The 57,178-nt window shown below is 71.4% G+C and carries 50 protein-coding genes, 1 pseudogene and 1 riboswitch (1 of these 52 cut by a window edge); of the genes and pseudogenes, 33 read left to right on the top strand and 18 right to left on the bottom strand.

From position 1 onward, the window contains the following. The 8 genes from lepB to ACFV0T_RS19505 all read left to right on the top strand — a co-directional run. On the top strand, positions 1–437 hold the 3' portion of the coding sequence (gene lepB, locus ACFV0T_RS19540; protein WP_385780332.1) for a signal peptidase I. 340 nt of this gene lie to the left of the window's left edge; only the last 437 of its 777 coding nucleotides appear in the window; its start codon lies off the left edge, out of view; the stop codon is at positions 435–437. 61 nt (positions 438–498) lie between these two features. Further along, positions 499–975 (top strand): NUDIX hydrolase, encoded by a 477-nt coding sequence (locus ACFV0T_RS19535; RefSeq protein WP_385780499.1) that lies wholly within the window; start codon positions 499–501, stop codon positions 973–975. 56 nt (positions 976–1,031) lie between these two features. Then, positions 1,032–1,340: a DUF2469 domain-containing protein gene (locus ACFV0T_RS19530; RefSeq protein ID WP_003965949.1), complete on the top strand. Its 309-nt coding sequence runs from the start codon at positions 1,032–1,034 to the stop codon at positions 1,338–1,340. Between the two features lie 144 nt (positions 1,341–1,484). Continuing rightward, complete coding sequence (locus ACFV0T_RS19525) at positions 1,485–1,886, top strand: YraN family protein (protein WP_385780329.1); 402 nt, start codon at positions 1,485–1,487, stop codon at positions 1,884–1,886. 1 nt (position 1,887) lies between these two features. Continuing rightward, entirely contained in the window at positions 1,888–3,513 is a 1,626-nt protein-coding gene (locus tag ACFV0T_RS19520) for a YifB family Mg chelatase-like AAA ATPase (protein ID WP_385780326.1), read from the top strand. Then, positions 3,510–4,670 (top strand): DNA-processing protein DprA, encoded by a 1,161-nt coding sequence (dprA, locus tag ACFV0T_RS19515; RefSeq protein WP_385780323.1) that lies wholly within the window; start codon positions 3,510–3,512, stop codon positions 4,668–4,670. The genes ACFV0T_RS19520 and dprA overlap by 4 nt, the downstream gene beginning before the upstream one ends. A 290-nt stretch (positions 4,671–4,960) precedes the next feature. After that, positions 4,961–5,803, top strand: coding sequence for an RNA polymerase sigma factor WhiG (gene whiG, locus ACFV0T_RS19510; protein WP_385780319.1), 843 nt, complete (start codon positions 4,961–4,963; stop codon positions 5,801–5,803). A gap of 94 nt (positions 5,804–5,897) precedes the next feature. Beyond that, positions 5,898–6,455, top strand: a complete 558-nt coding sequence (locus ACFV0T_RS19505; protein WP_385780497.1) for a TetR/AcrR family transcriptional regulator — start codon at positions 5,898–5,900, stop codon at positions 6,453–6,455. 309 nt (positions 6,456–6,764) lie between these two features. Here the strand turns inward: ACFV0T_RS19505 and ACFV0T_RS19500 are convergent, their stop codons facing one another. Then, a complete protein-coding gene (locus ACFV0T_RS19500) occupies positions 6,765–7,370 on the bottom strand; it encodes a peptidoglycan DD-metalloendopeptidase family protein (RefSeq protein ID WP_385780316.1) in 606 nt (201 codons plus the stop codon). 280 nt (positions 7,371–7,650) lie between these two features. Here ACFV0T_RS19500 and rpsB point away from each other — a divergent pair, with 280 nt between their 5' ends. The 10 genes from rpsB to ACFV0T_RS19450 all read left to right on the top strand — a co-directional run bounded on the left by rpsB (position 7,651) and on the right by ACFV0T_RS19450 (position 18,479). Continuing rightward, positions 7,651–8,583: a 30S ribosomal protein S2 gene (gene rpsB, locus ACFV0T_RS19495; protein ID WP_385780314.1), complete on the top strand. Its 933-nt coding sequence runs from the start codon at positions 7,651–7,653 to the stop codon at positions 8,581–8,583. Positions 8,584–8,679: 96 nt separating this feature from the next. Next, positions 8,680–9,516, top strand: a complete 837-nt coding sequence (gene tsf, locus ACFV0T_RS19490) for a translation elongation factor Ts (RefSeq protein WP_385780311.1) — start codon at positions 8,680–8,682, stop codon at positions 9,514–9,516. 204 nt (positions 9,517–9,720) lie between these two features. Next, positions 9,721–10,479: a UMP kinase gene (gene pyrH, locus ACFV0T_RS19485; protein WP_385780309.1), complete on the top strand. Its 759-nt coding sequence runs from the start codon at positions 9,721–9,723 to the stop codon at positions 10,477–10,479. 184 nt (positions 10,480–10,663) lie between these two features. Beyond that, positions 10,664–11,221 (top strand): ribosome recycling factor, encoded by a 558-nt coding sequence (frr, locus tag ACFV0T_RS19480; protein ID WP_366699543.1) that lies wholly within the window; start codon positions 10,664–10,666, stop codon positions 11,219–11,221. After that, positions 11,221–12,435, top strand: a complete 1,215-nt coding sequence (locus ACFV0T_RS19475; RefSeq protein WP_385780307.1) for a phosphatidate cytidylyltransferase — start codon at positions 11,221–11,223, stop codon at positions 12,433–12,435. The genes frr and ACFV0T_RS19475 overlap by 1 nt, the downstream gene beginning before the upstream one ends. Positions 12,436–12,540: 105 nt before the next feature. Next, the gene (locus ACFV0T_RS19470) at positions 12,541–13,224 is read left to right on the top strand and encodes a hypothetical protein (protein ID WP_385780304.1); all 684 of its coding nucleotides are present in this window, start codon (positions 12,541–12,543) and stop codon (positions 13,222–13,224) included. Between the two features lie 157 nt (positions 13,225–13,381). Then, entirely contained in the window at positions 13,382–14,488 is a 1,107-nt protein-coding gene (gene rlmN, locus ACFV0T_RS19465) for a 23S rRNA (adenine(2503)-C(2))-methyltransferase RlmN (protein ID WP_385780301.1), read from the top strand. A gap of 43 nt (positions 14,489–14,531) precedes the next feature. Continuing rightward, a riboswitch (TPP riboswitch) is annotated at positions 14,532–14,639 on the top strand. Positions 14,640–14,728: 89 nt separating this feature from the next. Continuing rightward, a complete protein-coding gene (locus tag ACFV0T_RS19460) occupies positions 14,729–15,802 on the top strand; it encodes a thiamine ABC transporter substrate binding subunit (protein ID WP_385780299.1) in 1,074 nt (357 codons plus the stop codon). Beyond that, entirely contained in the window at positions 15,778–17,460 is a 1,683-nt protein-coding gene (locus ACFV0T_RS19455) for an ABC transporter permease (RefSeq protein ID WP_385780294.1), read from the top strand. Before ACFV0T_RS19460 ends, ACFV0T_RS19455 begins: the two co-directional genes overlap by 25 nt. After that, positions 17,460–18,479 (top strand): ABC transporter ATP-binding protein, encoded by a 1,020-nt coding sequence (locus ACFV0T_RS19450; RefSeq protein ID WP_385780291.1) that lies wholly within the window; start codon positions 17,460–17,462, stop codon positions 18,477–18,479. Before ACFV0T_RS19455 ends, ACFV0T_RS19450 begins: the two co-directional genes overlap by 1 nt. A gap of 291 nt (positions 18,480–18,770) precedes the next feature. Here ACFV0T_RS19450 and ACFV0T_RS19445 read toward each other — a convergent pair whose 3' ends face one another. From ACFV0T_RS19445 to ACFV0T_RS19415, 7 genes are all read right to left on the bottom strand, one after another. Continuing rightward, complete coding sequence (locus ACFV0T_RS19445; protein ID WP_385780288.1) at positions 18,771–19,421, bottom strand: LAETG motif-containing sortase-dependent surface protein; 651 nt, start codon at positions 19,419–19,421, stop codon at positions 18,771–18,773. Between the two features lie 192 nt (positions 19,422–19,613). Next, complete coding sequence (locus tag ACFV0T_RS19440) at positions 19,614–20,747, bottom strand: LOG family protein (protein ID WP_385780285.1); 1,134 nt, start codon at positions 20,745–20,747, stop codon at positions 19,614–19,616. Positions 20,748–20,783: 36 nt separating this feature from the next. Next, positions 20,784–21,191 carry a VOC family protein gene (locus ACFV0T_RS19435; RefSeq protein WP_385780282.1) on the bottom strand — a complete coding sequence of 136 codons (408 nt, stop codon included), beginning with the start codon at positions 21,189–21,191 and terminating at the stop codon, positions 20,784–20,786. A 77-nt stretch (positions 21,192–21,268) separates the two neighbouring features. Then, positions 21,269–22,693, bottom strand: a complete 1,425-nt coding sequence (locus ACFV0T_RS19430) for a hypothetical protein (RefSeq protein ID WP_385780279.1) — start codon at positions 22,691–22,693, stop codon at positions 21,269–21,271. Next, positions 22,675–23,421, bottom strand: coding sequence for an ABC transporter ATP-binding protein (locus ACFV0T_RS19425; RefSeq protein ID WP_385780277.1), 747 nt, complete (start codon positions 23,419–23,421; stop codon positions 22,675–22,677). Before ACFV0T_RS19425 ends, ACFV0T_RS19430 begins: the two co-directional genes overlap by 19 nt. A 204-nt stretch (positions 23,422–23,625) precedes the next feature. Then, positions 23,626–25,008, bottom strand: a complete 1,383-nt coding sequence (locus ACFV0T_RS19420; protein ID WP_385780275.1) for an aspartate aminotransferase family protein — start codon at positions 25,006–25,008, stop codon at positions 23,626–23,628. Then, complete coding sequence (locus ACFV0T_RS19415) at positions 24,993–25,511, bottom strand: Lrp/AsnC family transcriptional regulator (RefSeq protein ID WP_385780495.1); 519 nt, start codon at positions 25,509–25,511, stop codon at positions 24,993–24,995. Before ACFV0T_RS19415 ends, ACFV0T_RS19420 begins: the two co-directional genes overlap by 16 nt. A 168-nt stretch (positions 25,512–25,679) precedes the next feature. Between ACFV0T_RS19415 and ACFV0T_RS19410 the strand changes: the two genes are divergently transcribed. Together ACFV0T_RS19410 and ACFV0T_RS19405 are read left to right on the top strand one after the other, a co-directional pair. Continuing rightward, the gene (locus tag ACFV0T_RS19410; RefSeq protein WP_385780272.1) at positions 25,680–27,128 is read left to right on the top strand and encodes a gamma-aminobutyraldehyde dehydrogenase; all 1,449 of its coding nucleotides are present in this window, start codon (positions 25,680–25,682) and stop codon (positions 27,126–27,128) included. 228 nt (positions 27,129–27,356) lie between these two features. After that, complete coding sequence (locus tag ACFV0T_RS19405; RefSeq protein ID WP_385780269.1) at positions 27,357–28,547, top strand: PotD/PotF family extracellular solute-binding protein; 1,191 nt, start codon at positions 27,357–27,359, stop codon at positions 28,545–28,547. Between the two features lie 76 nt (positions 28,548–28,623). On the opposite strand, the gene ACFV0T_RS19400 is transcribed toward ACFV0T_RS19405, so the two are convergent. From ACFV0T_RS19400 to ACFV0T_RS19380, 5 genes are read right to left on the bottom strand one after another with little or no spacing between them, the layout of a single operon-like run. Continuing rightward, positions 28,624–29,493 carry a carbohydrate ABC transporter permease gene (locus tag ACFV0T_RS19400; RefSeq protein WP_385780267.1) on the bottom strand — a complete coding sequence of 290 codons (870 nt, stop codon included), beginning with the start codon at positions 29,491–29,493 and terminating at the stop codon, positions 28,624–28,626. Beyond that, the gene (locus tag ACFV0T_RS19395) at positions 29,490–30,449 is read right to left on the bottom strand and encodes a carbohydrate ABC transporter permease (protein ID WP_385780264.1); all 960 of its coding nucleotides are present in this window, start codon (positions 30,447–30,449) and stop codon (positions 29,490–29,492) included. Before ACFV0T_RS19395 ends, ACFV0T_RS19400 begins: the two co-directional genes overlap by 4 nt. Next, a complete protein-coding gene (locus tag ACFV0T_RS19390) occupies positions 30,443–31,846 on the bottom strand; it encodes an ABC transporter substrate-binding protein (protein ID WP_385780262.1) in 1,404 nt (467 codons plus the stop codon). Before ACFV0T_RS19390 ends, ACFV0T_RS19395 begins: the two co-directional genes overlap by 7 nt. Continuing rightward, positions 31,843–32,817 (bottom strand): GNAT family N-acetyltransferase, encoded by a 975-nt coding sequence (locus ACFV0T_RS19385; RefSeq protein ID WP_385780259.1) that lies wholly within the window; start codon positions 32,815–32,817, stop codon positions 31,843–31,845. Before ACFV0T_RS19385 ends, ACFV0T_RS19390 begins: the two co-directional genes overlap by 4 nt. Beyond that, positions 32,814–34,076, bottom strand: a complete 1,263-nt coding sequence (locus ACFV0T_RS19380; protein WP_385780256.1) for an exo-beta-N-acetylmuramidase NamZ domain-containing protein — start codon at positions 34,074–34,076, stop codon at positions 32,814–32,816. Before ACFV0T_RS19380 ends, ACFV0T_RS19385 begins: the two co-directional genes overlap by 4 nt. Before the next feature lie 228 nt (positions 34,077–34,304). Between ACFV0T_RS19380 and ACFV0T_RS19375 the strand changes: the two genes are divergently transcribed. Beyond that, entirely contained in the window at positions 34,305–34,808 is a 504-nt protein-coding gene (locus ACFV0T_RS19375; protein WP_385780253.1) for a hypothetical protein, read from the top strand. Between the two features lie 14 nt (positions 34,809–34,822). Here the strand turns inward: ACFV0T_RS19375 and ACFV0T_RS19370 are convergent, their stop codons facing one another. Further along, positions 34,823–35,515, bottom strand: coding sequence for a glycerophosphodiester phosphodiesterase (locus tag ACFV0T_RS19370; RefSeq protein WP_385780251.1), 693 nt, complete (start codon positions 35,513–35,515; stop codon positions 34,823–34,825). Positions 35,516–35,534: 19 nt separating this feature from the next. Beyond that, positions 35,535–36,665 carry an adenosine deaminase gene (locus ACFV0T_RS19365; protein WP_385780492.1) on the bottom strand — a complete coding sequence of 377 codons (1,131 nt, stop codon included), beginning with the start codon at positions 36,663–36,665 and terminating at the stop codon, positions 35,535–35,537. A 97-nt stretch (positions 36,666–36,762) separates the two neighbouring features. Here ACFV0T_RS19365 and ACFV0T_RS19360 point away from each other — a divergent pair, with 97 nt between their 5' ends. Continuing rightward, the gene (locus ACFV0T_RS19360; RefSeq protein WP_385780248.1) at positions 36,763–37,752 is read left to right on the top strand and encodes a DUF4190 domain-containing protein; all 990 of its coding nucleotides are present in this window, start codon (positions 36,763–36,765) and stop codon (positions 37,750–37,752) included. Between the two features lie 133 nt (positions 37,753–37,885). Here the strand turns inward: ACFV0T_RS19360 and ACFV0T_RS19355 are convergent. Continuing rightward, positions 37,886–38,448: pseudogene (locus ACFV0T_RS19355) on the bottom strand (NADAR family protein). Positions 38,449–38,658: 210 nt separating this feature from the next. On the opposite strand from ACFV0T_RS19355, the gene ACFV0T_RS19350 reads away from it, so the two are divergent. The 8 genes from ACFV0T_RS19350 to ACFV0T_RS19315 all read left to right on the top strand — a co-directional run bounded on the left by ACFV0T_RS19350 (position 38,659) and on the right by ACFV0T_RS19315 (position 48,564). Beyond that, positions 38,659–40,203, top strand: coding sequence for a gamma-aminobutyraldehyde dehydrogenase (locus ACFV0T_RS19350; RefSeq protein ID WP_385780245.1), 1,545 nt, complete (start codon positions 38,659–38,661; stop codon positions 40,201–40,203). Positions 40,204–40,293: 90 nt separating this feature from the next. Then, positions 40,294–41,541 (top strand): spermidine/putrescine ABC transporter substrate-binding protein, encoded by a 1,248-nt coding sequence (locus tag ACFV0T_RS19345; RefSeq protein WP_385780242.1) that lies wholly within the window; start codon positions 40,294–40,296, stop codon positions 41,539–41,541. A gap of 5 nt (positions 41,542–41,546) precedes the next feature. Beyond that, positions 41,547–42,725 (top strand): ABC transporter ATP-binding protein, encoded by a 1,179-nt coding sequence (locus ACFV0T_RS19340; protein ID WP_385780490.1) that lies wholly within the window; start codon positions 41,547–41,549, stop codon positions 42,723–42,725. Continuing rightward, entirely contained in the window at positions 42,725–43,654 is a 930-nt protein-coding gene (locus ACFV0T_RS19335; RefSeq protein ID WP_385780239.1) for an ABC transporter permease, read from the top strand. Before ACFV0T_RS19340 ends, ACFV0T_RS19335 begins: the two co-directional genes overlap by 1 nt. Next, the gene (locus ACFV0T_RS19330) at positions 43,655–44,455 is read left to right on the top strand and encodes an ABC transporter permease (protein WP_385780237.1); all 801 of its coding nucleotides are present in this window, start codon (positions 43,655–43,657) and stop codon (positions 44,453–44,455) included. Positions 44,456–44,478: 23 nt separating this feature from the next. Further along, positions 44,479–45,897: an NAD(P)/FAD-dependent oxidoreductase gene (locus tag ACFV0T_RS19325; protein ID WP_385780234.1), complete on the top strand. Its 1,419-nt coding sequence runs from the start codon at positions 44,479–44,481 to the stop codon at positions 45,895–45,897. 191 nt (positions 45,898–46,088) lie between these two features. Next, positions 46,089–46,541, top strand: coding sequence for a hypothetical protein (locus ACFV0T_RS19320; RefSeq protein WP_385780232.1), 453 nt, complete (start codon positions 46,089–46,091; stop codon positions 46,539–46,541). Between the two features lie 193 nt (positions 46,542–46,734). Continuing rightward, the gene (locus ACFV0T_RS19315; RefSeq protein ID WP_385780230.1) at positions 46,735–48,564 is read left to right on the top strand and encodes a chitinase; all 1,830 of its coding nucleotides are present in this window, start codon (positions 46,735–46,737) and stop codon (positions 48,562–48,564) included. On the opposite strand, the gene ACFV0T_RS19310 is transcribed toward ACFV0T_RS19315, so the two are convergent. Together ACFV0T_RS19310 and gabT are read right to left on the bottom strand one after the other, a co-directional pair. Continuing rightward, the gene (locus tag ACFV0T_RS19310) at positions 48,503–49,228 is read right to left on the bottom strand and encodes a phosphatase PAP2 family protein (protein ID WP_385780227.1); all 726 of its coding nucleotides are present in this window, start codon (positions 49,226–49,228) and stop codon (positions 48,503–48,505) included. The genes ACFV0T_RS19315 and ACFV0T_RS19310 overlap by 62 nt on opposite strands. A 370-nt stretch (positions 49,229–49,598) precedes the next feature. Continuing rightward, positions 49,599–50,933: a 4-aminobutyrate--2-oxoglutarate transaminase gene (gabT, locus tag ACFV0T_RS19305; protein WP_385780226.1), complete on the bottom strand. Its 1,335-nt coding sequence runs from the start codon at positions 50,931–50,933 to the stop codon at positions 49,599–49,601. A 267-nt stretch (positions 50,934–51,200) separates the two neighbouring features. Here gabT and ACFV0T_RS19300 point away from each other — a divergent pair, with 267 nt between their 5' ends. From ACFV0T_RS19300 to ACFV0T_RS19290, 3 genes are all read left to right on the top strand, one after another. Further along, on the top strand, positions 51,201–53,633 hold the full coding sequence (locus ACFV0T_RS19300) for an ATP/GTP-binding protein (protein WP_385780223.1): 2,433 nt from the start codon (positions 51,201–51,203) through the stop codon (positions 53,631–53,633). Between the two features lie 142 nt (positions 53,634–53,775). Further along, positions 53,776–55,455, top strand: a complete 1,680-nt coding sequence (locus tag ACFV0T_RS19295; protein WP_385780220.1) for a PucR family transcriptional regulator — start codon at positions 53,776–53,778, stop codon at positions 55,453–55,455. A 223-nt stretch (positions 55,456–55,678) separates the two neighbouring features. Further along, a complete protein-coding gene (locus ACFV0T_RS19290; protein ID WP_385780217.1) occupies positions 55,679–57,124 on the top strand; it encodes an aldehyde dehydrogenase family protein in 1,446 nt (481 codons plus the stop codon). The last annotated feature ends 54 nt before the right edge of the window (positions 57,125–57,178 follow it).

The raw sequence follows: 57,178 nt of genomic DNA, 5'->3' as shown, positions 1-57,178 counted from the left end.
CCTGCTGCACCAAGGGCAAGCTCACGGTCAACGGCAAGCAGATCGAGGAACCGTACCTGCCCGAGGGCAGCCTCGCCGAGATCAAGGACTTCCCGACCGTGACGGTCCCCAAGGGGCGCCTCTTCCTGCTCGGTGACGAGCGCCTGGGCTCTTTGGACTCCACCGCCCATCTCACGGACGCCGCCCGGGGCACCGTCTCCAGCGGCGCCGTGACCGCCCGGGTCGACGCCGTCATCTGGCCCATGAAGGGCATGCTGCAGCGCCCCACGGGCTTCGAGGCGCTCGGTGCTCTCTCCGAGCCGGGGCCGCTGCACACGATCGGCATCATGATCGTCGCCGGTGGCGCGCTGGTACTCGTCGGTGGCGCCTACGGCCCCGTGGCCAACACGCTGGGCGGCCGCCGGCGCGCCCGGACGGGGTCCGCCGGTGTCCGCTGAGGCCGCGGACACGAACGGCGACGCGCCGGCGCACGGGGACGCGGACTCCTGCCAGGGAGGACTGCGCAAGGTCGCCCGGGTCGTACTGCTCGACCCCGAGGACCGCGTCCTGCTGCTGCACGGTCATGAACCGGACGACCCGGCCGACGACTGGTGGTTCACACCTGGCGGCGGCCTGGAGGGCGACGAGACCCGTGAGCAGGCCGCTCTGCGGGAACTCGCCGAGGAGACGGGCATCACCGAGGTCGAACTCGGCCCGGTGCTGTGGCGGCGCAGGTGCTCCTTCCCGTTCGCGGGCCGCCGCTGGGACCAGGACGAGTGGTATTTCCTGGCCCGTACGACCCAGACGGCGACGCGCGCCACTGGGCTCACCGAACTGGAGCGGCGCAGTGTCGCCGGAGCGCGCTGGTGGACGTGTCGGGAACTGAGCCAGGCACATGAGACGGTGTATCCGACCAGACTCGCCGAGCTGCTGCGCAGGGTGCTCGACGAGGGTCCCCCGGCCAGGCCCGAGATCCTTGACACGGAAATCGTCTAGGTGCTGCGGGTACTGGCGCACAATGGTGGGATCGCACGGCTGAAGGGGAACATGCCATGAGCGCCGAGGACCTCGAGAAGTACGAGACCGAGATGGAGCTGAAGCTCTACCGGGAGTACCGCGATGTCGTCGGTCTGTTCAAATACGTGATCGAGACTGAGCGACGTTTCTACCTGACCAACGACTACGAGATGCAGGTGCACTCGGTCCAGGGCGAGGTGTTCTTCGAGGTGTCCATGGCGGACGCCTGGGTCTGGGACATGTACCGGCCGGCTCGCTTCGTCAAGCAGGTCCGCGTCCTGACGTTCAAGGACGTGAACATCGAGGAGCTCAACAAGAGCGACCTCGAACTGCCGGGAGGCTGACGGCCCCCGGCTGTCACTCTCCCTCGCTGTCTGCCGCTGTCTGCCGCTGTCTGCCGCCGTCGCCCCGAGATCCCTCGTCGGGGTGACGGCGATATCCACAACCGCCGAGTAATCAACCAAGATCCACTTCGCTGGGTCGGATGCGTGACGGTTGGCGCCGGAGGTGGTGCCGACATGAAGACGCAGCAGGCACGCAGCGCACTCGGCAAATACGGCGAGGGACTGGCCGCCCGGCGGCTGGCCGAGGCCGGAATGACGGTCCTGGAGCGCAACTGGCGTTGCGGCAGGACCGGGGAGATCGACATCGTCGCCCGCGAGGGTGAGGTCCTGGTCGTCTGCGAGGTGAAGACCCGCAGGGCGGGTCCCTTCCAGCACCCCCTGGCGGCGATCACGCCGGCCAAGGCGGAACGCCTGCGCGGCCTGGCGCAACGGTGGACGCAGGAGCGCGGGGGAGCACCGCCCGGCGGGGTCCGCATCGACCTGGTCGCCGTGCTGCTGCCGCGCCGCGGCGCGCCCTCCGTCGAGCTTGTGCGGGGGGTGGCCTGAGATGGGCTTCGCGCGTACGTGCTCGGTGGCGCTGGTGGGCGTCGAAGGCGTGGTGGTGGAGGTGCAGGCCGACCTCGAACCGGGCGTCGCGGCCTTCGCACTGGTCGGGCTGCCGGACAAGAGCCTGACGGAGAGCCGTGACCGGGTGCGGGCGGCGGTGGTGAACTCCGGCGGCGCATGGCCGCAGAAGAAGCTCACGGTCGGGCTGAGCCCGGCGTCCGTGCCGAAGGGCGGCTCCGGGTTCGATCTCGCCGTCGCCTGCGCGGTGCTCGGCGCCGCCGAGCGCATCGATCCCCGTGTGCTCGCCGACATCGTGATGATCGGCGAGCTGGGCCTCGACGGACGGGTGCGGCCGGTACGGGGCATCCTGCCGGCCGTGCTGGCCGCGGCCGACGCGGGATACGAGCAGGTCGTCGTGCCGGAGTGCGCCGCCGCCGAGGCCTCGCTCGTGCCCGGAGTGTCGGTGCTCGGCGTCCGCAGTCTGCGTCAGCTCATCGCCGTACTGGCCGACGAACCGGTCTTCGACGAGGAACCCGACGAGCCGGGGCGCCCCGACCCGCTCCTGGCCGGACTGCGGCTGCCCGGGACGGGCGCGGCCACGGGCATGAACAGCCTCGGCGCCGCCGAGCACGACCAGGGACACGACCTCGCGGACGTCGTGGGCCAGATCTCCGCCCGCACCGCGGTGGAGGTGGCCGCCGCGGGCGGGCACCACCTGTTCCTGGAGGGCCCGCCCGGCGCCGGCAAGACCATGCTGGCCGAGCGGCTGCCGGCCGTCCTGCCCCGGTTGCTGCGGGAGGAGTCGCTGGAGGTCACGGCGGTCCACTCGGTGGCCGGGCTGCTGCCACCGGGCAAGCCCCTGATCGACGTCGCGCCCTACTGCGCCCCGCACCACTCGGCCACCATGCAGGCGCTCGTCGGCGGCGGCCCCGGCATCGCACGTCCCGGCGCGGTCTCGCTCGCCCATCGAGGCGTGCTTTTTCTCGATGAATGTCCCGAATTCAGCGGCCGGGCCCTGGACGCCCTGCGCCAGCCCCTGGAGGCGGGGCACGTCGTCATCGCCCGCAGCGCGGGTGTGGTGCGGTTCCCGGCGCGATTCCTGATGGTGCTCGCGGCCAATCCGTGTCCCTGCGGGCGCTTCTCCCAGCGGGACACGTCGTGCGAGTGTCCGCCGTCGGCCATCCGGCGCTACCAGGCCAGGCTCTCCGGCCCGCTGCTCGACCGGGTCGATCTCCGGGTCGAGGTCGAGCCGGTCGGCCGGGCCGAACTGGCACGGCGGGGCGCGGCGGGCGAGTCCACGGCGACGGTCGCCGAGCGGGTGCGGGCGGCCCGCGAGCGGGCGGCGGCGCGGCTCGCGGGCACCCCCTGGCGGACCAACAGCGAGGTGCCGGGACGGGACCTGCGCGACCGCTGGCACGCCCTGGGCGGCGCGATGGACGAGGCCGAACGGAACCTGGAGCGCGGTGTGCTCACGGCCCGCGGACTCGATCGCGTCCTGCGCGTCGCCTGGACCGTCGCGGACCTGGTCGGTCACGACCGGCCCGACGCGACGGATGTCGCGCTCGCCCTTCAGCTGCGCACCGGTGTGCCACGCGGCGTGCCGATGGCCATCGGGGCCCTGACGTGAGCGGCGGCGAGGCGCAGGACGACGACCTGCTCGCTCGTGTCCTGCTCACCCGGGTCATCGAGCCAGGCGACGAGGCCGGCGGGCGGTGGGTGCGGCGGTTCGGCGTGCGGGAGGTGGCACGGCGGCTGCGGGACGGCGGGGCCGTGCTGCCCGGGGCGAGCGAGCGGCGGTGGGCCGGACTGCGGGAGCGGGCCGCGCGGGCCGAGCCCGCACGGGACCTGGCCGTCGCCCGGGCGGCCGGTGTGCGGTTCGTGGGGCCCGGTGCGGCCGAGTGGCCGGGACAGCTCGACGACCTCGACGACGCCCGCCCCCTGGGGCTGTGGGTGCGGGGACGGCCCAGCCTGCGGGTGTGGGCGCTGCGCTCGGTCGCCGTGGTGGGGGCACGGGCCTGCACCGAGTACGGCGCCCACATGGCGGCCGTGCTCGCCGCCGGACTCGCCGAGCGCGGCTGGGTGGTGGTCTCCGGCGGCGCCTACGGCATCGACGGTGCCGCCCACCGGGGCGCCCTCGGGGCCGGCGGGGCCACCGTCGCCGTCCTGGCCTGCGGTGTCGACCGGCCCTACCCGCGCGGACACACCCAGTTGATCACCAGGATCGCGGAGCAGGGGCTGGTGATCGGGGAACTGCCGCCGGGTGACCATCCGACGCCTGGCCGGTTCATCCTGCGGAACCGGGTGATCGCGGCGCTGACCAGGGGGACCGTGGTCGTCGAGGCGGCGTATCGAAGCGGTTCGCTGGCCACGGCACGGGCGGCGCAGCGGTTGGGCCGGCACACCATGGCGGTGCCGGGACCGGCCACCAGCGGGCTCTCCGCGGGCACGCACGAGCTCCTGCGTGGTGACGCCGTCCTGGTCACGGACGCCGCGGAGGTCGTCGAACTGGTCGGTGACATGGGAGAGCTGGCGCCGGACCGGCGAGGGCCGGTGCTCCCGCGCGACCTGCTGGAACCGGGCGCCCGGCGGGTGCTGGCCGCGCTGCCGGCCCGCCGGGCCGCGGCCGCGGACGAGGTCGCGCGCGGCGCACAGACGACCGAGGACGACGCGATCGCGAGACTGTACGAACTACGAGCACTTGGTTACGTCGAACGACACGGCGACGGCTGGAAGTTGACACGCGAGTCGATGATCTCCGTCCGGGGTGGTCGTGGCCCGTGCTGACCGAGCGTGTTCGGCCGTCCGGGGGATCCCCGAAGCCCTTGGGAATCCACGCAGTTGACGCTTTCCGGTGGTCACGCAGGGCGACCGGCGCGCTTCGGCGGAGCATTCAGTGGAACGTTTCTGCGTGCGGCGTCGCACTCGCCCTTCGCGCACCGCGACGCTCCAGTCACGCTACGCTCACAAGGATCCAGACACAGCCCACCTACTCGGCACCGATCCCGACAGCTCACCCAGTCACTCCTGGCTCACGTACGTCCCGTACTTCACGGCAGAACGGCACAAGGCGACGAATGCCCCAGCACACCTCCGGGTCCGACCGGGCGGCGATCCCCCCAGCCGCCCGCGACGGTGGCAGCGTGCGGCCGCCCGCTCCCTCGACCCTCGACGAGCTGTGGCGGTCCTACAAGGCGACGGGGGACGAACGGCTGCGGGAGCAGCTGATCCTGCACTACTCGCCGCTGGTCAAGTACGTGGCGGGGCGGGTGAGCGTCGGGCTGCCGCCCAACGTCGAGCAGGCGGACTTCGTGTCGTCGGGGGTGTTCGGGCTGATCGACGCGATCGAGAAGTTCGACGTCGACCGGGAGATCAAGTTCGAGACGTACGCGATCACGCGGATCCGGGGCGCGATGATCGACGAGCTGCGGGCGCTGGACTGGATCCCGCGCTCGGTGCGGCAGAAGGCGCGGAACGTGGAGCGGGCCTACGCGACGCTGGAGGCCCGGCTGCGCCGGACGCCGACGGAGGTCGAGGTGGCCGCCGAGCTGGGGATCGCGGTGGACGATCTCCACGCGGTGTTCAGTCAGTTGTCGCTGGCGAACGTGGTGGCGCTGGAGGAGCTGCTGCACGTCGGCGGCGAGGGCGGCGACCGGCTGAGTCTCATGGACACGCTGGAGGACACCGCAGCCGACAATCCCGTGGAGGTGGCCGAGGACCGGGAGCTGCGGCGGTTCCTGGCGCGGGCCATCAACACGCTGCCCGACCGCGAGAAGACCGTCGTCACGCTGTACTACTACGAGGGCCTCACACTCGCCGAGATCGGGAACGTGCTCGGCGTGACCGAGAGCCGGGTCAGTCAGATCCACACCAAGTCGGTGCTCCAGCTGCGCGCGAAACTGGCGAGCTTCGGCCGTTGACCTGGCCGAACGTGGGCGCGTCGGCGGGAGACACTCCCGTCGGGCGTGGCACGTCCGTAGAGTGGTTGACGTGCCAAGGATTCGAGCGGCCTCTGTGGCCGAGCACCGGTCGATGCAGCGAGCCGCCCTGCTGGACGCGGCACGGTCCCTGTTGTCCGAGGGCGGGACGGAGGCGCTGACCTTCCCGGCCCTCGCCGAACGGACGGGACTCGCGCGTTCTTCCGTGTACGAGTACTTCCGGTCGCGGGCGGCCGTGGTCGAGGAGCTGTGCCAGGTCGACTTCCCGGTCTGGGCGGCGGAGGTGGCGGCTGCGATGGCGGCGGCCGACGGCCCGGACGCCAAGGTCGAGGCGTATGTGCGGCAGCAGCTCGCGCTGGTCGGCGACCGGCGGCACCGCGCCGTGGTGGCGATCTCCGCGAGCGAGCTCGACGCGGGGGCCCGGGAGAAGATCCGGGCCGCGCACGGCGGGCTCGTGGCGATGATCGTCGAGGCGTTGCGGGAGCTGGGGCACGCGGAGCCACGGCTGGCGGCGATGCTGCTTCAGGGGGTCGTCGACGCTGCCGTGCGGCGGATCGAGCTCGGTGCGGCCGAGGATCCGTCGGCGATCACCGATGCGGCGGTGGGGATGGCGCTGCGAGGAGTTCACGGCTGAGACCGGCGGTGCGGTGCGTTCCGGTGCACTGTGCCGGGGCCGGCGCGGCGTGCTGTGGGGCGTGTCGTGGGTCGCGCGGTCCGGCGTTCGCGGGTGCCGCCCGCGCCTACCGGTGCCGCCCAGGACGGCACGAATGCCCGCAGGTCGGCGTGGACGGGTCGGCGTGGGCGGGCTTTCGTGGGCGGGTCGGCGTGGGCGGGCTTTCGTGGGCGGGTCTGCGTGAGCAGGGCGGCGCGGGCAGGGCAACGCAAGCGGGACGGGTGCGCGGGGGACAGCGCAGGCGGGGCAGCGCGCGCCGGACGGCGCAGGTCATCGGGGTACCGGGACGCCCAGTACCGGGAGCAGTCTTGACGGGGCGGGGTGGAGCAGTCGGGGTGGGAGCAGGGTCAGCGGGTTGAGGTAGGTCGTTGCTCGCACCAGGCCCCAGTGCACACACGGGGCCGGGCAGTGACCGCCCGTCGGCTCCACCGTGCCGACCGGGTCCCCCGGTTCCAGCGCGTCGCCCTGGTGGACGGACGGACGTACCGGCTCGTACGTCGTCCGTAGGGGTGGATCGCCCGTCCCCGTCAGTTCCACCGAGACGACCCCCCGGCCGGCCACCCGGCCCGCGAAGGACACGCGGCCGGACGCCACAGCCCGTACCGGTGTTCCCGGCGAGGCCGCCAGGTCGACACCGCGGTGACCGGGGCCGTAGACCGTCGCCGGGGGCTCCCAGCCGCGCAGGACCATGGGGCGCGAGCCCACCGGCCAGGCGCGGGCGACGGTCGGCACGGGGTCCGCCGGCGGGAGCGGGTCGCCGGCGTGGGCCGTCGGGGACAGAGCGGTCAGGGGCAGGGCGGTCAGGGTCAGGGTCAGGGCGGTCACGGTCAGGGCCGTCAGGAGGGGCGGCAGCAGCGCCCATCGCCTCGTACGCATCGGGGACATGCGAGAACCGTCCCGCAGGCCGACCGGACATGACCGGCATCTGTGGACTACTCGCCGGTTGTGGACAGCGGCGTCACCCACGGCCCCGCCGGTCCCGTACACTTCTTCTGGCGATCCGGGTCACCGGGTCGACTTCGCACGCCCCGATATGGCGACCGGCGACGGTCCCCTGTCAGCGCCCCTCGGTCCTTTGTGGCACGGCGCACCGCGGGCGTCAGGCGCGGATGCCGTCCGGTATCCGCGGCAACCGAGAAACTCAAGGAGAACGGCCATGGCCGTCGTCACGATGCGGGAGCTGCTGGAAAGCGGCGTCCACTTCGGTCACCAGACCCGTCGTTGGAACCCGAAGATGAAGCGCTTCATCTTCACGGAGCGCAACGGCATCTACATCATCGACCTGCTCCAGTCGCTGTCGTACATCGACCGCGCCTACGAGTTCGTCAAGGAGACCGTCGCCCACGGCGGCACGGTCATGTTCGTCGGCACGAAGAAGCAGGCGCAGGAGGCCATCGCCGAGCAGGCCACCCGCGTCGGCATGCCCTTCGTCAACCAGCGCTGGCTGGGCGGCATGCTCACCAACTTCTCCACCGTCTACAAGCGTCTGCAGCGCCTCAAGGAGCTCGAGCAGATCGACTTCGAGGACGTCGCCGCGTCCGGTCTGACCAAGAAGGAGCTTCTCGTGCTCTCGCGCGAGAAGGCCAAGCTGGAGAAGACCCTCGGTGGTATCCGCGAGATGTCCAAGGTTCCCAGCGCCGTCTGGATCGTGGACACCAAGAAGGAGCACATCGCGGTCGGCGAGGCCCGGAAGCTCAACATCCCGGTCGTCGCCATCCTCGACACGAACTGTGACCCCGACGAGGTCGACTACAAGATCCCGGGCAACGACGACGCGATCCGCTCCGTCACCCTGCTCACCCGTGTGATCGCGGACGCGGTCGCCGAGGGTCTGATCTCCCGCTCCGGTGTCGCCACCGAGGGCAAGGGTGACAAGGCCGCCGGCGAGCCGCTCGCCGCCTGGGAGCGCGACCTGCTCGAGGGCGAGAAGAAGACCGACGAGGCCGAGGTCCAGACCTCCGCCGAGACGGAGAAGGTCGCCGACGCCGAGCAGGCCGAGGTTGCGGCCGTCGAGGTCGAGGCCGCCGAGGCGCCCGCTGCAGAGGCGCCGGCCGCCGAGGCCCCCGCCGCGGACGCCGAGCAGGCCTGACCCCCTCACCCCTTCGGGTTTACTGGACGGCGGGGGCACAAAGCCCCCGCCGTTCGGCCCGTAGATCTTCAGACTTCGAGAGAGATTCCAGGAATCATGGCGAACTACACCGCCGCCGACGTCAAGAAGCTCCGTGAGCTCACCGGCGCCGGCATGATGGACTGCAAGAAGGCGCTGGACGAGGCCGAGGGCAACGTCGACAAGGCCGTCGAGGCGCTCCGTATCAAGGGCCAGAAGGGCGTCGCCAAGCGCGAGGGCCGCTCCGCCGAGAACGGCGCCGTGGTCTCGATCATCGCCGACGACAACTCCTCCGGCGTCCTCGTCGAGCTGAAGTGCGAGACGGACTTCGTCGCCAAGGGCGAGAAGTTCCAGGCCGTGGCCGCCGCCATCGCCGAGCACGTCGCCAAGACCTCCCCGGCCGACATCGACGCGCTGCTCGCGTCCGAGATCGAGGCCGGCAAGACCGTCCAGGCGTTCGTGGACGAGGCCAACGCCAACCTGGGCGAGAAGATCGTCCTGGACCGCTTCGCGCAGTTCGCCGACGGCTACGTGGCGGCGTACATGCACCGCACGATGCCCGACCTGCCCCCGCAGATCGGTGTCCTCGTCGAGCTGGACAAGCCGAACGCCGAGGTCGCCCGCGGTGTCGCCCAGCACATCGCCGCCTTCGCGCCGAAGTACCTCTCCCAGGAGGACGTCCCGGCCGAGGTCGTCGAGTCCGAGCGTCGCATCGCCGAGGAGACCACCCGCGCCGAGGGCAAGCCCGAGGCCGCGATCGCCAAGATCGTCGATGGTCGGCTCAACGGCTTCTTCAAGGACGCCACGCTGCTCGGCCAGCCGTACGCGCTCGACAACAAGAAGTCGGTCCAGAAGGTTCTGGACGAGGCGGGTGTCGCCCTGAAGCGCTTCACGCGCATCAAGGTCGGCATCTGAGTCCGTACCGCGATCGGCGCGCGACTCCTGGCGGAACTTCGCTAGGGTCGACAGCAGTCGTCCGCGTACGGCGTCGTCACGCACGCGCGTGACGGACGACAGCAGATCTGACGAGGAGGCCATTGCCGCGCACGGGTTGCGAACGACACCCCACCGGCAGTGGCCTTCTTCGTATGTGCACCACGTGAAAGAGGCGGGATCTCCATGACCACCAAGGCCCAGACGAGCGACGAAGGCAAAGTAGGCGGCCGGTTTCTGCTGAAGCTGTCCGGAGAGGCTTTCGCCGGTGGCGGGGGCCTGGGTGTGGACCCCGACGTGGTGCACAAGATCGCCCGTGAGATCGCCGCCGTCGTCCGCGACGGGGCGCAGATCGCGGTCGTCATCGGCGGCGGCAACTTCTTCCGCGGCGCCGAACTCCAGCAGCGTGGCATGGACCGCGCGCGCTCCGACTACATGGGCATGCTCGGCACGGTGATGAACTGTCTCGCCCTCCAGGACTTCCTGGAGAAGGAGGGCATCGACAGCCGGGTCCAGACCGCCATCACCATGGGCCAGGTCGCCGAGCCGTACATCCCGCTGCGTGCCGTGCGGCACCTGGAGAAGGGCCGTGTGGTCATCTTCGGTGCCGGTATGGGCATGCCGTACTTCTCCACCGACACCACGGCCGCGCAGCGCGCCCTCGAGATCGACGCCGAGGCGCTGCTGATGGGCAAGAACGGCGTGGACGGGGTCTACGACTCCGATCCGAAGACCAACCCGGACGCGGTCAAGTTCGACGCCCTCGGCTACGGCGAGGTCATCACCCGCGAGCTGAAGGTCGCCGACGCCACCGCCGTCACGCTGTGCCGCGACAACAAGCTGCCGATCCTGGTCTTCGAGCTTCTGGCGGAGGGCAATATCGCGCGCGCCGTCAAGGGTGAGAAGATCGGCACGCTTGTGGGTGACCAGGACAGCCGGAACTGACCGGAGCACCACCTCGTCCCCGGGGACGAAACCTGTCCGCGGGACGGACGGGACGGACCCTGGTCGGGGGATGGACAATGTCCTGCCGGTCGGGAACCGTGCAGGAAGAAGACGCGACGCAGCCGGCTACCGGCCCCGCGAGGGAACCGTGGCCGGGCCTACTCAAGACACGCAGGAGCAAGTGGTGATCGAAGAGACCCTCCTCGAGGCCGAGGAGAAGATGGAGAAGGCCGTCGTGGTCGCCAAGGAGGACTTCGCCGCGATCCGCACCGGCCGTGCGCACCCGGCGATGTTCAACAAGATCGTGGCCGACTACTACGGCGCGCTGACGCCGATCAACCAGCTGGCCTCGTTCTCCGTGCCGGAGCCGCGCATGGCCGTGGTGACGCCGTTCGACAAGAGCGCGCTGCGCAACATCGAGCAGGCGATCCGCGACTCCGACCTGGGCGTCAACCCGAGCAACGACGGAAACATCATCCGGGTGACCTTCCCCGAGCTGACGGAAGAGCGCCGCAAGGAGTACATCAAGGTCGCGCGGACCAAGGGCGAGGACGCCAAGGTCTCGATCCGCTCCGTGCGCCGCAAGGCGAAGGACGCGCTCGACAAGCTCGTCAAGGACAAGGAGTCCGGCGAGGACGAGGTCCGCCGTGCGGAGAAGGAGCTCGACGACACCACCGCGAAGTACGTCGCCCAGGTGGACGAGCTCCTGAAGCACAAGGAAGCGGAGCTGCTCGAGGTCTGATGAACGACTCTTCCTGGGGAGCGCCGCCACAAGCCGGGTACTGGGGGCCGTCCGACCAGGGGCCTGTCCAGGGGGCTGCCCCGGCGGGTCCCGCGTACGATGCGCCTGAGGCGCAGCACACTCGCCCCATGCCCATCGTGCCCGGCCCACCCGCCCATGGCGGAGACCAGGATGACGACCGGGGGGCCGCTCGGCCGGGCGGCCCCTTGTTCGGGGACGAGCCGTTCCGCGACGAGTCTTACCGGAACGAGCCGTTCCGCGACGAGTCGTACCGAGACCAGTCGTACCGAGATCAGCCGTACCGCGACGAGACCCCGTCGGCGCAGCCCCATGCGGCGGTGCCGCAGAATCCGGAGCCCATGCCCGACGCCCCTCAGCCGGCGCCCGCACCGCAGAAGAAGAGCGCGGGCCGTGACCTGGGCGCGGCCATAGGCGTCGGCGCCGGACTCGGCGCGGTGATCATCGCGTCCCTGTTCGTCGTCAAGGCCGTGTTCGTCGGCGTGGTGGCGGTCGCCGTGGTCGTCGGCCTGTGGGAGCTGACCAGTCGGCTCCACGAGCGCAAGGGCATCAAGGCGCCCCTGGTGCCGCTGGCACTCGGTGGCGCGGCGATGGTCGTCGCCGGCTATGTCAGCGGAGCGGAGGGCGCGTGGGTCGCCATGGCGCTCACCGCGCTGGCCGTGCTCGTCTGGCGGATGACGGAGCCGCCGGAGGGCTACCTCAAGGACGTCACGGCGGGTGTCTTCGCCGCCTTCTACGTGCCGTTCCTGGCCACGTTCGTCGCGATGATGCTGACGGCGCACGACGGTGCCTGGCGCGTGATGACGTTCCTGCTGCTGACCGTGGTCAGCGACACGGGCGCGTACGCCGTCGGCTGGCGCTTCGGCAAGCACAAGCTGGCCCCGCGCATCAGTCCCGGCAAGACCCGTGAGGGGCTGCTGGGCGCGGTGTCGTTCGCCATGGTCGCGGGCGCGCTGTGCATGCAGTTCCTGATCGACGACGGTGAGTGGTGGCAGGGCCTGCTGCTGGGTCTCGCGGTGGCCGCCAGCGCGACGCTCGGCGACCTCGGCGAGTCCATGATCAAGCGGGACCTGGGCATCAAGGACATGGGCACGCTGCTTCCCGGGCACGGGGGCATCATGGACCGGCTGGACTCGCTGCTGCCGACGGCTCCCGTGGTGTGGCTGCTGCTGGTCATCTTCGTGGGGTCCGGCTGACGGCCGCTCCAGCCGCCCGCGCTGCTTCCACACCCCTTCGGAACCACCCCTTCCGCACATATGATCACCCTGCCGTGATCTGTGTTGCGGGAGGGGTGGAGCGCTATGTGGGGGCGTAGGCGGGCCAGGCGCGAGCAGGAGGCGCAGGAGGCGGTCGAAGGGCTCGCGGCGAGCTTCCGCTCGACCGTGGAGGGGGCGGACCGGTCCCATGAGGCGCTCCTGGAACTGCGGGAGGCGCTGGCGCAGGAGCTGGCGGAGATCGCCGTACTGCTCGGACGCCGGGACGGAGTGCCCGCCGACGCGATACGCGGACAGACGGACGCGGCGGCGCGTGTCCTGGCGGACGTGGACGGGATGTCGGAGCGGTACACCGAGACCCGTGCCCACCTCGTCGGCAAGGATCTGGACGACCTCGGCGAGATCATGCCCTCGCTGGAGGAGCTCGTCGAACAGGCCCAGGAGATGGCGGCGGCCGGGGAGCCGTTCGTCGAGGCCATCGAGTCGGTGATGGAGCTGCGCCGGACGACCGAGCGGCTGCGCGACGACCTGGTCCCGCTCCGCGAACGGATCCACGCCGCCCACCGGGCCGCGCGGGACGAGCTGGCCGCGGCGCAGGGCGCACCCGGCTGGTTCGGCCGACAGGCGACGCTCGCCACCCTCGGCGACCGCCTGACCGCACTCGACGAGGGCCGCGTCACTCCCACGCCCGAGCACAACGTCACCGATCACTACCGCGAGCTGGAGCGCGAGATCGCCGAACTGCGCGACGTGCTGGCGACGGACGGCTGAGCCGCCTGGGCACCTTGGATCGCGGCGGGGCTCGTCATGGCTGGGCCGTGCCCGGGACTGCCTGCGGCTCGACGCTGACAGACACCACCCCCGGGTGACCACCCCCACCCCGCTCCCGCCTGGGGCAGCGGAGTTGATCTGCCACACTGGAAGAGTTATGCCTGCACCCGGAGAACTCACTTTCGTCGCCCCGCGCGGAGCCAAGAAGCCGCCGCGGCATCTCGCCGACCTCACGCCCGCGGAGCGCAAGGACGCCGTGGCCGAGATCGGTGAGAAGCCGTTCCGTGCCAAGCAGCTCTCGCAGCACTACTTCGCTCGGTACGCGCACGACCCGGCGGAGTGGACCGACATCCCCGCCGGTTCGCGCGGCCGGCTCCAGGAAGCGCTGCTTCCGGAGCTGATGACGGTCGTGCGGCATCTGTCGACCGACGAGGGCACCACGCGCAAGACGCTGTGGCGGCTGTTCGACGGGACGCTCGTCGAGTCCGTGCTGATGCGTTACCCGGACCGGGTGACCATGTGCATCAGCTCACAGGCCGGCTGCGGGATGAACTGTCCGTTCTGCGCGACCGGGCAGGCCGGACTGGACCGGAACCTGTCGACCGCGGAGATCGTGCACCAGATCGTCGACGGGATGCGCGCCCTGCGCGACGGTGAGGTGCCCGGTGGACCGGCCCGGCTGTCCAACATCGTCTTCATGGGCATGGGCGAGCCCCTCGCCAACTACAAGCGGGTCGTGGGAGCCGTCCGGGCGCTCACCGACCCCGCGCCGGACGGGCTCGGGCTGTCGCAGCGTGGCATCACCGTGTCGACGGTCGGGCTGGTGCCCGCCATCCACCGGTTCGCCGACGAGGGCTTCAAGTGCCGCCTGGCGATCTCGCTGCACGCGCCCGACGACGAGCTGCGCGACACACTGGTCCCCGTGAACACGCGGTGGAAGGTGCGCGAGGTCCTCGACGCCGGGTTCGACTACGTGGAGAAGTCCGGCCGCCGGCTGTCCATCGAGTACGCGCTGATCCGGGACATCAACGACCAGGCCTGGCGCGGTGACCGGCTCGGTCGGCTGCTCAGGGGCAAGCCCGTGCACGTCAACCTCATCCCGCTGAACCCGACGCCGGGCTCGAAGTGGACCGCCTCCCGTCCCGAGGACGAGAAGGCGTTCGTCGAGGCCATCGCGGCGCACGGGGTGCCGGTCACCGTCCGCGACACCCGCGGGCAGGAGATCGACGGCGCCTGCGGCCAGCTGGCCGCCACCGAGCGGTAGGCATTCCGGCCACGGCCGGTATTCTTGCGCGGTACACATCTTCATATTCCGACAGGGGAGCGCCACAGCGCTGAGAGTGCGGCAACCGGGCCGCAGACCCTCTGAACCTCGCCCAGGTCATTCTGGGTAGGAAGTTCGGTCATCACTCAAGCTGTTGCGCCCTGCCCGGGAGCCGGCGGATCCGTCCGACGGCCCCGGGCGGGGCCGCGTCTCTTCCTGGTCACCTCCAGGAGGAATCAAGTGCACACCAAGACGTTCGTGGCCGCGGCGGTCGGGCTGGGCCTGGTCACGCTGTCCGCCTGCGGGTCGTCCGCGGACGAGGGCGCTAAGGACTCCAAGACCGTCACCCTCGTCAGCCACAACTCGTGGGCCGTCTCGAAGAACGTGCTCGCGGACTTCGAGAAGCAGTCCGGGTACAAGGTCAAGGTCCTCGAGGACGGGGACGCGGGCCAGGCCGTCAACAAGGCGATCCTGACCAAGGACAACCCGCAGGGCGACGTCTTCTTCGGCGTCGACAACACGCTGCTGTCCCGGGCCCTCGACAACGGGCTGTTCCAGTCGTACGAGGCCAAGGGCCTGGGCCGGGTCGGGGCCGAGTACCAGCTCGACCAGGGCAAGCACCGGGTCACGCCGGTCGACTACGGCGACATCTGCGTCAACTACGACAAGGCCTGGTTCAGCGCGCACAAGCTGACCCCGCCGGCCACCCTCGACGACCTGGCCGAGCCGGCGTACAAGAACCTGCTCGTCACCGAGAACGCCGCCACCTCCTCGCCCGGCCTCGGCTTCCTGCTCGGCTCGGCCGCGAAGTACGGCGACGACGGGTGGCCGGAGTACTGGAAGAAGCTCGAGGCCAACGGTGTGAAGGTGGTCGACGGCTGGGAGCAGGCGTACAACGAGGAGTTCTCCGGTTCCGCGGGCGGCAAGAAGGCCAAGGGCGACCGGCCGCTCGTCGTGTCGTACGCCTCCTCGCCGCCCGCCGAGGTGATCTACGCCGACCCGAAGCCCACGACCGCGCCGACCGGCGTCGCGGCCGGAACCTGCTTCCGGCAGATCGAGTTCGCGGGGCTGCTGGGCAACGCGAAGAACACCGAGGGCGGCAAGGCGTTCATCGACTTCCTCGTCTCGAAGGAGTTCCAGGAGGACATGCCGCTGAACATGTTCGTCTACCCGGTGGTCGCGGACGCGAAGGTGCCGGCCGAGTTCACCGCGTACGGGCCCGCGGCCAAGGACCCCGAGATCATGGCGCCGGACCGGATCGCCGCCAACCGTGACCAGTGGGTCAAGTCGTGGACCTCGCTCGTACTGAAGTAGCCCCGCGCGCCCCCCGCGAGGGACGGAAGGGCAACGCGGCGCGGCTCGGGCTGATGGCCCTGCCCGTCGCGTTCTTCGGCGTCTTCTTCGCCTACCCGGTCGCCGCGATCGTCGCCCGTGGTCTGAAGGCCGACGGTGCCTGGCAGGTCGGGCGGATCGGGGAGGTGCTCGCGCAGTCCGACATCCGGCACGTCCTGTGGTTCACCACCTGGCAGGCGCTCGCCTCCACCGCGCTCACCCTGCTCGTCGCGCTCCCGGGGGCCTACGTCCTCGCCCGCTTCGACTTCCCGGGCAAGCGGCTCCTGCGGGCGGTCGTGACCGTGCCGTTCGTGCTGCCCACGGTCGTCGTCGGGACGGCGTTCCTGGCGCTGGTAGGGCGTGGCGGGCTGCTCGACGAGCTGTGGGGCGTACGGCTGGACACCACGGTGTGGGCGATCCTGCTCGCGCATGTCTTCTTCAACTACGCGGTCGTCGTACGGACGGTCGGCGGCCTGTGGGCGCAGCTGGACCCGCGGCAGGAGGAGGCGGCACGGGTGCTGGGCGCCTCCCGGTTCACCGCCTGGCGCACCGTCACCCTGCCGGCGCTCGGGCCCGCCGTGGCCGCCGCCGCGCTCATGGTCTTCCTCTTCACCTTCACCTCCTTCGGCGTCGTGCAGATCCTGGGCGGTCCGACCTTCTCCACCCTCGAAGTGGAGATCTACCGGCAGACCTCCGAGATCTTCGATCTGGCCACGGCCGCCGTGCTCACGATCGTCCAGTTCGCGGCGGTGGGCGCGATCCTCGCCGTGCACGCGTGGACGGTACGGCGCAGGGAGACCGCCCTGCGCCTCGTGGACGCGGCCGGGACGGCACGCCGGCCGCGCGGCGGCGGGCAGTGGGCGCTGCTGGCCGGGGTCCTCGCGACCGTCGCCGTGCTGATCCTGCTGCCGCTCGCCGTGCTGGTGCAGCGGTCGCTGGACGCCCCCGGCCTCGGCTACTACCGGGCGCTGACGTCGTCCGACGGGGGCGTCTTCCTGGTGCCGCCGATCGACGCGGTCGGCAACTCGCTGACGTACGCCCTCGCCGCCACCGCCATCGCCCTGGTGATCGGAGGTCTCGCCGCCGCGGCCCTGACCCGGCGCGACGCCGGGCGGCTGGTACGCGGCTTCGACGCGTTGCTGATGCTGCCGCTCGGGGTCTCCGCGGTGACGGTCGGCTTCGGGTTCCTGATCGCGCTCGACGAGCCGCCGCTGGATCTGCGCGCCTCCTGGATCCTCGTGCCACTCGCGCAGGCGCTGGTGGGCGTCCCCTTCGTGGTACGGACCATGCTGCCGGTGCTGCGGGCCGTGGACGGGCGGCTGCGGGAGGCGGCGGCCGTGCTCGGGGCGTCCCCGTGGCGGGTGTGGCGCGAGGTCGACCTGCCGCTGGTGCGGCGGGCGCTGCTGATCGCGGCCGGGTTCGCGTTCGCCGTGTCGCTGGGGGAGTTCGGGGCGACCGTGTTCATCGCGCGGCCCGACAACCCGACGCTGCCGGTCGCGGTCGCGAAACTGCTCGGCCGGGCCGGCGAACTCAACTACGGCCAGGCGATGGCCCTTTCGACGATTCTGATGCTGGTGTGCGCTGCGGCCCTGTTGGTGCTGGAGGGGCTTCGGGGCACGGACCGGACAGGGGAGTTCTGATGTTGCTGAGTCTTGCCGGCGCGACCGTGCGGTTCGGCGGCCGGGCCGTGCTCGACGCCGTCGATCTGGATGTCGCCGAGCACGAGGTCGTGTGCGTGCTCGGGCCCAGCGGGAGCGGGAAGTCGACGCTGCTGCGGGTGGTGGCCGGGCTGCAACCCCTGCACGACGGGCGGGTGCTGCTGGCCGGACGCGACCAGCGGGGGGTGCCCGCGCACCGGCGGGGTGTCGGTCTGATGTTCCAGGACCATCAGCTGTTCCCGCAGCGGGACGTGGGCGGAAACGTGGCGTTCGGGCTGCGCATGCACGGCGCCTCGCGCGGTGAACAGGAAGCCAGGGTGGGGGAGTTGCTGGACCTGGTCGGGCTGCCGGGGGCCGCGCGCCGGGCCGTCGCCGCGCTGTCCGGCGGTGAGCAGCAGCGGGTGGCGCTGGCCCGGGCGCTCGCGCCCCGGCCGCGGCTGCTGATGCTGGACGAGCCGCTGGGCCAGCTCGACCGGTCGCTGCGCGAGCGGCTGGTGGTGGAACTGCGCCAGTTGTTCGGCAGGTTGGGCACCACGGTGCTGGCGGTCACCCACGACCAGGGCGAGGCTTTCGCGCTCGCCGACCGGGTCGTGGTGATGCGGGACGGGCGGATCGCCCAGTCCGGTACGCCGCTGGAGGTGTGGCAGCGGCCGGCGGACGCGTTCGTGGCGCGCTTCCTCGGCTTCGACAACGTGGTGGGGGCGACGGTCGCCGGGGAGGCCGCGGACACGCCCTGGGGCAAGGTCCCGGTCGGCGAGGGCGCACCGCAGGGGGCGCGCACCCTGTTGGTCCGCCCGGCCGGTGTGCGTCTGACGTCGGCCGACGTGGGCCTGCGCTGCACGGTGACCGCGCGCACCTTCAAGGGCACCCATGTAGCCGTCCGCCTTCAGCCGCGGGACGCGCCGGACCTGGAGGCGGCGTGCGCGCTGCGGGCGGCGCCGGAGGTCGGGGACGTGGTCGGCGTGGAGTTCGACGCGTCGGAGATCGTCGTGCTCGACTGACGGTCGGTCTCCGGGGTCGGGCCCGTGACTGCCCTACGAGGTCGTGCCCGAGGTGGCCGCCGACGCGATCGACGAGTGGCTGGAGACCGTGACGTACGTACAGCGCGCGATGCCGGAGCGGGTGGCGGACGACCTGCGCGGGCCCGGCGTCCGCACAGCCCGGGGCTGGAGGTCCTCGGCGAGCGGGATTCGCTGGAGTTCTGGCCGGCGCGGGCGACGTTCGGCTGACACGCGAGTGGCCCGCCCCGGTACGGGACGGGCCACGAGCGCGTACGGGTACGCGAGGAGGGGTCAGCTGTTGTTGCCGGCCCCACGACGGCGCATGCCGAAGAACACGGCACCTCCGCCGACGACGACCAGAGCGCCGGCGATGCCGACGATCATGCCCGTGTTGGAGTTCGCACCGGTCTCGGCGAGGTTGGAGTCACCGACCGCGGGCGAAGGCGCGTTGCTCGCGGCCTCGGCCGGGGCGGTGGTGCTCTCCGACGCCGACGGGGCCGGGGTCTCGGTCTCGGCCGGCGCGGAGGGGGTCTCCGACGCGGGCGGCGTGGCCGGCGGCGTCGAGGTGTCCTCGGTCTTGCAGGCCGTGGCCGGGGTGGTCAGGTTGGGCTTGATGTCCTGGTCGACCTGGTTGCCGGCCTTGACGTGGACGCGGTAGGTGGCGTTGGGAGCCCAGTCCTCGGCGAAGGTGAGGATGACACCTTCGCGCGAGCCCTTGACCTCCTGCTCGCCGATCTTCTGCTCGTCGGCGCCGTTGTTCTCGCGGAACACGGAGACGACGGCGGGGGTGCCGGAGAAGTCCTTGTCGGTGACAGTGATGACACCCTTGGCGCCGTCGCACTTGGCTTCGGCGGAGAACTCACTGATGTTGCAGGCGAGCGCGGTACCCGCGACGCCGAGCGCGAGCGCGGCCGAAGCGGAGGCGACACCGAGAATGCGCACGGAACGACGTGCGGTACGGCGAGATATGGACACGTTTGCCCTTCACGGGGAGCACAACTGCGGGGGGCTGAGGGGAGGATGAACAGACCTCGAGGCGGGTCTCACCACCCCCAGGTGACTCACAGGTCTATAAGTGCTCCGTAAGGAGTGTCAATGCATATGCCCATCGAGGGCCTGGGCTTTGCCCATCCATTACCCGCCGAGACGTTTCAGCGCCTCCGGAGCCTGCTCGATCCGGTCAACCAGGGCTATTCGGGACTCCATCGACCGCTCCCGCGCGAGCGCCTGGAGGAGCGGCCACGTGGGCAGTTTCTCCGTCCAGTGCACCCGGTCCACGAGCACCATCGGTGTGGGTTCACCGCGTGACTCGTAATAGTTCGGTGTCGCGTTGTCGAAGATTTCCTGAACGGTCCCGGCGGCGCCCGGCAGGAACACCACGCCCGCCGTGGAGCGGGCCAGCAGTCCGTCCTCGCGGGTGGCGTTGGCGAAGTACTTGGCGATGTGCGCGGCGAAGGCGTTGGGCGGCTCGTGGCCGTAGAACCAGGTCGGGATGCCGACCGAGGCGCCGCCGCCCGGCCAGCGGTCGCGCACCTCGAAGGCGGCGCGCGCCCAGTCGGTGACGGAGGGCCGGAACGAGGGGGACTTGGCCAGCAGCCGGAGCGCCTCGGTGAGCATCCCGTCGGCGAACGGAGCGGCGTACGCGCCGAGGTTGGCGGCCTCCATCGCGCCGGGTCCGCCGCCGGTTGCCACCGTGAGGCCGGCGCGCGTCAGTTCCCGGCCGAGCCGGGCGGCACCGGCGTACTCCTCGGTGCCGCGCGCCATGGCGTGGCCGCCCATGACGCCCACCACCGGCGCGTCGAGCAGGAGTTCGTCGAGGGCGTCGGAGACGGCGTCGTCGTGGACCGAACGCAGCATGGAGGCGAAGATGTCGCCGTCCGACTTCGTCCGCTGGAACCAGGCGTACGCCAGGGCGTCCGGGGTCGTCTCGTAGCCCTCGGCGAGGGAGTCGAACAGTTCGTCCGGCGTGTAGACGAAACCGCGGTACGGGTCGAAGGGCAGGCCCGGTACGGGCGGGAAGACGAGGGCGCCGGCGGCACGCACCCGTGCGGCCGCCTCCGGGGCCATCGGGCAGCCGAGGAAGACGGCGCCCGCGCAGTCCACGGACAGCAGCGCGTCCGTACGGCCCGTCAGGTCGACGGCCTGGACGCGGTGGTGGGACAGCGTGCCGTGGGCGGAGAGGACCTCGTCGAACTCGGCGAGGGACTCGATCTCATGGTCGTGGGAGCCGTCGAGGGGCCGGCCTGGCCGGGCGGGTGTCGGATGCACCCGCCCATGCTAGGGGCGGTCGTCCGGCGCGGAGGGTCAGCCCTGCACCGCCGAGGGGTCCATCCAGATGACCTCCCAGGTGTGGCCGTCCAGGTCGTCGAAGGCGCGGCCGTACATGAAGCCGAGGTCCTGCGTCCGGCCGCTGGTCGTGCCGCCCGACGCGAGCGCCTTGTCGACCAGTTCGTCGACCTTCTCGCGGCTCGGGGCGCTCAGCGCGACGAGGACCTCGCTGGTCTTCGTGGCGTCCGCGATCTCCTTGTCGGTGAAGGTCGCGTAGAAGGGCTTGGTCAGCAGCATCGCCACGATGGTGTCGCTGATCACCACGGAGGCCGCGTTGTCGTCGCTGAACTGCGGGTTGATCGTGTAGCCGAGCTCCGTGAAGAACTTCTTCGAGGCGTCGAGGTCGTTCACGGGCAGGTTCACGAAGATCATCTGCTGGTACATGCGGGGTCTCCCCTGAGGCATCGGATCGGGCATCGGTTCATGATGTTCGACGGGTAGACCGGGCGGCCTCGGGAAACTCATCGGTGGGTCAGCGGAAGGGCCGCCAGCTCCGCGACGATCAGGGTGAGCGGGCCGAACAGGGCCACCAGTGCGCCGGCCCGGAGTGCGGCGGCGCCGCGCAGCATCGTGGCCGGGGCGCCGAGGCGCAGCAGCGCGGCGGTGGTGTCGGCGCGGGCCTGGCGTGCCTCCACGGCCGCGGTGAGGAGCGTCCCCACCGCGCAGCCCAGCACCTGCAGGACGCCGAGGGTGGTCAGGGGGCCGAAGGCCCTGCCGTCCGGGTCGTGCAGCGAGGCGGTGGCGTACGTCGCCGACAGTACGGCGCAGACCACGCCCAGGGGGCGGCCGATGCGGGACGCCTCGTCCATGAGGACGCGGCCGGCCAGCAGGCGCCGGACACCGGGGCCGCCCGCCTGGAGCAGGAGTCCGCAGAGGTGGGTGAAACCTGGCCCGGCCAGGGCGAGGCCGAGGGCGGTCAGGAGCCAGCCCACCAGGACGCCGGCGGGACTGTCGGCCAGCCCCGCGGGGAGCTGCGGGCCGTCGGTGGCGGTGGACCGGCTCGCGTACGTCTCCACGGCGAGGCCCGCGGCGAGGACGGCCACGCCCCAGGGGAGGGCGGCGGGTACGGGTCGGGGGGCGGGCGGGCGGTGCGGATCGGGGTCGGGCGCGTGCTCCTCGGCGTACTCGGCGTGCGGGGTGCTGGCCGCCGGGACTTCGAGGGTGGTCGCGCCGCCCGGCGCCCGCAGGGTGTCGCCGTTCCGCGGGACGGGCGCCGCGGCGTCGGCGAGACCGCCCGCGGGACGGCCGGGCCGGTCCTGCTCCTTGACGCGCCAGCGGGAGCCGAATCTGCCGTACGCCCCGAACGTCTCGCGCGCGCCGGTGCGGCTGTACGCGCCGAAGCGGCCGTAGCCCCTGGCCGGGAGGGGACGGGGGTCCCTAGGGCGCAGGAGGAGAGCCGTCGTCGCCGAGGCGATGACGGGGGTGAGGCCCAGGAGCGTGAGGGCGGCCGGGAGCGGCAGGGGCGTGTCAGCGGCAAGGAACTCAGCCGCCGCGCCGTCGAAGGGCAGGCCCGAGAGGTCGCCGCGCAGATGCAGGAAGAACAGGAGCGCCAGCATCGAGCCCAGCGTGCAGGACAGGGCCGTGGTCGTCGCCGAGATCGCCATCAGGCGGGCCGGGCCGAGGCCGATCGCGGAGAGACTGGGCCGCGGCCGGATGGCCGGATCGGTGCGCGCGACGGCCTCCGCGAAGTAGACCGTGGCGGCCAGCGGCACCGCGCACCAGGCCAGGCGCAGCGACAGCGAGGCCGCGGGGGTGCCCGGGTGGCTCATCGCGTAGCCGAGGGTGGACAACAGCAGGAAGCCCGTGCCCGCCGACGCCGCCGCCACCAGCAGGCGGCGCAGCTGGACGGCCGGGTGGGCGACGCGGGTCAGGCGGAGAGCGAGCACGCGGCCCGGCCTTCCGTCTCGGCCTCCGTGACCGGTGGCAGATGCACGGTGTTCACCCGCCGCCCGTCGAGCAGCGACACCCTGCGGTCGGCGAGGGCCGCGGTCTCCGCGTCGTGCGTGGCCAGGACGACGGTGATGCCGTGCGAGCGGGCCGCCGTGGTGAGCGTGCGCAGGACCTGCCCGCAGTCGGCCCGGTGCAGGGGGGCCGTCGGCTCGTCCGCGAACAGGACCGTCGGCGCGGGGGCGAGGGCACGGGCGATCGTCACCCGCTGGCGTTCGGCCTGGCGCAGTTCGTGCGGGCGCTTGCGGGCCTTGTCGCCGATGTCGAGGCGCTCCAGCCACTCCAGGGCGGCCACCTTGGCCCGGCGGCGGCTGGTGCCGCGCAGCATCAGGGGGAGCGCGGCGTTCTCCCAGACGTTCAGCTCCGGGACGAGCACCGGCGCCGGGTCGATCCAGCCGAAGCGGTCGCGCCGCAGCCGCTCCCGGGTGACGGGGCCCATGGTGTGCACCGGGACGCTGTTGAACCACACCTCGCCGCGCATGGCCGGCACCAGACCGGCCAGACAGCGCAGCAGCGTGGTCTTGCCGCTGCCGCGCGGGCCGCTGACGGCGAGGATCTCGCCCTCGCGGACGCCGAGCGAGACACCGGCGAGCGCGGGCGAGCCGTCGTCGTGCGTGAAGTGCAGGGCGCGTGCCCAGAGCACGTCGTTGTCCGGCGGGGCCTCCATGGGCGTACACCTCGGTTCAGATCCGTAATTCCCGTGCCGATCCCCCGTCCGGGGGAACGAAGGCAGGGCCGATCGGTCACTGGCACGCTAGGCAGGCGACGGCGGGAGGCCGGACAGCACGCGGCCCCGGGTCGCCGTTTCTCACTCGAACGGTCGACTCCGGGGCCGGCGTCGATCATCCCAAAGGAAGATCGGCGAACGGGGTCACAGCTTCGTCCACGCCTCCGTCAGCGTCGCGCGCAGGATCTGCTCGATCTCGTCGAACGTCTCCTGGGTGGAGATCAGCGGCGGGGCGAGCTGGATGACCGGGTCGCCGCGGTCGTCGGCACGGCAGTACAGGCCGTTGTCGAACAGCGCCTTCGACAGGAAGCCGTACAGGACGCGCTCGGTCTCCTCGTCGTTGAAGGACTCCTTCGTGGCCTTGTCCTTCACCAGCTCGATGCCGTAGAAGAAGCCGTTGCCGCGGACGTCGCCGACGATCGGCAGGTCGTGCAGCTTCTGGAGGGTAGACAGGAACGCGCCCTCGTTGTCGAGCACGTGCTGGTTGATGCCCTCGCGCTCGAACAGGTCGAGGTTGGCCAGGCCCACGGCCGCCGACACCGGGTGGCCGCCGAAGGTGTAGCCGTGCAGGAAGGTGTTGTCGCCCTTGTAGAAGGGCTCGGCGAGCCGGTCGGAGATGATGCAGGCGCCGATGGGGGAGTAGCCGGAGGTCATGCCCTTGGCGCAGGTGATCATGTCCGGGACGTAGCCGAACTTGTCGCAGGCGAACATCGTGCCGAGGCGGCCGAAGGCGCAGATGACCTCGTCCGACACGAGCAGTACGTCGTACTGGTCGCAGATCTCGCGCACGCGCTGGAAGTAGCCGGGCGGGGGCGGGAAGCAGCCGCCGGCGTTCTGGACCGGCTCCAGGAAGACCGCGGCGACCGTGTCGGGGCCCTCGAAGAGGATCTGCTGCTCGATCTGGTCGGCGGCCCAGCGGCCGAAGGCCTCCGGGTCGTCGCCGAACAGCGGCGCGCGGTAGATGTTGGTGTTCGGGACCTTGTGCGCGCCCGGGACCAGCGGCTCGAAGGGGGCCTTCAGGGCCGGCAGGCCGGTGATGGACAGGGCGCCCTGCGGAGTGCCGTGGTAGGCGACCGCGCGGGAGATGACCTTGTACTTGGTCGGCTTGCCCTGGAGCTTGAAGTACTGCTTGGCGAGCTTCCAGGCGGTCTCGACCGCCTCACCGCCGCCGGTGGTGAAGAAGACCTTGTTCAGGTCGCCCGGCGCGTGGTGGGCGAGACGTTCCGCCAGCTCCACGGCCTTGGGGTGGGCGTAGGACCACACCGGGAAGAACGCCAGCTCCTGCGCCTGCTTGAAGGCGGTCTCGGCCAGCTCCGTGCGGCCGTGGCCGGCCTGCACCACGAACAGACCCGCGAGACCGTCGAGGTAGCGCCTGCCCTTGTCGTCGTAGATGTAGGTGCCCTCGCCCCGGACGATGGTGGGGACGGGCGCGTTCTCGTACGAGGACATGCGGGTGAAGTGCATCCACAGGTGGTCGTACGCGGTTCGGCTGAGGTCCTTGGTGCTCACGGTTATCGGGTTCCCCACATGTAGGTCTGCTTCTTGAGCTTCAGGTAGACGAAACTCTCGGTGGAGCGCACGCCGGGCAGGGCCCGGATGCGTCGGTTGATGACGTCCAGCAGGTGGTCGTCGTCCTCGCAGACGATCTCGGCGAGGATGTCGAACGAGCCCGCGGTCATCACCACGTACTCGACTTCCGACATGCCGGTCAGAGCGTCGGCCACGGGGTCGAGCTCGCCCTCGACGTTGACACCGACCATCGCCTGCCGGCGGAAGCCCACGGTGAGCGGGTCCGTGACGGCGACGATCTGCATCACGCCCTGGTCGAGCAGCTTCTGGACGCGCTGGCGCACGGCCGCCTCGGAGAGGCCGACGGCCTTGCCGATCGCGGCGTACGGACGGCGGCCGTCCTCCTGGAGCTGCTGGATGATCGCGAGGGAGACGGCATCCAGGTGGGGGGTGCCGTTCCTGGGCTCGCGGGGCGAGTCCCTCTGGTCTGCGCTTCGACTGGCCACGGCCTCACTGTGCACGACGTCTCGGCGGTTCCGCAAGGTCGCAGCGATGAAATTCGTTGTTTACGCCTTCGAGACCTGCGGATTTCGCAGCCATGGTGCGATCGGGGGTGTTGAAAACGTGGGGCGGCCGATTAGGGTGGGTGTCTCAGTGATTGGACAGTTCGACCCGACAGGAGGCCGGCAGTGAGCACCGAGCTGCGTCGTCTGCGCAACTACATCGATGGTGAGTTCCGGGACGCCACCGACGGACGGACCACCGAGGTGGTCAACCCCGCGACAGGCGAGGCGTACGCGACCGCGCCGCTGTCCGGGCAGGCGGACGTCGACGCCGCGATGGCGGCCGCCGCGGCGGCTTTCCCCGCCTGGCGCGACACCACCCCCGCCGAGCGCCAGAGGGCCCTCCTGAAGATCGCGGACGCGTTCGAGGAGCGGGCCGAGGAGCTCATCGCGGCCGAGGTGGAGAACACGGGCAAGCCCGTCGGACTCACCCGGTCCGAGGAGATCCCGCCGATGGTCGACCAGATCCGCTTCTTCGCGGGCGCCGCGCGGATGCTCGAAGGCCGCTCGGCCGGCGAGTACATGGAGGGGCTGACCTCGATCGTCCGGCGCGAGCCGGTCGGCGTGTGCGCCCAGGTCGCGCCGTGGAACTACCCGATGATGATGGCCGTGTGGAAGTTCGCCCCGGCGATCGCGGCGGGCAACACGGTCGTCCTGAAGCCCTCGGACACCACTCCCGCGTCCACCGTCCTGATCGCCGACATCCTCGGTTCGATCCTGCCCAAGGGCGTCTTCAACGTCATCTGCGGCGACCGCGACACCGGCCGCGCGATGGTCGAGCACCCGACCCCGGCGATGGCCTCCATCACCGGCTCCGTGCGGGCCGGCATGGCGGTCGCCGAGTCGGCCGCCAAGGACGTCAAGCGGGTCCACCTGGAGCTGGGCGGCAAGGCGCCGGTCGTCGTCTTCGAGGACCTCGACAGCGCGGCCATCGCCAAGGCCGTCGAGGACATCTCCGTGGCGGGCTTCTTCAACGCCGGCCAGGACTGTACGGCCGCCACCCGCGTCCTCGTCCAGGCGGGCATCCACGACGAGTTCGTGGCCGCGCTGGCGAAGGCGGCCGCCGAGACCAAGACCGGGCTGCCGGACGACGAGGACGTGCTGTACGGCCCGCTCAACAACCCCAACCAGCTCAAGCAGGTCTCCGGGTTCGTCGAGCGCCTGCCCGCCCACGCCAAGGTCGAGGCGGGCGGCCACCAGGTCGGCGACAAGGGCTACTTCTACGCCCCGACCGTCGTCTCCGGTCTGAAGCAGGACGACGAGATCATCCAGAACGAGGTCTTCGGCCCGGTCATCACCGTCCAGTCCTTCACGGACGAGGACCAGGCGGTGGAGTGGGCCAACGGCGTCGAGTTCGCCCTCGCCTCCTCGGTGTGGACCAAGGACCACTCCCGCGCCATGCGGATGTCCAAGAAGCTCGACTTCGGCTGCGTGTGGATCAACACCCACATCCCGCTGGTCGCCGAGATGCCGCACGGCGGCTTCAAGAAGTCCGGCTACGGCAAGGACCTGTCGGCGTACGGCTTCGACGACTACACCCGCATCAAGCACGTGATGACGTCGCTCGACGCGTGAGGTCGTTCGGCGTGTGACGCCGTTCGACGCGTGACGTCGCTGGGCGCTTGACGTACTGAGCGGTGCTCGCTGTGTGCCCGGCCCCGGACGGAGGACGACCGTCCGGGGCCGCGCGCGTCCTGCGTCCCGCGGGACGCCGCCGCTGATCGACAAGGTGTCGGCTACGGCCCGGTCCGTTCGACGCAGCGTCGATTGTCCGCCCACCGCCACGGACGGCATGCTGCGGTGGTGCCCCAGACTTCGAGGACTCCCGCGCTCTCCCGCCGTTCCCTGTTGCGCGCGCTCGGCGGCACCGCCGCCCTCGGCGCCCTCGCCGGCTGCGGGGTGCCCGCCGCCTACGTAGGGCCCGGCGACCGTGCCGCCGCCGACGTCTCCGCCCGTGACAAGCGGCTGACCTGGGCGAACTGGCCGCTGTACATCGACACCGATGACGACGACACGACCAGCCGGCCGACGCTGGAGGCCTTCGAGAAGCGCACCGGGATCTCCGTCGACTACATCGAGGAGATCAACGACAACGACGAGTTCTTCGGCAAGATAAGCCCCGCGCTGATGAACCGTCAGTCGACGGGCCGCGACCTGATCGTCATCAGCGACTGGATGTGCGCGCGGTTCGTCCGGCTCGGCTGGGTGCAGGAGATGGACCGGTCCCGGCAGCCGAACGTCGCCGAGTACCTCGATCCACTGCTGAGCTCGCCCGCCTTCGACCCCGGCCGCAGGTCGTCGGTGCCCTGGCAGTCGGGTATCACCGGCATCGCGTACAACCGCCGCAAGGTCGGCCGCGAGATCAAGCACGTGTCCGACCTGTGGGCCGACGACCTCAAGGGCCGGGTCACGCTGCTCTCCGGCCTGGACGAGGCGTTCGCGCTGCTCATGCAGGGCAACGGTGTAGACATCACGAAGTGGCGGCCGGACGACTTCCACCAGGTGTGCGATCAGGTCGAGAAGCACGTGCGCAGTGGTCGGATCCGCCGCTTCACCGGCAACGACTACATCAAGGACCTCTCCAGCGGGGACGTCCTGGCCTGCCAGGCCTACTCGGGCGACGTGATCCAGCTCCAGGCCGACGACCCCGACATCCGTTTCGTCGTCCCCGAGGAGGGCGCCGAGCTGTGGGCCGAGTCGCTGATGATCCCCGACCTGGCCCGGCACAAGGCCGGCGCGGAGAAGCTCATCGACTTCTACTACCAGCCGGAGATCGCCGCCGAGCTGGCCGCCTGGGTCAACTACGTCTGTCCGGTGCCCGCCGCGCAGGACGTCCTCGCCTCCTCCAAGGACAAGGACACCGCCGCCCTCGCCGAGGACCCGCTGATCTTCCCCGACGCGACCATGCGCAAGCGCCTCGCGATCGCCCGCGACATCACCTCCACCGAACGCACGGAGTTCGCCAGGCGCTGGAACGCGATCGCGGGGCTGTGAGGACGGGGCGGCCGCTGTGGCGAGGGCCTTCGGCTCCGGACGAGGGCCGTCGGGTCCGCACGGGGGCCGTTCGGTCCTACTTCAGTCCGCTGAGCATGACCCCGCGGATGTAGTGCTTCTGGAGCAGCAGGAAGAGGATCAGGACCGGCAGGACGCTCAGGACGAGGCCCGCCATGACGATGGGCATCGTGCGGGTCGGGTCGACATGGTCCTGGAGGAGCTGGATGCCGACGGGCAGGGTCATCACGTCCGGGTCGGCGGTCGAGACGAGCAGCGCCCAGATGTACTCGTTCCAGGCGTCGACGAAGGTCAGCAGCCCGAGCGTCACCAGGACCGGCCTGGTCTGCGGCACCACGATCCGCCACCACACGGCGAACTCGCCCGCCCCGTCGATGCGCGCGGCCTCCAGGACCTCGTCCGGGATCGAGACCATGAACTGACGCGTCAGGAAGATCCCGAAGCCGTTGACCAGGAACGGCATCGCGAGCGCCGCGATGCTGACGGTCAGGCCCGCGCCGCCGCGTCCGAACAGGTCGTTGCCGCCCGCCAGCGGCCAGTGCACCAGGATCAGGAAGTGCGGGATGAAGAAGAGGAACGGGGGGAACATCATCGTCGACAGCACCAGGCGGAAGATGAAGTTCCGTCCGGGGAAGCGGAGTTTGGCGAGCGCGTAGCCGGCGAGCGACGACGTGAGCAGCACCGATCCGGTGATCAGCGTGGTCGCGATGACGCTGTTGCGGAACAGCACCGGCAGATCGAGCTGGTCCACCGCCGCCCGGTAGTTGGACAGGTCGAACGCCTCGGGCAGGAACCGGTACGGCAGCGTGCCGGACTCGCCGGGCCCCTTGAAGGACGTCATCACCATGTCGAGGAACGGCACCACCGTGAGCACGGCGCCGGTCACCACCAGCAGGTACGACAACCACGGGAAGCGTTGGCGGATCACGCGTCCTCCCCCTTGCGCCGGAAGATCCACAACTGCACCAGGGTGACCGCGAGGACCACCACGAACAGCACGAAGGCGGCGGCGCTCGCGGCGCCCCAGTCGCCGTACGAGAAGGCCTGCCGGTACATCTCCAGCGCGGCCACGTTGGTCGCGTCACCCGGCCCGCCCTTGGTCATCACGATGATCAGCGCGAACGACTGCAGGCCGGTGATGAACTGGGTGACGCACACCAGCAGCAGGGACGGCCTCAGCAGCGGCAGGGTGATCCTCCAGAAGACCGTGCCGGGTCCGGCGCCGTCGAGCGCGGCGGCCTCGTAGTACGACTCGGGAACGGACTTCAGCCCGGCGGTCAGGACGAGGATCGCCGAGCCGAGCGACGCCCAGGCCTGGACGACCACGACCGCGGGCAGCGCGGTGTCCGGGTCCTGGAGGAACGCCACCGAACCGAGCCCGAGGGCGTTGAGTACGCCGTTCACCAGTCCGCCCGGCTCGTACATGTACTTCCATACGTTGCCGACGGCGACGACGGTCGTGACGATCGGCAGGAAGTACAGCGTGCGCCACAGCCCCTGGTAACGCAGTTTGTCGATGCAGGTGGCGACGAGCACGGAGCCCGCGAGCGCGAGGGCCACCGTACCGAGGGCGAACAGCAGCGTGTTGGTGAGGATCGGCGTCAGGAACGTCGATCCGTCCGCGAAGAGGCCGGTGAAGTTGTCCAGGCCGACCGGGTCGATGTCGCCGAGGGCGAACCCGGCCCAGCTGGACATCGACAGCAGCAGGGCGAAGCCGAGCGGCAGGATCAGGAAGACCGCGAAGAACAGCAGTGTCGGGGTCAGGAAGAGATAGGCGACGGCGGCCTGACGACGCCGGCTTCGGCCGCGATGATCGACGGCGGGCTCGGCGGCCCGCGGCCCGTGCGCCCGCTCGGTCGTCTCCGGCACCAGCACGTTCACCATGAGCGCGACACCTCCTGATCGACCTGACGGCGGGTGGTGCGCAGGGCCTGGTCGACCGACTGCTGACCGGTCCACAACGCCTCGATGTTCTTGCGCAGCAGCGACTTGGCCTGCTGCGCGCCCGGCACGTTCGGCTCCGGCACCGCGTACGCCAGCGCGTCCAGGAACGGGCGCAGGTTCGGGTCACCGTCCTTGCGGGCCTCGCTGCCCGCGCTGCCCGCCCCGGCCTCGCCGCCCTCGCCGCCCCCACCCAGGAGGGTCCGCATGTCGTCGGCCCGGCCGGTCAGGGAGCCGACCGACACCTGCAACCGGCTCATCCGGGTCGCCGTCGCACCCTTCACGGCGTTGCGCGAGCCCACCTTCTCGGTGTTGAGCCAGCGCAGGAACTCCCAGGCCTCGCGCGGGTGCGCGCTGGCCGTGTTGACCCCGAGCATGAAGCCGGTGGAGAGCGTGGCGCGCTTGTCGTCCGCCTCGGGCACGGGCACGGGCGCGACGCCGACGTCGCGGTAGTCCTCGCCCATCAGGGCCTTCAGGTTCGCGGTCCACCAGCCGGCGCTGACCACCATGGCCACCTGCCCGGAGGGGAAGGCCCGGTAGACGTTGACGCCGGGGGCGCTCGCGCCCTCGACGACGAGGCGGTGCTCCAGGTCGAACACGGCCCGGCCGGCCGGCGAGTCGATGGCGGTGCTCCTGCCGTCCGCGGCGACGAACGTTCCGCCGGCGGCGTTGAGCAGCGCGAGGGTCTGGCCGACGGTGGTGGAGTCGTCGTAGGTCGAGAGCCCGAACCCCTGGACCAGTGTGTTGCCGAACCGGTCCCGCCTGGTGGTGCGGTGGGCCGCCTCCTCCAGCTCCCGCCAGGTGCGCGGAGGGCCGGCGAGACCGGCCTCGCGCAGCAGCCGCCTGTTGTAGTAGAGGGCGTACGTCTGGACCTCGGTGGGGTAGCCGTAGACCGCGCCGCCCACCGAGGAGGCGGCGACCGCGGCCTCGCCGTAGCCGCGCCTGATCTCCCCGGCGTACTCGGCCGGAGCGGGCCGCAGGACGCCGGCCCGGACGAGCTGGCCGTTCCACAGGCAGTACGGGTGGAGGATGTCGGCGCCCTGGCCCGCGGCCTGCCGGACCATGAACGTGGTCAGCAGGTCGGAGAACTCGACGGCCGTCGTCCGCACCTTGACCCGGTCGTGCGTGGCGTTCCACTCGTCGACCGGGCCCTGTAGTGCCTCCTTGAGCTCTCCGCTCGCGTAGTGGGAGAGCAGGGTGAGCACGATCGGATCCCCGGGCCGCCCGGTGCCCTGGTGGGGCGCGGCGCATCCGGAGGCGAGCAGCGCCGAGGGGAGCGCCAGCGCGAAGTGACGGCGGCTCGGTCCGCCGGTGCGGCGGGACGGCGACGGAGCCATCATCGGGTGACCTCCCGGCGCATGACGCGGAACACCCGGGTCGTGGTGAAGCCGGTCCTGCGGTACAGGTGGCCCGCCGCGGACCGCTCGCCGGTCCACAGGAACCACGCCGAGTGCGCGCCGCGTGCCCGCATCCGCTCCAGGACCAGGTGCAGCAGGACCTTGCCGAGTCCGGTGCCGCGCGTCTCCTCCAGCACGCCGAACGGGCCGAACCGCTCGTCCACCGACTCGTACGCGCCGTGCATCGCCCAGCCGACCAGGCGACCGGACGGGTCGCGGACGACGACGATCCGGTCGAGCGGGGTGCCCGCGGCCAGACACTCCCGGATCGCGCGGGCCCAGTCCGGGTTGAAGTGGTTCCCGGCGAGCGCGAGGAGTTCCACCAGGTCGTCGTCGTCCGGGGTGGCGAACCGGTGGCCGCCCGCCGTCAGTTCGTCCCGGCGCAGCGCGACCTCCGCCGGGAGGCGATAGCCGACCAGGCCGCGATCCATGGCGGCCGCCTCGTACAGCGTGCGAAAGCCCATGGAACCGAGGAGTCCGGCCGCTTCCGGATACGCCTCGGCGTCCAGGCCGGGCAGGACGTAGTACGGGGTGTACGAGGAGAAGTCCACCCGGGTGCGGCCGTGGCCGTGCAGCCAGTCGAGGGCGTCGGTCAGCAGCAGCCGTCCGAGGCCGCGCCCCCGGGCCGCCGGGTCGACGAAGAAGAACGGGATCCAGCCCTGCTCCGGCTCCAGGTCGGTGCCGGACATCGGCGTCAGGCGGCGCACCGCGTAGGCGGCGCCGACGACACGGCCGCCGTCGAGGGCGACCCGCAGCCCCTCCGGGTCGAAGTTGGCGTCGAGCAGCACCAGGGAGCGGAAGCGGTCCGGGCTGATCGGGTCGGCCGGCAGACTCCGGCGCCACGCCGCCAGCAACTGCGGGCCGTCGCCCGCGCGAAAGCCACGGGTCTCGGCCCGGGATCGCGTCTCGGTCATCGGCAGGGTTGTCCTTCCGTACGCGGGGCATGGACGGCGTCGAACGTCCCCGGCGGCGTCGCCTCGGGGTAGAGCAGTACGTCGTCTCCGGCCCACCGGCCGGGTGGCGCCGGAGGATCGCACAGCGGCAGCGGGTCGTCGCCCGCGTCGACGGTGCGCCGCAACCGGTCGGACCCCCACAGCAGGTCGATGAAGTGACGGTGGCCGCTCCGTTCCGCGCCGGCGTCCGCGGCGAGCCAGGCGAAGTCGTCCGGGTACAGCCGGCGCAGCGTGGCGAGCATCGCGACGGCGGTACGTACGGGCGCGAACACCGCGCGGTCGGTGATGTGCAGCTGGACCCCGCGCAGCGGCTGTCCGGCGTGTTTGTGGAAGGTCGGTACGAACCGCAGGTCACGGAAGTGCACCCCGGGCAGGGAGAGTTCGGCGAGCGCGGGCGCGAACCGCGCGTCGATGTACGGGGCCCCGACGAACTCGAAGGGCTGTGTCGTGCCACGGCCCTCCGAGAGGTTCGTCCCCTCGAACAGGCAGGTGCCCGGGTAGACGGTGGCCGTGGCGGGCGTCGGCATGTTCGGCGAGGGCGCGACCCACGGCAGGCCGGTGGCCTGCGCGTCCATGGCGCGCTGCCAGCCGAAGGCTTCGAGCACCGTCAAGTCGACGCCTTCCCCCGCGACTTGCGGAACGAGCGAGGCGTTGAGGTGCCGGGCGAGCTCGCCGCAGGTGAGGCCGTGCCGGACGGGTGTCGGGGCGCGCCCGACGAAACTGGCCCAGGCGGGGTCGAGCAGCGGGCCCTCGCTGACGAGCCCACCGAGGGGATTCGGCCGGTCGGCGACCACGAACCGTACGCCCGTTCGGGCCGCCGAGACCATCAGGTCGAACATGGTCGACACGTAGGTGTAGAACCTGGCCCCGATGTCCTGAAGGTCGTACACCAGGACGTCGACGCCGCTGTCGAGCAGCAGTCCGTCGAGCTGCTCGCCGTCGCACCGGTAGGTGTCGTGCACGGGCAGGCCGGTGGCGGGGTCCGCCCGGCCGGTCTCGCTCGCACCGGCCTGGCCGGTTCCGTGCAGCCCGTGCTCGGGGCCGAACAGGGCGACCAGCCGCGCGCCCGCTTCCAGCAGCGCGGGGGCGGCCGGGCGCAGGTCGGGCAGGACACCGGTGTGGTTGGTCACCAGCCCGAGCCGGCCGGGCCCGGCGAGTCCGGGCGACGCGTGCAGTCGTGCGATCCCGGTCGTCACCGCGACCCGGGCGTCCGTGCTCATCCTCATGTCCCGTCCGCCGGTGGCACCGTGAAGTAGTGCTAGGAAATTTACTGCTATGTCCGGGATTTCCGTTGCACCGACGGTTCGCGCCGGGGGTGGCCGTGGGATCGCGCGCGCGGCCGGGACGGCACGGTGGCGCGAAGAGCGCCGGAACCGCCTTCAAGTGGAGGCCCAGGAGGGGGTGAGGATAATTTTGAACGTGTTCAACTATGGGCGTACGCTCTGGCCATGAGCGACAGAGCCGCCCTGTTGAAGGGCATTCGCGTGTGGCTGGTCATCTTTGTCGTGTGCCTGGTGCTCAGCGGCGCCACGGCCTTCCCGCTGGTGCACGAACTCCGCTGGACGGAGGACCTGTTGCGGGCCCTGACCGTGCCGGAGCACCTGCCCGCCCTCATGGACTGGATCGTGCGCGTACGCACCGGCCTCGACACCGTCGACGCCACGTACCCGTTCGTGCTGTACGGCACGGACTGGCTCGCCTTCGCGCACCTCGTCATCGCGGTCGCCTTCTACGGCCCCTACCGTGATCCCGTGCGCAACATCTGGGTCGTCGAGTTCGGGATGATCGCCTGTGCCGGGATCATCCCGCTCGCCCTGATCTGCGGGCCGGTCCGCGGAATCCCCTTCTGGTGGACGGTCGTCGACATGTCGTTCGGGGTGTTCGGCGTGATCCCGCTGTACGTCGTACGGAAGCGGATCAAGCTCCTGGAGACGCTGAGCGGGACCCGGTAGTCCGGCTCGGCGGTTCAGCTCTCCTGGCGGTGGCGCAGGGCACGCAGGACGTCGATGCGGTTGGTCGTGATCGAGTCGACGCCCAGGTCGAGGAGGCGACGCATGGAGCGCCGGGTGTCGGGGGTCCAGACGGACAGCAGATGGCCGCCGTGATGGACGCGGGCGGCGAGGTCATGGTCGACCAGGCCGAAGCGGTAGTTGAGCCACCGCGGGGTCACCGCCGCGAGCAGCGCGGGGCGCGGCGGGGCCAGGGTCGTCCAGGTCAGGGCGATCTCGGCGGCCGGGTCGGCGGCCCGTACGGCGAGCATGGCGGCGGCGCCCGCGCAGTAGTAGACGCGGTCCCGGGCGTCGTTCTCCCGTACGACGTCGACGATCCGGCGTACCGCCCGCGCGTCGGGTTCGCCCGGCAGGTCGAGCATCACCCGGCTGTCGTCCGTCGCCGCCAGCGCCTCGGCCAGGGTCGGCACCCCGCCCGCCGTGAGCCCGCCCACCTCCTGAGCGGACAGGGACCGCAGCGGGCGGTCGTGTTCCCACAGCCGCTTCAGCGTCTCGTCGTGCAGCAGCACGGGCACACCGTCCCTGGTGAGCCGTACGTCGATCTCGACCGCGTCCGCGCCCTGTTCGAGCGCGGAACGCAGCGAGTCGGTCGTGTTCTCACGGAAGCGATAGGGGTCGCCGCGATGGGCCACGGCAGTCACGGTCTGCATGGGCCCATTGTGAGGGGCGTCAGGGGGCGAGCCACCCCGAGGTGTACGTGTCGATCTCGGCCGCCAGCTTCGCCTTGCCCGGCTCGTCCAGGAAGGACGCCTCGACCGCGTTCCTGGCCAGTGCCGCCAGGCCCCGCTCGTCGAGGTCCAGCAGCCGGGCGGCGACCGCGTACTCGTTGTTGAGGTCGGTGCCGAACATCGGCGGGTCGTCGGAGTTGATCGTGACGAGGACGCCGGCCTGGACGAACTCCTTGATGGGGTGCTCGTCGAGCGTGCGAACGGCGCGGGTGGCGATGTTGGAGGTCGGGCACACCTCCAGCGCGATGCGGTGCTCGGCGAGGTGGGCGAGCAGCCGGGGGTCCTGGGCGGAACTGGTGCCGTGCCCGATGCGCTCGGCGCCCAGGTGGTTGAGGGCGTCCCACACCGTCTCGGGGCCGGTGGTCTCGCCGGCGTGCGGCACGGAGTGCAGTCCGGCGGCGATCGCCCGGTCGAAGTACGGCTTGAACTGCGGCCGGGGAACACCGATCTCGGGGCCGCCGAGCCCGAAGGAGACCAGGCCCTCGGGCCGCAGCCGGTCGGTGGTGGCGAGCCGTACCGTCTCCTCGGCCGACTCCAGTCCCGCCTCGCCGGGGATGTCGAAGCACCAGCGCAGTACGGTCCCGAACTCGGCCTCGGCCGCCTTGCGGGCGTCCTCGATCGCGGCCATGAAGGCGACCTCGTCGATGCCGCGCCGGGTCGAGGAGAACGGCGTGATGGTCAGCTCGGCGTAGCGCACCTGCTGGCGGGCCAGGTCCCGCGCCACCTCATAGGTGAGCAGCCGTACGTCCTCGGGGGTGCGGATCAGGTCGACGACGGACAGGTACACGTCGATGAAGTGGGCGAAGTCCGTGAACGTGAAGTAGTCGGCCAGGGCCTCGGGGTCGGTGGGGACCCTGGAGTCGGGGTGGCGGGCGGCCAGTTCGGAGACGATGCGCGGGGAGGCGGAGCCGACGTGGTGCACGTGCAGTTCGGCCTTGGGCAGCCCGGCGATGAAGGCGTGCAGGTCGCGCGGGCTGAGCGGGTCGCGTTCGGTGTCGGCGTGAGCGGTCAAGGGGGCCTCCCCGGGACGGGCGTCCCGGGCGCTGTGGCGGCCGAGCGGGACGCGGGTGATCGGCTGATCGGTGGTTCAGGGATCATCGTAGGCCCGGCCCGCGACGCGATGGCTCGGGCCTTAGCATGACGGCACGTACAACAGAGGGGATCCGCGCATGTCCGACGACGCGCCGACGCCGGGGGCACCGGAGAACGCGGCCCCGCAGGGCCCGGCTCCGACCGGCGACACGGCTGCCCGGGTGTCCTTCGGCAAGGAGCCGGCGGACGCCGAGCCGGCCGACCGGGTCTCCTTCGACAAGGGGGCGGGCGCGCAGGCACCGCCGGTGCGGGACACGATCCCCGAGGCCGCCGCGGCTCCCGAGTCCGCAGCGGCCCCCGGTGCCGCCGGAGCCCCCGAGCCCGCCGCGGCTTCCGCACCTCGCGGGGTGAGCCCCTGGGCCGCTCCCGCGGACGGTCCCGGCCACACCATCGCCTCGGGCATCGGGCCGACGCCCGCGCCCCCGTCCGTCCACGACCAGCAGACGGTCATGGCCGTGCCCGGCACGGACAACGGCACGGGCAGCGGCGCGCACAACTCCGCGGCGGCGGCCCAGCCGTGGGCCAGCCCCTTCGCCGCGCCGGACCCCGGCGGTCAGGGCGGGCACGGCGGCGCCTTCCCGCCGCCGCACCACATGGCAGCGGCAGGCGGTCCGGCAGGTGCGCCCGGCAACCCCTTCGCACCGCCGGTGCACGGCGGCGGGCCCGTCCCGCCGCCGCCCATCGCTCCGGACGGTCCCGGGCAGATGCCGTACGGCTATTCCGGCGGCTACCCCTATCCCGCACAGCCGAGCTACGGCGGCGGCGCCCACGCCCCGGGGGCCGGTGCGCCCGGTTACTACGGCTGGCCGGGTATGCCGCCGTTGATGAACAACGGGTTGGGCACGGCCGGGCTCGTGCTCGGCATCCTGTCGGCCATCGTGTTCTGCCTCTGGCCGATCGCGATCGTCCTGGGCGTCCTCGCCGTGATCTTCGGCGTGATCGGCCGCAAGCGGGGCAACCGCGGTGAGGCCTCGAACGGGGGCCAGGCCCTGGCCGGCGCCATCTGCGGCGGGGTGGGCATCGCCCTGGGTGTCGGAATGATCGTCCTGCTGATCGTCGCGCCCTGAGGGCGGACGGGGGCGGGACGAGGGGAGCCGGGACAAGCCGAGCCGCGAGTGCGGTGCGGCGAGTGCGGTGCGGTGAGTGCGGTGCGGCGAGAGGGACGAGGCGAGACGGGCGGCCCGCGGCGGGCCCGTCCGGTCAGCCGGTCCGCGCCCGCAGTCGCTCCCGCGCCTCCATCAGCGCGAATCCCAGCAGGTTCGCTCCCCGCCACCGCTCCGGATCCGCCGCCGCCTCGTCGGTCGCGGCGAGACCGATGCCCCATATCGGTCGACGGGGCTCGCCTCCACCAGGACGCGTTCACCGGTGCCGAGCAGGAAATCCCGCAGCGCGGGGTCGGCGGTGAACTTGTGGACGCTGCCCTCGACCACGATCCGGAACCGCTCGCGTTCCCACCGGGCCTCGTCGAAGCCGCGCACCAGCCGCCCGGCCTTCTTCGCCTGCGAGGGATGGGCCGCGGCCAGCGCCCGCCGCTCCGCCTCCGCGTCGCCGAACAGCCGTGCCTTGCCCGCCATCATCCAGTGCTCCGCGGTCGCGTAGACGACGTCGTCGACCGTGAACGGCGCGGGCCACCACTGGCTCAGACAGCTCGTCCCGATCCGGCCGTCGGGTGACGGACGGTGTCCCCAGAAGTGCAGGTACTTGACTCTCGCCCCCGCACGGACCTCCCTGACCAGGGCTTCCAAAGAATCGATCTTCCCCATGCACGCGAGTCTGGCACGCACCACTGACACTCCGTCCTGCCTTTTCCAAGCCGACTCGACACCTGGTCGACAGATTCCGTCGCGTAACCAAAAGGCAACAACGGAATCACTTGTTGGAGTCCCTTTGCTCTGTCAGGATCGGCACTCAAATCGAGCTGGAGCTACGCCACCCGCCCCCACGCAGGCGGGGCGACGGCGGAGGAGAGCGACATGCAGAACCCGGGCACAGCCAACGCCACCCCGGACCGGTTTCCCGCCCAGGAGCGTTTCGCGCAGGGCGCGCAGTTCATCGCGGGCCGTCTGACGAAGGGCACCTCCGGCCGTACGCACGCGGTCGTGGACCCCGCCACAGGCGAGGAGGTCTACACCTATGAACTGGCCGGCCCCGACGACGTGGACGCGGCCGTCGCCGCCGCCCGCGCGGCGTTCCCCGGCTGGTCCGGTGCCACGCCCGGTGAACGCTCCGACGCCCTGCACCGTTTCGCCGCCGTGCTCGCCGAGCGCGCGGAGGACCTCGCCCGAGCCGAGTCGCTCCAGTGCGGCAAACCCCTCAAGCTCACCCGGGAGTTCGACGTACCGGGGACCGTCGACAACACCGCCTACTTCGCGGGTGCCGCCCGCCATCTCCAGGGGCAGTCCGCGGGCGAGTACTCCGGTGACCACACCTCGTACGTCCGCCGTGAGGCCATCGGCGTGGTCGGCTCCATCGCCCCCTGGAACTACCCCCTCCAGATGGCCGCCTGGAAGATCCTCCCGGCGATCGCCGCGGGCAACACGATCGTGCTGAAGCCCGCCGAACTCACCCCGCTCACCTCCCTGCTCTTCGCCCAGGCGGCGACCGACGCAGGGATCCCGGACGGTGTCATCAACATCGTCACCGGTACCGGCAGGGAGGCGGGCGAGCGCCTGGTCGGCCATCCCGACGTGGCCATGACCTCGTTCACCGGTTCCACCGCCGTCGGCAAGCGCGTCGCCGAGATCGCGACCGCCACCGTCAAGCGGATCCATCTGGAACTGGGCGGCAAAGCCCCGTTCGTCGTCTTCGACGACGCCGACCTGGAGGCCGCGGCCAACGGCGCCGTCGCGGGCGCCCTCATCAACACCGGCCAGGACTGCACGGCCGCCACGCGCGCGTACGTGCAACGCCCGCTGTACGAGGCTTTCGTCGCGCGGACGGCCGAGCTCATGGAGACGGTCCGGCTCGGCGACCCCTTCGCCTCCGGTACCGACCTCGGGCCGCTGATCTCGCACGTCCAGCGTGACCGCGTCGCCGCCTTCGTCGACCGGGCGCGGGCCTACGCGCGCGTGGTGACCGGCGGCGAGGCTCCTCAGGGAGATCTCAAGAACGGCGCGTACTATCGCCCCACCCTCGTCGCGGACGCCGCGCAGGACAGTGAGATCGTCCAGTCGGAGATCTTCGGTCCGGTGCTGGTCGTGCTGCCGTTCGACGGTGATGACGAGGGCATCCGGCTGGCCAACGACACCCCCTACGGCCTCGCCGCCTCCGCCTGGAGCCGGGACGTGTACCGGGCCAACCGCGCGACCCGCGAGATCAAGGCCGGGTGTGTGTGGATCAACGACCACATCCCGATCATCAGCGAGATGCCGCACGGCGGCTACAAGCAGTCCGGCTTCGGCAAGGACATGTCCATGTACTCGTTCGAGGAGTACACCCAGATCAAGCACGTCATGTTCGACAACACCGCGGTGGCCCGCAAGGACTGGCACCGCACGGTCTTCGGGGACCGGCCGTAGTCGGAGAGCTGGTAAAGCCGACCACCGCCGGGCGAGAATCCAGGCCGCCCGACCCGCGGCCGCCCACCCTCCCGAAAGGGCACCACGCGCATGGAGCAGTACGAGCCCGACCGCCTGACCCCGGCCCAGACGGCCGCCGTGCGGCGCAGCTTCCGCAACGGCAGGGCGGCCATGACACGCCGGTCGCTGCTGCGCGCCTCCGCGGGCGGTGCGCTCGCGGTCGGCGGAGTCGGCGCGCTGAGCGGCTGCGGGATCCCCGCGGCCGGCCGGACGCAGGGCGGCACCGCCACCGAGGACCACTCGGCCAAGGAGAAGACCGTCGGCTTCTCCAACTGGACCGAGTACATGGACGTCGACGACAGCGGCAAGCACCACCCCACGCTCGACGCCTTCGCCGAGCGGACCGGCATCACGGTCAAGTACACCGAGGACATCAACGACAACAACGAGTTCTTCGGCAAGATCAAGCCGCAGCTCGCCGCCGGCCAGGACACCGGCCGCGACCTCATCGTCCTCACCGACTGGCTGGCCGCCCGCCTGATCCGGCTGGGGTGGGTCCAGAAACTGGACCCCTCCAACCTGCCGCACGCCTACACCAACCTGTCGGCGCAGTTCCGCGATCCCGACTGGGACCCGGGCCGCGCCTACTCCTATCCCTGGCAGGGCATTTCGACCGTCATCGCCTACAACAAGAAGGCGCTCGACGGCATCGAGGTGAAGTCGGTCTCCGACCTGCTCGACAACCCGAAACTGAAGGGGCGCGTCGGCTTCCTGTCGGAGATGCGCGACAGCATCGGCATGACGCTGCTGGACATGGGCAAGGACCCGGCGAAGTTCACCGACGACGACTTCGACGCGGTGATCGCCCGCCTCCAGAAGGCCGTCGACAAGGGCCAGATCCGCCGCTTCACGGGCAACGACTACACGTCCGACCTCACCTCGGGCGACTTCGCCGCCTGTGTCGCGTGGGCCGGTGACGTCGTCCAGCTCAAGGCGGACAGCCCGGACATCGACTTCATCATCCCGGACAGCGGCTACATGACGTCGACCGACAACATGCTGGTCCCGAACAAGGCGCGCCACAAGACGAACGCCGAGCGGCTCATCGACTACTACTACGAGCCCGAACCGGCCGCGGAACTCGCCGCGTACATCAACTACGTGTGTCCCGTCGACGGGGTGAAGCCCTACCTGGCGAAGATCGACGAGGACGCGGCGAACAATCCACTGATCATTCCCGACCAGGCCATGGCCGCCAAGTCCCACGCCTTCCGCTCGCTGAGCAGCAAGGAAGAAACGGCCTACGAAGGTAAGTTCGCGAAGCTCACAGGGGCGTGACCATGATGAAGAACGACAACAGCGGCGACGTCCGCCTCTCCGGGATCAGCAAGACCTACGGCTCCTTCACCGCCGTACACCCGCTCGACCTGACCGTGCCGCAGGGCTCCTTCTTCGCCCTGCTCGGCGCCTCCGGCTGCGGCAAGACCACCACTCTGCGCATGATCGCCGGCCTGGAGGAACCTTCCTCCGGCACGGTCTTCCTCGGCGACCAGGAGGTGACCCATCTGCCGCCGTACAAGCGGCCGGTGAACACGGTCTTCCAGTCGTACGCGCTCTTCCCGCACCTCGACATCTTCGAGAACGTCGCGTTCGGTCTGCGCCGACGCGGCATCAAGTCGGTGAAGAAGCAGGTCGAGGACATGCTCGAACTCGTCCAACTGGGCGAGCAGGCGCGCAAGAAGCCGCACCAGCTCTCCGGCGGCCAGCAGCAGCGCGTCGCCGTGGCCCGCGCGCTGATCAACCACCCCAAGGTGCTGCTCCTCGACGAGCCGCTCGGCGCCCTCGACCTCAAGCTGCGCCGCCAGATGCAGCTGGAGCTCAAGCGCATCCAGACCGAGGTCGGCATCACCTTCGTGCACGTCACGCACGACCAGGAGGAGGCCATGACCATGGCCGACACGGTCGCCGTGATGAACGCGGGCCGTGTCGAGCAACTCGGCTCGCCCGCCGACCTCTACGAGAACCCGAACACCACTTTCGTCGCCAACTTCCTCGGCACCTCCAACCTCATCGAGGCCGAGGTCGACACCAGGAGCGGCGACGACATCGTCCTGAAGGCCGGCGGCGGCAAGCTCGTCCTGCCCCAGGCACGCTGTTCCGCGCCCACGGCGACCGGCGGCAAGGTGCTGGTCGGCGTCCGCCCGGAGAAGATCTCCCTCACCCACGCCGACGAGGCGGGCGAGATACCCGAGGGCCGCAACCGCATCACCGGCCGGATCGCCGACTCCAGCTTCATCGGGGTCTCCACGCAGTACGTCATCGACAGCCCGGTCTGTCCCGAGTTCGAGGTCTACGCCCAGAACATCGACCGAGACGCCCGGCTGGTGCCCGGCGCGGAGGTCGTCCTGCACTGGAACCCCGCGCACACCTTCGGCCTCGACGCGGCTCAGTCCCTGCTCGCCGGGACGGTGGGCTCCGCCGGGGCCGAAACGGTGGGGTCGGAAGAGGGAGCGGCCGCCTGATGTCGACGCTCACCGAGGCGCCCCCGCCGCTCGCGGTGGAGGCGACCGTGACGAAGCCCCCGCGCAGGCGCGGCCGATGGACGCCGTACTGGCTGCTGCTGCCCGGCATCCTCTGGCTGGTCGTCTTCTTCGCCCTGCCGATGATCTACCAGGCCTCCACGTCCGTGCAGACGGGCTCCCTGGAGGAGGGCTACAAGGTCACCTGGCACTTCGCGACCTACTGGGACGCGCTCAGCGAGTACTGGCCGCAGTTCCTGCGCTCGGTCCTCTACGCGGGCGCCGCCACTGTGCTGTGCCTGGTGCTGGGCTACCCGCTGGCGTACCTGATCGCCTTCCGCGCGGGCCGCTGGCGCAACCTCATCATGATCCTGGTGATCGCGCCGTTCTTCACCAGCTTCCTGATCCGCACCCTCGCCTGGAAGACGATCCTCGCGGACGGCGGCCCGGTCGTCGGCGCCCTCAACACGCTGCACGTCCTGGACGTCACCAGCTGGCTCGGCTGGACCTCGGGCGACCGCGTCCTGGCCACGCCGCTGGCGGTGGTGTGCGGTCTGACGTACAACTTCCTGCCGTTCATGATCCTGCCGCTCTACACCTCCCTGGAGCGCATCGACGGACGGCTCCACGAGGCGGCGGGCGACCTGTACGCCAAGCCGTTCACGACCTTCCGCAAGGTCACCTTCCCGCTGTCGATGCCGGGCGTGGTCTCGGGCACACTGCTGACCTTCATCCCGGCGGCCGGCGACTACGTGAACGCCGAGCTCCTCGGCTCCACCGACACCCGCATGATCGGAAACGTCATCCAGACGCAGTTCCTGCGCATCCTCGACTATCCGACCGCCGCGGCGCTCTCCTTCATCCTCATGGCCGCGATTCTTCTCATGGTCACCCTCTACATCCGCAGGTCCGGGACGGAGGATCTGGTCTAAATGCCCTTCGTCAACTGGCTCAAGCGCCATTTCGTGGTCATCGCGGGACTGCTGACCCTCGCTTATCTGCTGCTCCCGAACGTCATTGTCACGGTGTTCTCCTTCAACAAGCCGAAGGGGCGCTTCAACTACGCGTGGCAGCAGTTCTCCACGGACGCCTGGAAGGACCCGTGCGGCGTCGCCGACATGTGCGGCTCGCTCTCGGTCAGTCTCCAGATCGCGTTCTGGGCGACGGTCGGCGCCACCGTCCTCGGCACGATGATCGCCTTCGCGCTGGTCCGCTACCGCTTCCGTGCCCGCGGCGCCGTGAACTCGCTGATCTTCCTGCCGATGGCGATGCCCGAGGTCGTCATGGCCGCCTCATTGCTCACGCTGTTCCTCAACATGGGCGCACAGCTCGGCTTCTGGACGATCCTGATCGCCCACATCATGTTCTGCCTCAGCTTCGTCGTCACCGCGGTCAAGGCGCGCGTGATGTCGATGGACCCGCGCCTGGAGCAGGCGGCACAGGACCTCTACGCCGGACCGGCGCAGACGTTCCTGCGCGTTACCCTGCCCATCGCGGCCCCCGGAATCGCCGCGGGCGCGCTGTTGTCCTTCGCGCTCTCCTTCGACGATTTCATCATCACCAATTTCAACGCGGGCTCGACCGTCACCTTCCCCATGTTCGTCTGGGGTTCGGCACAGCGCGGAACGCCCGTTCAGATCAACGTCATCGGTACGGCCATGTTCCTCGTCGCCGTACTGTTCGTCCTGGTCTCGATGGTCATCACCAATCGCCGCACCAAGCAAAAGGCATGAACGCACTGTAGGGAGTTGAAATCATGGCCCCAAGCGCCATGACCCGGTGGACCAAGTCTCTTTCCGAAGCACAGCCGGTTCCGTACTGGCTCGAAGATCCCGGCAAGCCCCACCCCGAGCCCGCGCTCACCGGCGCCGAGACCTGCGACCTGCTGGTCGTCGGCGGCGGCTACAGCGGACTGTGGACCGCGCTGATCGCCAAGGAACGCGATCCGCACCGCGACGTGGTGCTGCTGGAAGGCCGTGAGGTGGGCTGGGCCGCCTCGGGCCGCAACGGGGGCTTCTGCGCCGCCTCCCTCACGCACGGCCTGCCCAACGGTCTGACCCGCTGGCCGGACGAGATCCACACGCTCCAGGAGCTGGGCGTCCGCAACCTCGACGAGATCGAGAAGGCGGTCGCCCGCTACTCCCTCGACTGCGACTTCGAGCGCACCGGCGAGATCGACGTCGCCACCGAGACGTACCAGGCGCGGGAACTGCGCGACTGGTACGCGGAGCTGGAGGAGAAGGGCCTCGCCGAGGGCGTCGACTTCCTGGACGCCGACGCCGTGCGCGAGCAGGTCGCCTCGCCGACCTTCCAGGCGGGCCTGTGGGACCGGCGGGGCGTGGCCATGGTCGACCCGGCCAAGCTGGCCTGGGGCCTGAAGAAAGCCTGCCTCGAACTCGGCGTCCGCGTCCACGAGCACACCCCCGCGCTGACGCTCAAGCCGTACGGCGCCGGCATGACCGTCGGTACCCCGTACGGCGAGGTGCGCGCCCGCCGGGTCGCGCTCGGCACGAACATCTTCCCCAGCCTGGTCAAGCGCGTACGGGCGTACACCGTCCCGGTCTACGACTACGCGCTGATGACCGAACCGCTGAGCGAGGGGCAGCTGGCGTCGGTCGGCTGGCGGAACCGGCAGGGCCTCGGCGACTCGGCGAACCAGTTCCACTACTTCCGGCTGTCGGCGGACAACCGGATCCTCTGGGGCGGCTACGACGCGATCTACCCGTACGGCGGCCGGGTGCGCGCCGAGTACGACGACCGCCCGGAGACGTACGCCAAGCTCGCCGGGCACTTCTTCACCTGCTTCCCGCAGCTGGAGGGCGTCCGCTTCACCCATGCGTGGGGCGGGGCGATCGACACCTGCTCGCGTTTCTCGGCGTTCTTCGGCACGGCCCACCAGGGGAAGGTCGCCTACGCGGCAGGTTTCACCGGGCTGGGCGTCGGTGCGACGCGCTTCGGCGCGGACGTGATGCTGGACCTGCTGGCGGGGGAGCGGACCGAGCGCACCGAGCTGGAGATGGTGCGCAAGAAGCCGCTGCCCTTCCCGCCCGAGCCGTTCGCCTGGACCGGCATCGCGCTCACCAAGTGGTCGCTGGCGCGGGCGGACGCCCACGCCGGCCGGCGCAACCTGTGGCTGAAGACCATGGACCGGCTGGGCCTCGGCTTCGACAGCTGACGGCTCACCGCCCGGGCCTCGGCTTCGACAGCTGACGGCTCACCGGCTGACCAGTCGGGCGGCTGACTGGTCGACCGCCGGGTGTGACCCGGTTCACTCCTTCGAGGAGCCGGAACCCGCGTAATGCTGCGGCGTGACCTCCCTCTCCCTCGTGACGCGAAAGCGTCGACGAGAGACAGGGAGGTCCTCTCATGACAGGGGCGAAGACGGCGGTCGACTGGCTGGCATCCGTCGCACCGGATCCCGAGGCCTGCCGCTGGGAGTGGGAGCGCAACCCGCTCGGGATCGCGCTGCTGCCGGCCGGCAAGGCCTGGGACGTACTGATCCTGCCGGGCGAGCTCGGCTATCCCACGCTCGACGTGCTCACCCGCATCCTCGACCAGCCCGGGCCCGTGCTGGTCGACTTCGGCGACGCGCGCATGGGGTTCCTGGTACCGCCCGGCACCGCGTCCCGCTGGCTCGGCACCGGCATCCGCACGGCGGGCGCCGGCACCTGGATCGTGGTGCCGTACCCGGGCCGGTCGACCGGCGGAGTCCGCTGGCTGGTCCCGCCGGACGGCTCCGGCACACTCACCGATCCCGCCCTCCTCGAACTGGCCATGCACGAGGCGGCGGCGGGTCTGGCCGGGCAGGAGGACCGGTAGCCGCGGCGGCGACCCTCGGGCCGGTCGCCGCGACGCCCGTGGGCCGCCCGGCCGTTCCGCCGACGGGACGCCGAACGGATGTCGACGGGACGCCGACCGGACGCCGACCGGCAGAGGTCTTGACAACCGGATTGGTCTGGACCAGGTTGGGCGCGCTCCTCCCTCCTGAATTCCCCCATGCCTGGAGGCAGTTGTGGAACGCACCGAACGCAAGGGCCCCGACCGGCCGCTACCGCTCCGGCGCAGGCTGCTGGCCGTCTGTACGGCCACGGTCCTGGCCGTACCGGGCCTCGCGGCGCTCTCGTCATCCGCCCGTGCGGCCGACGCGGACCTGGTCAGGAACGGCGGCTTCGAGTCCGGCCTCGACGGTTGGTCCTGTACGGCGGGCGCGGCCGTGAACTCGCCGGTGAGAAGCGGTGGTTCCGCGCTGCGGGCGATCCCGGCCGGCAGCGACAACGCGCAGTGCTCGCAGACGGTGACCGTGAGACCCGACGCGCAGTACACCCTCGCTGGGTACGTCCGCGGCAGCTACGTCTACCTCGGCGCGAGCGGCACCGGCACCACCGACGTCTCCACCTGGACCCAGTCCGCGCCCGACTGGCAGCGGCTCTCCACGACCTTCCGCACGGGGCCGTCCACCACGAAGGTCACGATCTACACCCACGGCTGGTACGGCACCGGTGCCTACTACGCCGACGACCTCTCCCTCGTCGGTCCCGGTGTCGACGTGGGCCTGCCCCCGTCCGCTCCCACCGGGCTGAAGGCCGGCACGGTCACCTCCTCGACCGTCGCGCTGTCCTGGTCGGCGGTGACCGGCGCGACGGGTTACGCGCTCTACCGCGACGGCGTCAGGGTCCAGACGGCCACCGGGACCTCGGCCACGGTGGGCGGACTCACGCCCTCGACGGCGTACGCCTTCCAGGTCGCGGCGACCAACGACGCGGGGGAGTCCGCGAAGTCGGCCACGGTGACGGCGACGACCTCCGCGGGCTCCGGCGGCTCGGGCGGCCTTCCGCCGCACGCCCTGGTGGGCTACCTCCACGCGAGCTTCGCCAACGGCGCCGGCTACACCCGGATGGCCGACGTCCCGGACAGCTGGGACGTCATCGACCTGGCCTTCGGTGAACCGACCTCGACCACGTCCGGCGACATCCGCTTCACCCGCTGCCCGGTCACCGAGTGCCCCACGGTCGAGAGCGACGCCGACTTCAAGGCGGCGATCAAGGCCAAGCAGGCGGCGGGCAAGAAGGTGCTGATATCGATCGGCGGCCAGAACGGCCAGGTGCAGCTGACCACCGCGGCCGCCCGCGACACCTTCGTCTCCTCGGTCTCGAAGATCATCGACACCTACGGTCTCGACGGACTGGACATCGACTTCGAGGGTCACTCGCTCTCGCTGGACGCGAGCGACACGAACTTCAAGAGCCCGACGACGCCGGTGATCGTGAACCTGATCTCCGCGCTGAAGACCCTGAAGGCGAGGTACGGTGCCGGCTTCGTCCTCACGATGGCCCCGGAGACCTTCTTCGTCCAGCTCGGTTACCAGTATTACGGCACGGGCAAGTGGGGCGGCCAGGACCCGCGGGCCGGCGCCTATCTCCCGGTGATCCACGCGCTGCGCGACGACCTCACGCTCCTGCACGTCCAGGACTACAACTCGGGCCCGATCATGGGCCTCGACAACCAGTACCACTCCATGGGCGGGGCGGACTTCCACATCGCCATGACCGACATGCTGCTCACCGGTTTCCCGGTCGCGGGCGACACCGGCAACGTCTTCCCGCCGCTGCGTCCCGACCAGATCGCCATCGGCATGCCGGCCTCGACGAACGCGGGCAACGGCTACGTGTCCCCGGCGGAGGTGGACAAGGCGCTGGACTGCCTGACGAAGAGGACGAACTGCGGCTCGTACGCCCCGCACGGCACCTGGCCCGTACTGCGTGGCCTGATGACGTGGTCGGTCAACTGGGACCGGTTCGCGGGCTGGGAGTTCCAGCGCAACTTCGACGGGTACTTCGGCTGACCTCCCGGCCGAGGAACAGGGCCAGCGCCGTGAGCAGCACCGCGGACAGGCACCAGCTCGCCAGCACGTCCAGCGGCCAGTGGTACCCGCGGCGGACCAGGCCGCAGACGACCGCGAGGTTCAGGGCGACGCAGATCGCGACGAGCCCGCGACGGGCTCGGGCGGTGCGCAGCCGCGGCAGGAGGAGCAGGGTCGCGGCGCCGTAGGCGACGGCGGCCGTCGCGGTGTGCCCCGAGGGGTAGAAGCCCGTTCCCGGGCCCATGACCGGTGGGCCCGGGCGGGCGACCAGCTCCTTCAGTGGCACGATCACCACCGCCACGGCCGCCATCAGCACCGCCGCGGCGGCCGGTGGCACCCACCAGCGGTGCTGCCCGGCCGACCGGGCGGACAGGGCCACGTGCCCGAGGACGACGGCCAGGACGGGAACCGCGACGGCGACACCGCCCAGGTCGGCGAGGAGTTCCCAGAGGCGGCCCGGACGGACCAGGAAACCGCTGACCCGTTCGTCCGCCCGCAGCAGCGGACCGTCCGCGACGACCTGCCAGGTGATGAGCGCGAACAGCAGCGCCGACACCGCGGGCAGGAGCAGGAGGAAGGACACCGGGCGGGCGGCGGTCGGCGGCGCGGGAGCGGCCTCGGTCAGCGGGTCCGGGCGGGTCGGCATGAGGGCCAGCCTGTCATGCGGGCCGGACACAGGTCGGCCGCCCCGGAACAGGGGGGGCGTTCCGAGGCGGCCGACCAGATCGGAACGCCGCGCGCCCCGGGGGGTTTGGGGCGGGCGACCGTCCGATCGGTGAGGAAATCCGGAGCCGAGGGCCCCGGTTGTGTGCGCGAGGGCACGACCAGGTCGAAGCTGGGGAAGCCCCGGCCTGAGGTCACCCGCAGTCCCCTGCGGGTGAGGGTGTATCTCTCATCTGGAAAGAACCTACGGCAGCGGATCCCCGTTAGACAGGCGGAAGCGAGTCCTGCCACCTACCCCGCACACCTTCTTCACACCCGCTCCCGCACGGTCGTCAGACGTGCGGGAGGGTGGCTCAGATGCGCGCGAAGGCCTGCTCGATGATGTCGAGACCCTCGGTGAGGAGGTCCTCGCCGATGACCAGCGGGGGCAGGAAGCGCAGCACGTTGCCGTAGGTGCCACAGGTCAGGACCAGCAGGCCCTCCTGGTGGCAGGCCTTGGCCAGAGCGGCGGTCGCCTCCGGGTTCGGCTCCTTGGTGGCGCGGTCCTTGACCAGCTCGATGGCGATCATGGCGCCACGGCCGCGGATGTCGCCGATGACGTCGAACTTCTCGGCCATGGCGGTGAGGCGCGGCTTCATGATCGCCTCGATGTTCCGGGCCTTGGCGTTGAGGTCGAGCTCCTTCATCGTCTCGATCGCGCCGAGCGCGCCCGCGCAGGCCACCGGGTTGCCGCCGTAGGTGCCGCCCAGGCCGCCCGCGTGCGCGGCGTCCATGATCTCGGCGCGGCCGGTGACGGCGGCGAGCGGCAGGCCGCCCGCGATGCCCTTGGCGGTGGTGATCAGGTCCGGGACGATGCCCTCGTCCTCGCACGCGAACCACTGTCCGGTGCGGCAGAAGCCGGACTGGATCTCGTCCGCGACGAAGACGATGCCGTTGTCCTTGGCGAACTGGCTGATGGCCGGGAGGAAGCCCTTCGCGGGCTCGATGAAGCCGCCCTCGCCGAGCACCGGCTCGATGATGATCGCGGCGACGTTGTCCGCGCCGATCTGCTTGTTGATCATGTCGATGGCCTGGGCGGAGGCCTCGGCGCCGGCGTTCTCGGCGCCGGTGAGCCAGCGGTAGCCGTACGCCACCGGCACCCGGTAGACCTCGGGCGCGAACGGGCCGAAGCCGTGCTTGTACGGCATGTTCTTCGCCGTCAGGGCCATCGTGAGGTTCGTCCGGCCGTGGTAGCCGTGGTCGAACACGACGACCGCCTGACGCTTGGTGTACGCCCGCGCGATCTTGACGGCGTTCTCGACGGCCTCGGCGCCGCTGTTGAACAGCGCGGACTTCTTGGCGTGGTCACCCGGGGTGAGCTCGGCGAGGGCCTCGGCCACCGCCACGTAGCCCTCGTACGGGGTGACCATGAAACAGGTGTGGGTGAAGTCGGCGAGCTGCGCGGAGGCGCGGCGCACGACGGCCTCGGCGGACGCGCCGACCGAGGTCACGGCGATGCCGGAGCCGAAGTCGATGAGACGGTTGCCGTCGACGTCCTCGATGATGCCGCCGCCCGCACGGGCCGTGAAGACAGGGAGTGTGGACCCCACGCCGGCCGCGACCGCGGCGACACGGCGGGCCTGCAGCTCCTGCGACTTCGGGCCGGGGATGGCGGTGACGACGCGGCGCTCCTGCGGAAGTGCAGTCATGGGGGCTCCCTGATGATCTTTCGAACCGGAGAATCCGGGTGGCGTTTTTCGGACGCTTGCTTTCTTTTCTCGCAGGCTAGGGCGGGGAGGGAGGGGTGGGCATGCTCCATGTGGGCGTTTTCGGCCGCTGCGGTTGTCCGCCGTGGACATAGAGCGGCGTTGGAGCATTGCCGCAGGCCCGGCCGCGTATGCGGTGAACTCCCCTTGCGGGGGCGTTAGATTGGCTCGCTGATGGTGGACGGAGCGGCTGGTCAGGGGGCAACGGCGATGGACAGCGACGGGACGCAGGACGCACGGGGTACGCACGCGAATCCTGTGCCGCGCCCGGCGGGGCCGCCGAACGTGCCGGCGCGGCCGAAGGTCCCGCCACCGCCCGCGCGCGCCCCGGAGCAGACGGCGCGCAGCCGGCCGGCCGTCGCCGACTGGCTCGACGCGCCCCGCCCGGAGGCCGGTCCCGGCATCTGGCGCTTCGGATACCGCCTGCCCAAGGCCGCCCGGGCCGCGCAGCGACTGGCCCCGGTCACCATCGTCGGCGTGCTCGTCCCGTTGGTGGTCGCGCTGGTCCTGTGGTCCCTGTGGCGGCGCGGCAGTCTGCCGTACCAGTGGGCCCTGCTGCGACTGTTCACCCCGGACGACTGGTGGTGGGGCGGCACCCTGGCGTCCCCCAAGGGCATGCAGGGCGCCGAGGCCAGGGTGGTCTACGACGGCGTCTTCTTCGCCGTGCTGGTGTACGCCATGGGCCGGCTGGGCAGCTGGGGCGACATCGTCCGGCACGTGGTCACCCGGCGCGCGCAGCCCGCCCGCGCCCTGATCGCGGCCCTGGGCGCCCTGGCCACGCTGAGCCTCGTCTTCCCGAGCGCCTTCCCGGGCGTCGGGTGGGACGCCCTGCCCGTCGTGGACCCGCTGTTCTCCCTCGTCGTCCTGATCACCGGCGGCTACGACGTCTTCACCTCGGCCCTCACCACGGACGCCCTCTACGCCCTGATCACCCTGCTCGTCCTGTGGCCGTTCGCCAGGATCGGCGGCTGGTGGTCCCTGATCCGCACCTGGCGCGCCGCGCGCGACCGCGGGGCGACGGACCGGACCCCGCAGCCCGCGCCCGACGAGCCCCGCACCCGCTGGCCCGAGCTGCGCGAGGCCGGGCAGCACGAGGCGGCGGACATCCTCACCGCCGAGGTGCTCGCGGGCCGCATGAACGACGTGGACTGCGCCCGGGTCGGGCACGCCTGGACGCAGGCCAGGAGCGGGGCGCGGCTCGCCGCCTTCACCGACGCCGTGCTGCGCCAGGGCGCCGCGGCGCTCACCCACCCCTCCGGCGCCCGCGACCTGCCCGGCCGCCGGGCCCGGCACGACCTGCTCGCGGGCCAGGTGCGCATCGGGCGCTGGGCGGGCGGGGACCGTACGCCGCTCACCTACGGCGGGGTCGGCGCGGCCCTCGGGCCGGAGACGCTCGGCACGTCGCTGCTCGTCGTGGGGCCGTCCGGGGCCGGCAAGACCCGGCACGTGATCGCCCCCGTCGTCGAGTCCCTCGCCCTCCAGGCGCTGACCGGGCGGTGCGCCGTCGTCGCCGTCTGCGCCGCCGGAACGGCGCTCGGCCCGGACTCGGCGTTCGACGTCGTGGTGCGCGTCGGTGACCCCGGGTCCGTCCACGACCTCGATCCGTACGCCGAGTCCGACGACCCCGACGAAGCCGCCGCCCTGCTCGCCGAGGCGCTGGCCGGCGACCTCGACACCGTGGGCGCCCAGCGGGCCGCGACGGCGCTCGCCCAGTTGCTCGGCCCGTACCGGGCCGCGTACGGCGCGTTCCCCTCGCTGCCCGCCCTGCGGGAGCTCCTGGAAGGGGATCCGGGGGCGCTGGCGGCACTGCGCGAGGCGCTGGCGCACGAGCGGCACGCCCCGATGCGCCGGGAGCTCGACGCCCGGCTGCGACAGGCCGGCACGCCCGCCGACCCCGCCCCGGCGCTCGCCGACCGGCTGGCGCTGCTGGACCGGCCGGCCTTCGCCGACTTCTTCGGCGCGGGCGACACAGCGATCTCGGCGAGCCGCCCGTTCTCGCTGCGCGCGGTGGCCCACCATCCCCTCCGGGTCCGTATCGACCTACCCGAGCACGGCCACGAGGAGGCCTCCCGGCTGATCACGCGGCTCGTGCTGGCCCAGTTCGCCGCCGTCGTCCGCGACGGCGACCGGACCCACTTCGCCGCGCTCGTCCTCGACGACGCCACCGGCACGCTCACCACCGAGTCGGTGCGCCGGATGCAGCGGCTGCGCTCGCGGAACGCGGGCGTGGTGCTGGCACTGCGCACGGTCGCCGACGTCCCCGAGGCCCTGCACGGGCCGCTGTACGGGGCGGTCGGCTGCCGCATGGCCCTGTCCGGTGTCACGACCTGGGACGGCAGCCGGTTCGCGGCCGCCTGGGGCACCGAGTGGGTGGAGACCCGGGACGTGGCCGAGCACACCGTCTTCGCGGACCAGCCGATGACCCGCGCCATCCACGCCCTGCGCAAGCTGGTCACGGGCAAGGCGGTGACCACGGAGGCGGTCACCGTGCGCCAGGTCGAGCGGGAACGCTGGTCGGCGTCCGAGCTCGCGCACGGGGTGCCCCCGGGGCACGCCGTGCTGTCGCTGACGACGGTCGGGGGCGACCACGCGCCGCCCTTGCTGGTGGACCTGAGTGACGGGCGGACAGTCCGGGACCGCTGAGCTGCGCGTGTGACCGTACGGTCACCCGGTGACCATACGGTGAGGCAGAATCGGCATAGGTTGTTCATACGTGGCGGCCAAAAGATCGCGATGATCACATAAGCCACACGGACCATGCCGAACACACAGACCTGAAGGCCTCATGCCCCCCACGCTCGCCTCACTCGTCCACCACTCCGCGCTCAAACTGACCGTGCGGGCGGGAGAGGACCGCCTGGACGTGCCCGTCCGGTGGGCACACGTCAGCGAGCTCGCCGACCCCGTCCCCTACATGGAGGGCGGGGAGCTGCTGCTGATCACCGCGCTGAAGCTGGACGCGGAGGATCCGGAGGCGATGCGGCGGTACGTGAAGCGGCTGGTGGGCGCGGGCGTGGTGGGGCTCGGCTTCGCCGTCGGCGTCAACTACGAGGACATCCCGGCCGCACTCGTCGACGCCGCCGGGCAGGAGGGGCTCCCGCTGCTCGAGGTGCCGCGCCGCACACCGTTCCTCGCCATCAGCAAGGCCGTGTCCGCCGCGATCGCCGCCGACCAGTACCGCGCCGTCACCGCGGGCTTCGCCGCCCAGCGCGAACTGACCCGGCAGACGCTGAACTCCGGCCCCGAGGGTCTGCTCGCCGCGCTGGCCGCCCAGGTCGACGGCTGGGCCGCGCTCTACGACGCCTCGGGCGCCGTCGTCGCGACCGCGCCCGAGTGGGCGCTGCGCCGGGCCGCCCGGCTGACGGCGGACGTGGAGCGGCTGCGCGAGCGGCCTGCCCCGGCCTCGTCGGTCGTCGGCGGCCCCGGGAACGAGGACCGGGTCGAACTCCACTCCCTCGGCACCGGCAGGCGCCCGCGGGCGGCGCTCGCCGTGGGCACGGCCGCCGCCCTCGGCACCGCCGAGCGCTACGCCGTCCACTCGGCCATCGCGCTGCTCACCCTGACCACCGAACGCTCCCGCTCACTGCACGCGGCCGAGCAGCGCGTCGACGCCGCCGTGCTGCGCATGCTCCTCGCCGGGGAGCCGGACCACGCCCGGACCGTCGCCGGGGACCTCTACGGCGGCCTGCTCGACGCGCCCTTCCGGGTCATGGTCGCCGAGTCGGCGTCCGCGTCCGCAGCGGCCGCGCGCACGCACGCCGAGGCGCCCGCGCCCGTGACCGGCGCCAAGCCGTCCGCGGCCGCGCTGCTCGCCGCCGAGGCGGGTGGTGATCCGCTCGGCGGGCTGGCCGAGACGGCGGAGTCCGCGGCCGCGCGGTCCGGGGAGGCCGTACTGGTCGTCCCGGAGGGCGAGCGGCTGGTCGTCCTGGCCGTGGACGGGGGCGCGGCCGTGACGGCGTGCGGGGAGTACGCGACGGCGCTGGAGGCGGCGCGGGCCGCGGGCACCCGGGAGCAGGCGGCCGGCGGCGAGGAGGACGAGCTCGTCGTGGGTCTGTCGGCGCCGGCCGGTCCGATCGCGGCCGCTGCGGCGTACAAGCAGGCCGAGCAGGCGCTGTCCGTGGCCCGGCGGCGCGGGCGGGTGTTCGTCGAGCACGAGCAGCTGGCCGCGGGGTCCGTGGTCCCGCTGCTAGCCGACGACGCGGTGAAGGCGTTCGCGGACGGACTGCTGCGACCGCTGTACGAGCACGACGCCACCGGGCGGGGGGACCTCGTCGCCTCGCTGCGGGCGTGGCTGTCCCGGCACGGGCAGTGGGACGCGGCGGCGGCGGACCTGGGGGTGCACCGGCACACGCTGCGGTACCGGATGCGACGGGTGGAGGAGATCCTCGGCCGCTCGCTGGACGATCCGGACGTCCGGATGGAACTGTGGCTGGCGCTGAAGGCGACGGCGGGGGCGGCCGAGTGAGGCCGACCCCGCCCCCGGTACGGGACGGGTAGAGGGGTAGGTGCGGCCGGCGCGGGAAGACCCCACGCCTCCGCTCCGCTGGACGGCAGGACTGTGCCGAATCGGAGCACCCCGGGCCGCCACCACTCCGCCCCGGACAAACGCCCCGCCGTGGTCCCGGCCCTACCGTGGACGCGAAAGCCAAGAAAGAACATCTCCTACGCGGAAGGGCCGGGACTCGCACATGACTTCCACCTACGCCTTCTGGCTCGCAGGCCGCCAGGTCACCGGCGAGGACAGCTTCGACGTCACCTCCCCGTGGGACGGCCGGGTCGTCGGCAAGGTCAGCGTGCCGACGGACGCCCAGGTCGAGGAGGCCGTCGCCGCCGCGTACGCCGTACGGGACGAGTTCGCGGCCACCCCGGCCCATGTGCGCGCCGCCGCCCTGGACCACGTCAGCCGCCGCCTGGTCGAGCGCACCGAGGAGATCGCTCAGCTCATCTCCGCGGAGAACGGCAAGCCGATCAAGTGGGCCCGTGGCGAGGTCGGCCGTGCCGTCTCCGTGTTCCGGTTCGCCGCCGAGGAGGCCCGCCGCTTCAACGGCGGCGAGGCGCAGCGCCTCGACACCGACGCTGGCGGCCAGGGCCGCCTGGCGCTGACCCGCCGCTTCCCGAAGGGCGTCGTGCTCGGCATCGCACCCTTCAACTTCCCGCTGAACCTGTGCGCCCACAAGATCGCCCCGGCGATCGCGGCCGGCACGCCCATCATCCTCAAGCCGGCGCCCGCCACCCCGCTGTCCGGCCTGATCATCGGTGACCTGCTCGCCGAGACCGAGCTGCCGGCCGGGTCCTGGAGCATCCTCACGGTCTCCAACGACCGCATGCCCGCCCTGGTCCAGGACGAGCGGCTGCCGGTGATCTCCTTCACCGGTTCCGAGCAGGTCGGCTACGCGATCATGGACTCGGTGCCGCGCAAGCACTGCACCCTGGAGCTGGGCGGCAACGGCGCGGCCGTCGTCCTCGGCGACTTCGCGAGCGACGCGGACCTCGACTGGGCCGCGACCCGCATCGCCACCTTCTCCAACTACCAGGGCGGGCAGTCCTGCATCTCGGTACAGCGGGTCATCGCGGACGCGTCCGTGTACGACCGGCTGCTGCCGCGCATCGTCGCCGCCGTCGAGGCCCAGGTCACCGGTGACCCGAACGACGACGGCACGGACGTCGGCCCGCTGGTCAGCGAGGCCGCCGCGCAGCGCGTCGAGTCCTGGGTCGACGAGGCCGTCGCCGCGGGCGCCACCCTCCTGGCCGGCGGCAAGCGCGACGGTGCCTCGTACGCGCCGACCGTCCTCACCGGCGTGCCGTCCGACGCCACCCTCGCCCGCGAGGAGGTCTTCGGACCGGTCCTGACCGTGCAGAAGGTGGACGGCGAGGCCGAGGCGTTCGCCGCGGTCAACACCTCCAAGTACGGCCTCCAGGCGGGCGTGTTCACGCACGACCTCCAGGCCGCCTTCCGCGCCCACCGCGCCCTCGAGGTCGGCGGAGTCGTCATCGGCGACGTGCCCTCCTACCGGGCCGACCAGATGCCGTACGGCGGCGCCAAGCAGTCCGGTGTGGGCCGCGAGGGCGTGAAGTTCGCGATGGACGACTACACGTACGAGCGCGTGCTGGTGCTCACGGGCCTCGCCCTCTGAGTCACACCGCCCCGCACTCCGAAGGGGCCCGGCGCCGATCACCAAGGCGCCCGG

Source organism: Streptomyces sp. NPDC059582 (assembly GCF_042735715.1).
Taxonomy (GTDB): Bacteria; Actinomycetota; Actinomycetes; order Streptomycetales; family Streptomycetaceae; genus Streptomyces.
Note: the sequence above shows the minus strand (reverse complement) of the source record. Positions and strands in the feature narration are given on the sequence as shown.

What these genes read in the sequence shown, in the direction of transcription:
- ACFV0T_RS19320 (WP_385780232.1), top strand. Translation starts at nt 46,089, where the DNA reads ATGACAGGGGCGAAGACGGCGGTCGACTGGCTGGCATCCGTCGCACCG.
- ACFV0T_RS19385 (WP_385780259.1), bottom strand. Translation starts at nt 32,817, where the DNA reads ATGACCGAGACGCGATCCCGGGCCGAGACCCGTGGCTTTCGCGCGGGC.
- pyrH (WP_385780309.1), top strand. Translation starts at nt 9,721, where the DNA reads ATGACCACCAAGGCCCAGACGAGCGACGAAGGCAAAGTAGGCGGCCGG.
- ACFV0T_RS19335 (WP_385780239.1), top strand. Translation starts at nt 42,725, where the DNA reads ATGTCGACGCTCACCGAGGCGCCCCCGCCGCTCGCGGTGGAGGCGACC.
- ACFV0T_RS19360 (WP_385780248.1), top strand. Translation starts at nt 36,763, where the DNA reads ATGTCCGACGACGCGCCGACGCCGGGGGCACCGGAGAACGCGGCCCCG.
- ACFV0T_RS19345 (WP_385780242.1), top strand. Translation starts at nt 40,294, where the DNA reads ATGGAGCAGTACGAGCCCGACCGCCTGACCCCGGCCCAGACGGCCGCC.
- ACFV0T_RS19380 (WP_385780256.1), bottom strand. Translation starts at nt 34,076, where the DNA reads ATGAGCACGGACGCCCGGGTCGCGGTGACGACCGGGATCGCACGACTG.
- whiG (WP_385780319.1), top strand. Translation starts at nt 4,961, where the DNA reads ATGCCCCAGCACACCTCCGGGTCCGACCGGGCGGCGATCCCCCCAGCC.
- ACFV0T_RS19395 (WP_385780264.1), bottom strand. Translation starts at nt 30,449, where the DNA reads ATGGTGAACGTGCTGGTGCCGGAGACGACCGAGCGGGCGCACGGGCCG.
- ACFV0T_RS19300 (WP_385780223.1), top strand. Translation starts at nt 51,201, where the DNA reads ATGGACAGCGACGGGACGCAGGACGCACGGGGTACGCACGCGAATCCT.
- ACFV0T_RS19450 (WP_385780291.1), top strand. Translation starts at nt 17,460, where the DNA reads ATGTTGCTGAGTCTTGCCGGCGCGACCGTGCGGTTCGGCGGCCGGGCC.
- ACFV0T_RS19435 (WP_385780282.1), bottom strand. Translation starts at nt 21,191, where the DNA reads ATGTACCAGCAGATGATCTTCGTGAACCTGCCCGTGAACGACCTCGAC.
- ACFV0T_RS19425 (WP_385780277.1), bottom strand. Translation starts at nt 23,421, where the DNA reads ATGGAGGCCCCGCCGGACAACGACGTGCTCTGGGCACGCGCCCTGCAC.
- gabT (WP_385780226.1), bottom strand. Translation starts at nt 50,933, where the DNA reads ATGACTGCACTTCCGCAGGAGCGCCGCGTCGTCACCGCCATCCCCGGC.
- ACFV0T_RS19475 (WP_385780307.1), top strand. Translation starts at nt 11,221, where the DNA reads ATGAACGACTCTTCCTGGGGAGCGCCGCCACAAGCCGGGTACTGGGGG.
- ACFV0T_RS19325 (WP_385780234.1), top strand. Translation starts at nt 44,479, where the DNA reads ATGGCCCCAAGCGCCATGACCCGGTGGACCAAGTCTCTTTCCGAAGCA.
- ACFV0T_RS19390 (WP_385780262.1), bottom strand. Translation starts at nt 31,846, where the DNA reads ATGATGGCTCCGTCGCCGTCCCGCCGCACCGGCGGACCGAGCCGCCGT.
- ACFV0T_RS19290 (WP_385780217.1), top strand. Translation starts at nt 55,679, where the DNA reads ATGACTTCCACCTACGCCTTCTGGCTCGCAGGCCGCCAGGTCACCGGC.
- ACFV0T_RS19520 (WP_385780326.1), top strand. Translation starts at nt 1,888, where the DNA reads ATGGGCTTCGCGCGTACGTGCTCGGTGGCGCTGGTGGGCGTCGAAGGC.
- rpsB (WP_385780314.1), top strand. Translation starts at nt 7,651, where the DNA reads ATGGCCGTCGTCACGATGCGGGAGCTGCTGGAAAGCGGCGTCCACTTC.
- ACFV0T_RS19470 (WP_385780304.1), top strand. Translation starts at nt 12,541, where the DNA reads ATGTGGGGGCGTAGGCGGGCCAGGCGCGAGCAGGAGGCGCAGGAGGCG.
- rlmN (WP_385780301.1), top strand. Translation starts at nt 13,382, where the DNA reads ATGCCTGCACCCGGAGAACTCACTTTCGTCGCCCCGCGCGGAGCCAAG.
- ACFV0T_RS19310 (WP_385780227.1), bottom strand. Translation starts at nt 49,228, where the DNA reads ATGCCGACCCGCCCGGACCCGCTGACCGAGGCCGCTCCCGCGCCGCCG.
- ACFV0T_RS19530 (WP_003965949.1), top strand. Translation starts at nt 1,032, where the DNA reads ATGAGCGCCGAGGACCTCGAGAAGTACGAGACCGAGATGGAGCTGAAG.
- ACFV0T_RS19375 (WP_385780253.1), top strand. Translation starts at nt 34,305, where the DNA reads ATGAGCGACAGAGCCGCCCTGTTGAAGGGCATTCGCGTGTGGCTGGTC.
- tsf (WP_385780311.1), top strand. Translation starts at nt 8,680, where the DNA reads ATGGCGAACTACACCGCCGCCGACGTCAAGAAGCTCCGTGAGCTCACC.
- ACFV0T_RS19350 (WP_385780245.1), top strand. Translation starts at nt 38,659, where the DNA reads ATGCAGAACCCGGGCACAGCCAACGCCACCCCGGACCGGTTTCCCGCC.
- ACFV0T_RS19340 (WP_385780490.1), top strand. Translation starts at nt 41,547, where the DNA reads ATGAAGAACGACAACAGCGGCGACGTCCGCCTCTCCGGGATCAGCAAG.
- ACFV0T_RS19295 (WP_385780220.1), top strand. Translation starts at nt 53,776, where the DNA reads ATGCCCCCCACGCTCGCCTCACTCGTCCACCACTCCGCGCTCAAACTG.
- ACFV0T_RS19500 (WP_385780316.1), bottom strand. Translation starts at nt 7,370, where the DNA reads ATGCGTACGAGGCGATGGGCGCTGCTGCCGCCCCTCCTGACGGCCCTG.
- ACFV0T_RS19330 (WP_385780237.1), top strand. Translation starts at nt 43,655, where the DNA reads ATGCCCTTCGTCAACTGGCTCAAGCGCCATTTCGTGGTCATCGCGGGA.
- ACFV0T_RS19370 (WP_385780251.1), bottom strand. Translation starts at nt 35,515, where the DNA reads ATGCAGACCGTGACTGCCGTGGCCCATCGCGGCGACCCCTATCGCTTC.